At 46.2% G+C, this 53,780-nt stretch carries 48 protein-coding genes; 15 read left to right on the top strand and 33 right to left on the bottom strand.

Annotated elements, in window-relative coordinates:
• Positions 1-422: 422 nt before the first annotated feature.
• Complete coding sequence (gene gmhB, locus BMZ28_RS07630; RefSeq protein ID WP_074822039.1) at positions 423-992, bottom strand: D-glycero-beta-D-manno-heptose 1,7-bisphosphate 7-phosphatase; 570 nt, start codon at positions 990-992, stop codon at positions 423-425.
• Positions 993-1,207: 215 nt separating this feature from the next.
• Between gmhB and metN the strand changes: the two genes are divergently transcribed.
• The 6 genes from metN (at position 1,208) to proS (ending at position 6,891) form a co-directional block, all read left to right on the top strand.
• Positions 1,208-2,239 (top strand): methionine ABC transporter ATP-binding protein MetN, encoded by a 1,032-nt coding sequence (gene metN, locus BMZ28_RS07625; protein WP_047781744.1) that lies wholly within the window; start codon positions 1,208-1,210, stop codon positions 2,237-2,239.
• On the top strand, positions 2,232-2,888 hold the full coding sequence (locus BMZ28_RS07620; RefSeq protein WP_047781745.1) for a methionine ABC transporter permease MetI: 657 nt from the start codon (positions 2,232-2,234) through the stop codon (positions 2,886-2,888). The genes metN and BMZ28_RS07620 overlap by 8 nt, the downstream gene beginning before the upstream one ends.
• Positions 2,889-2,947: 59 nt before the next feature.
• Entirely contained in the window at positions 2,948-3,763 is an 816-nt protein-coding gene (locus BMZ28_RS07615; protein ID WP_047781746.1) for a MetQ/NlpA family lipoprotein, read from the top strand.
• A 176-nt stretch (positions 3,764-3,939) separates the two neighbouring features.
• Positions 3,940-4,281, top strand: a complete 342-nt coding sequence (rcsF, locus tag BMZ28_RS07610) for an Rcs stress response system protein RcsF (protein WP_047781747.1) — start codon at positions 3,940-3,942, stop codon at positions 4,279-4,281.
• Complete coding sequence (gene tsaA / locus BMZ28_RS07605) at positions 4,282-4,989, top strand: tRNA (N6-threonylcarbamoyladenosine(37)-N6)-methyltransferase TrmO (protein ID WP_074822036.1); 708 nt, start codon at positions 4,282-4,284, stop codon at positions 4,987-4,989. It begins immediately after the preceding gene.
• 162 nt (positions 4,990-5,151) lie between these two features.
• On the top strand, positions 5,152-6,891 hold the full coding sequence (gene proS, locus BMZ28_RS07600) for a proline--tRNA ligase (protein ID WP_074822034.1): 1,740 nt from the start codon (positions 5,152-5,154) through the stop codon (positions 6,889-6,891).
• Positions 6,892-7,127: 236 nt separating this feature from the next.
• Here proS and arfB read toward each other — a convergent pair whose 3' ends face one another.
• Both arfB and BMZ28_RS07590 read right to left on the bottom strand, forming a co-directional pair.
• Positions 7,128-7,544: an alternative ribosome rescue aminoacyl-tRNA hydrolase ArfB gene (arfB, locus tag BMZ28_RS07595; RefSeq protein WP_074822032.1), complete on the bottom strand. Its 417-nt coding sequence runs from the start codon at positions 7,542-7,544 to the stop codon at positions 7,128-7,130.
• A gap of 4 nt (positions 7,545-7,548) precedes the next feature.
• Entirely contained in the window at positions 7,549-8,097 is a 549-nt protein-coding gene (locus tag BMZ28_RS07590) for a YaeQ family protein (RefSeq protein ID WP_074822029.1), read from the bottom strand.
• Positions 8,098-8,449: 352 nt separating this feature from the next.
• Between BMZ28_RS07590 and BMZ28_RS07585 the strand changes: the two genes are divergently transcribed.
• Both BMZ28_RS07585 and rof read left to right on the top strand, forming a co-directional pair.
• The gene (locus BMZ28_RS07585; protein ID WP_047781752.1) at positions 8,450-8,650 is read left to right on the top strand and encodes a YaeP family protein; all 201 of its coding nucleotides are present in this window, start codon (positions 8,450-8,452) and stop codon (positions 8,648-8,650) included.
• Positions 8,637-8,903, top strand: a complete 267-nt coding sequence (rof, locus tag BMZ28_RS07580) for a Rho-binding antiterminator (protein ID WP_047781753.1) — start codon at positions 8,637-8,639, stop codon at positions 8,901-8,903. Before BMZ28_RS07585 ends, rof begins: the two co-directional genes overlap by 14 nt.
• A 55-nt stretch (positions 8,904-8,958) precedes the next feature.
• Here the strand turns inward: rof and BMZ28_RS07575 are convergent, their stop codons facing one another.
• The 3 genes from BMZ28_RS07575 to BMZ28_RS07565 all read right to left on the bottom strand — a co-directional run bounded on the left by BMZ28_RS07575 (position 8,959) and on the right by BMZ28_RS07565 (position 11,132).
• Entirely contained in the window at positions 8,959-9,279 is a 321-nt protein-coding gene (locus BMZ28_RS07575; protein ID WP_047781754.1) for a c-type cytochrome, read from the bottom strand.
• A gap of 67 nt (positions 9,280-9,346) precedes the next feature.
• On the bottom strand, positions 9,347-10,672 hold the full coding sequence (gene tilS / locus BMZ28_RS07570; RefSeq protein WP_074822026.1) for a tRNA lysidine(34) synthetase TilS: 1,326 nt from the start codon (positions 10,670-10,672) through the stop codon (positions 9,347-9,349).
• A 64-nt stretch (positions 10,673-10,736) separates the two neighbouring features.
• Positions 10,737-11,132, bottom strand: coding sequence for a VOC family protein (locus BMZ28_RS07565; RefSeq protein ID WP_047781756.1), 396 nt, complete (start codon positions 11,130-11,132; stop codon positions 10,737-10,739).
• A gap of 180 nt (positions 11,133-11,312) precedes the next feature.
• On the opposite strand from BMZ28_RS07565, the gene BMZ28_RS07560 reads away from it, so the two are divergent.
• From BMZ28_RS07560 to BMZ28_RS07545, 4 genes are all read left to right on the top strand, one after another.
• Complete coding sequence (locus BMZ28_RS07560; protein ID WP_047781757.1) at positions 11,313-12,857, top strand: L-lactate permease; 1,545 nt, start codon at positions 11,313-11,315, stop codon at positions 12,855-12,857.
• A gap of 174 nt (positions 12,858-13,031) precedes the next feature.
• Positions 13,032-13,751 carry a (Fe-S)-binding protein gene (locus BMZ28_RS07555; RefSeq protein ID WP_074822023.1) on the top strand — a complete coding sequence of 240 codons (720 nt, stop codon included), beginning with the start codon at positions 13,032-13,034 and terminating at the stop codon, positions 13,749-13,751.
• A 10-nt stretch (positions 13,752-13,761) separates the two neighbouring features.
• Positions 13,762-15,183: a LutB/LldF family L-lactate oxidation iron-sulfur protein gene (locus BMZ28_RS07550; RefSeq protein WP_047781759.1), complete on the top strand. Its 1,422-nt coding sequence runs from the start codon at positions 13,762-13,764 to the stop codon at positions 15,181-15,183.
• A complete protein-coding gene (locus BMZ28_RS07545) occupies positions 15,183-15,890 on the top strand; it encodes a LutC/YkgG family protein (RefSeq protein ID WP_248296098.1) in 708 nt (235 codons plus the stop codon). The genes BMZ28_RS07550 and BMZ28_RS07545 overlap by 1 nt, the downstream gene beginning before the upstream one ends.
• Positions 15,891-15,966: 76 nt before the next feature.
• Here the strand turns inward: BMZ28_RS07545 and BMZ28_RS07540 are convergent, their stop codons facing one another.
• The 26 genes from BMZ28_RS07540 to BMZ28_RS07415 form a co-directional block, all read right to left on the bottom strand.
• Positions 15,967-17,373, bottom strand: coding sequence for an amino acid permease (locus BMZ28_RS07540; RefSeq protein WP_047781760.1), 1,407 nt, complete (start codon positions 17,371-17,373; stop codon positions 15,967-15,969).
• 101 nt (positions 17,374-17,474) lie between these two features.
• Entirely contained in the window at positions 17,475-19,013 is a 1,539-nt protein-coding gene (gene hutH / locus BMZ28_RS07535; RefSeq protein WP_047781761.1) for a histidine ammonia-lyase, read from the bottom strand.
• Between the two features lies 1 nt (position 19,014).
• Positions 19,015-20,700: a urocanate hydratase gene (hutU, locus tag BMZ28_RS07530; RefSeq protein ID WP_074822018.1), complete on the bottom strand. Its 1,686-nt coding sequence runs from the start codon at positions 20,698-20,700 to the stop codon at positions 19,015-19,017.
• Positions 20,701-21,047: 347 nt separating this feature from the next.
• Positions 21,048-21,644: a HutD/Ves family protein gene (locus BMZ28_RS07525; protein ID WP_074822015.1), complete on the bottom strand. Its 597-nt coding sequence runs from the start codon at positions 21,642-21,644 to the stop codon at positions 21,048-21,050.
• On the bottom strand, positions 21,641-22,381 hold the full coding sequence (hutC, locus tag BMZ28_RS07520) for a histidine utilization transcriptional repressor HutC (protein WP_074822013.1): 741 nt from the start codon (positions 22,379-22,381) through the stop codon (positions 21,641-21,643). The genes BMZ28_RS07525 and hutC overlap by 4 nt, the downstream gene beginning before the upstream one ends.
• A 134-nt stretch (positions 22,382-22,515) precedes the next feature.
• Positions 22,516-23,484: a formimidoylglutamase gene (gene hutG, locus BMZ28_RS07515; RefSeq protein ID WP_074822010.1), complete on the bottom strand. Its 969-nt coding sequence runs from the start codon at positions 23,482-23,484 to the stop codon at positions 22,516-22,518.
• Positions 23,485-23,486: 2 nt separating this feature from the next.
• Positions 23,487-24,731 (bottom strand): imidazolonepropionase, encoded by a 1,245-nt coding sequence (gene hutI, locus BMZ28_RS07510; protein ID WP_074822008.1) that lies wholly within the window; start codon positions 24,729-24,731, stop codon positions 23,487-23,489.
• A 404-nt stretch (positions 24,732-25,135) separates the two neighbouring features.
• Positions 25,136-26,095 carry an acetyl-CoA carboxylase carboxyl transferase subunit alpha gene (gene accA, locus BMZ28_RS07505; RefSeq protein ID WP_074822002.1) on the bottom strand — a complete coding sequence of 320 codons (960 nt, stop codon included), beginning with the start codon at positions 26,093-26,095 and terminating at the stop codon, positions 25,136-25,138.
• 12 nt (positions 26,096-26,107) lie between these two features.
• On the bottom strand, positions 26,108-29,590 hold the full coding sequence (gene dnaE / locus BMZ28_RS07500) for a DNA polymerase III subunit alpha (protein ID WP_074821999.1): 3,483 nt from the start codon (positions 29,588-29,590) through the stop codon (positions 26,108-26,110).
• A gap of 56 nt (positions 29,591-29,646) precedes the next feature.
• Entirely contained in the window at positions 29,647-30,243 is a 597-nt protein-coding gene (gene rnhB / locus BMZ28_RS07495; protein ID WP_074822069.1) for a ribonuclease HII, read from the bottom strand.
• A gap of 17 nt (positions 30,244-30,260) precedes the next feature.
• Complete coding sequence (lpxB, locus tag BMZ28_RS07490) at positions 30,261-31,445, bottom strand: lipid-A-disaccharide synthase (protein WP_074821996.1); 1,185 nt, start codon at positions 31,443-31,445, stop codon at positions 30,261-30,263.
• 3 nt (positions 31,446-31,448) lie between these two features.
• Positions 31,449-32,237 (bottom strand): acyl-ACP--UDP-N-acetylglucosamine O-acyltransferase, encoded by a 789-nt coding sequence (gene lpxA / locus BMZ28_RS07485; protein ID WP_047781770.1) that lies wholly within the window; start codon positions 32,235-32,237, stop codon positions 31,449-31,451.
• A gap of 4 nt (positions 32,238-32,241) precedes the next feature.
• Positions 32,242-32,697, bottom strand: a complete 456-nt coding sequence (gene fabZ, locus BMZ28_RS07480) for a 3-hydroxyacyl-ACP dehydratase FabZ (RefSeq protein ID WP_047781771.1) — start codon at positions 32,695-32,697, stop codon at positions 32,242-32,244.
• Between the two features lie 137 nt (positions 32,698-32,834).
• A complete protein-coding gene (lpxD, locus tag BMZ28_RS07475) occupies positions 32,835-33,860 on the bottom strand; it encodes a UDP-3-O-(3-hydroxymyristoyl)glucosamine N-acyltransferase (RefSeq protein WP_047781772.1) in 1,026 nt (341 codons plus the stop codon).
• Between the two features lie 3 nt (positions 33,861-33,863).
• On the bottom strand, positions 33,864-34,349 hold the full coding sequence (locus tag BMZ28_RS07470) for an OmpH family outer membrane protein (protein WP_047781773.1): 486 nt from the start codon (positions 34,347-34,349) through the stop codon (positions 33,864-33,866).
• Positions 34,350-34,419: 70 nt separating this feature from the next.
• Positions 34,420-36,819: an outer membrane protein assembly factor BamA gene (bamA, locus tag BMZ28_RS07465; protein ID WP_074821993.1), complete on the bottom strand. Its 2,400-nt coding sequence runs from the start codon at positions 36,817-36,819 to the stop codon at positions 34,420-34,422.
• 31 nt (positions 36,820-36,850) lie between these two features.
• Positions 36,851-38,206 (bottom strand): sigma E protease regulator RseP, encoded by a 1,356-nt coding sequence (rseP, locus tag BMZ28_RS07460; protein ID WP_047781775.1) that lies wholly within the window; start codon positions 38,204-38,206, stop codon positions 36,851-36,853.
• Positions 38,207-38,231: 25 nt separating this feature from the next.
• Positions 38,232-39,083, bottom strand: a complete 852-nt coding sequence (gene cdsA, locus BMZ28_RS07455) for a phosphatidate cytidylyltransferase (RefSeq protein ID WP_047781776.1) — start codon at positions 39,081-39,083, stop codon at positions 38,232-38,234.
• Positions 39,084-39,092: 9 nt separating this feature from the next.
• Complete coding sequence (gene ispU / locus BMZ28_RS07450; RefSeq protein WP_047781777.1) at positions 39,093-39,851, bottom strand: (2E,6E)-farnesyl-diphosphate-specific ditrans,polycis-undecaprenyl-diphosphate synthase; 759 nt, start codon at positions 39,849-39,851, stop codon at positions 39,093-39,095.
• Between the two features lie 219 nt (positions 39,852-40,070).
• The gene (gene ispC / locus BMZ28_RS07445; protein ID WP_074821991.1) at positions 40,071-41,267 is read right to left on the bottom strand and encodes a 1-deoxy-D-xylulose-5-phosphate reductoisomerase; all 1,197 of its coding nucleotides are present in this window, start codon (positions 41,265-41,267) and stop codon (positions 40,071-40,073) included.
• Between the two features lie 221 nt (positions 41,268-41,488).
• Positions 41,489-42,046 (bottom strand): ribosome recycling factor, encoded by a 558-nt coding sequence (gene frr / locus BMZ28_RS07440; RefSeq protein WP_047781779.1) that lies wholly within the window; start codon positions 42,044-42,046, stop codon positions 41,489-41,491.
• 144 nt (positions 42,047-42,190) lie between these two features.
• Positions 42,191-42,925: a UMP kinase gene (pyrH, locus tag BMZ28_RS07435; protein ID WP_047781780.1), complete on the bottom strand. Its 735-nt coding sequence runs from the start codon at positions 42,923-42,925 to the stop codon at positions 42,191-42,193.
• A gap of 96 nt (positions 42,926-43,021) precedes the next feature.
• Positions 43,022-43,876 (bottom strand): translation elongation factor Ts, encoded by an 855-nt coding sequence (gene tsf, locus BMZ28_RS07430; protein WP_074821988.1) that lies wholly within the window; start codon positions 43,874-43,876, stop codon positions 43,022-43,024.
• Between the two features lie 132 nt (positions 43,877-44,008).
• The gene (rpsB, locus tag BMZ28_RS07425) at positions 44,009-44,734 is read right to left on the bottom strand and encodes a 30S ribosomal protein S2 (RefSeq protein ID WP_047781782.1); all 726 of its coding nucleotides are present in this window, start codon (positions 44,732-44,734) and stop codon (positions 44,009-44,011) included.
• Between the two features lie 313 nt (positions 44,735-45,047).
• A complete protein-coding gene (locus tag BMZ28_RS07420) occupies positions 45,048-46,349 on the bottom strand; it encodes a dihydroorotase (RefSeq protein ID WP_047781783.1) in 1,302 nt (433 codons plus the stop codon).
• On the bottom strand, positions 46,349-47,272 hold the full coding sequence (locus tag BMZ28_RS07415; protein ID WP_047781784.1) for an aspartate carbamoyltransferase catalytic subunit: 924 nt from the start codon (positions 47,270-47,272) through the stop codon (positions 46,349-46,351). The genes BMZ28_RS07420 and BMZ28_RS07415 overlap by 1 nt, the downstream gene beginning before the upstream one ends.
• Positions 47,273-47,706: 434 nt before the next feature.
• On the opposite strand from BMZ28_RS07415, the gene map reads away from it, so the two are divergent.
• The 3 genes from map (at position 47,707) to dapD (ending at position 52,584) form a co-directional block, all read left to right on the top strand.
• Positions 47,707-48,501 carry a type I methionyl aminopeptidase gene (gene map, locus BMZ28_RS07410; protein WP_047781785.1) on the top strand — a complete coding sequence of 265 codons (795 nt, stop codon included), beginning with the start codon at positions 47,707-47,709 and terminating at the stop codon, positions 48,499-48,501.
• Between the two features lie 551 nt (positions 48,502-49,052).
• Positions 49,053-51,728 carry a bifunctional uridylyltransferase/uridylyl-removing protein GlnD gene (gene glnD / locus BMZ28_RS07405; RefSeq protein ID WP_074821986.1) on the top strand — a complete coding sequence of 892 codons (2,676 nt, stop codon included), beginning with the start codon at positions 49,053-49,055 and terminating at the stop codon, positions 51,726-51,728.
• Between the two features lie 31 nt (positions 51,729-51,759).
• Positions 51,760-52,584, top strand: a complete 825-nt coding sequence (dapD, locus tag BMZ28_RS07400) for a 2,3,4,5-tetrahydropyridine-2,6-dicarboxylate N-succinyltransferase (RefSeq protein WP_074822065.1) — start codon at positions 51,760-51,762, stop codon at positions 52,582-52,584.
• A 67-nt stretch (positions 52,585-52,651) separates the two neighbouring features.
• Here dapD and BMZ28_RS07395 read toward each other — a convergent pair whose 3' ends face one another.
• Positions 52,652-53,596 carry an alpha/beta hydrolase gene (locus BMZ28_RS07395; RefSeq protein WP_047781787.1) on the bottom strand — a complete coding sequence of 315 codons (945 nt, stop codon included), beginning with the start codon at positions 53,594-53,596 and terminating at the stop codon, positions 52,652-52,654.
• Between the last annotated feature and the right edge of the window lie 184 nt (positions 53,597-53,780).

The raw sequence follows: 53,780 nt of genomic DNA, 5'->3' as shown, positions 1-53,780 counted from the left end.
CTGCCGCCAGCGTTCAATCTGAGCCATGATCAAACTCTTCAATTAAAAGCTTGATGCTCAAAGATTACTTTCAATAATTCACAAATGAATTACTGTCTGGTCACTCTTTAAGACTTGGTATTTTTTTGTGCTGAACACCGAAGTGTTACAGCGTGAGATACCGTCTTGTGAGTGCCCACACAGATTGTCTGATAAATTGTTAAAGAGCATGGCCAACAGTAAGCTTCGCTTGCTGTGGCACGGGCTGCGTATACTACGCTTTCCCGCTACAGAGTCAAGTGTTAAATCACAGATTTATTCATCTTAAACTCTGTCTTCGCCGGCTGTTGCCGGGTCAGTGGAGGCGCATTATAGGGGTATTATGATGAATAGCAAGCCCTAAATAAATTTTTTTACTGTTTGCGGAAAATTTATGCTGATAATTAGCTAAACTGCCCCGCTTTGATAGCATTTGGTAATGCTGCCAGGCTATCCAACACTACATCCGCGAGGGCTTCGCTTTCTGGGGTAATCGCTTTCCCAGTTCTGACCAAGACCTTATGACCAACCCCGGCATTTATTGCTGCTTGCATATCATCGGCCTTATCACCAACCATATAAGAAGCAGCCATATCGATATTCAGTTCCTTCTGTGCCGATATCAACATACCAGGCTTCGGTTTACGGCAGTCACACGTTTGACGGAATTCACCTTCTTCTCCGTCAGGATGATGAGGACAATAATAGATACCGTCTAAATCAATATCACGATCGGCAAGAGACCAATCCATCCACTCCGTTAACGTGATAAATTGCTCTTCAGTAAACTTGCCCCGAGCAATACCGGATTGATTCGTTACCACAACTAAAGCAAATCCCATCTTTTTGAGTTCAAGGCAGGCTTCAATCACGCCATCAATAAATTGGAATTGATCGATTTCATGTACATAGCCATGATCAACATTTAGTGTGCCGTCACGGTCAAGAAAAATTGCAGGTATAAGATTTGCCACGTATTCATCACTCCTGATGGCGTTAGATATTGTCTAGTATCGCATGATTTTACCCACTGTCGGAACGTTTCGATAGATCCAAAACAGTTTGACTTAGACGTCTAGACGCCTTAGCATCCATCCAATCACTTAGCATTTGCTGAGTTCTATTTTATGATCGGTGGTTATTATTGATAACAACAGCCACCGTAACAGTAGCAACCTTAAAGAAAAATATGATTAAACTTCAGAATATTACCAAAATATTCCAGCAGAAGAACCGGACAATCACCGCTCTTTCAGACGTGAGCCTCCATGTTCCAGCCGGACAAATTTATGGCGTTATCGGTGCATCCGGCGCCGGAAAAAGCACGCTTATTCGCTGCGTGAATCTGCTTGAACGCCCAACTTCCGGCCAAGTTTTGATTGATAATCAGGATCTGACGGCGTTGCCATCTTCAGCCTTGACCAAAACTCGTCGCCAGATTGGCATGATTTTCCAACACTTTAATCTACTGTCTTCCCGTACCGTATTCGGTAACGTCTCGCTGCCATTAGAGCTTGATAGCGTACCGTTTGACGAAAGAAAACGTCGGGTTACCGAATTATTAGAGCTGGTTGGCCTCAGCGATAAGCATGATGCTTATCCGGCTAATCTATCAGGTGGACAAAAACAACGAGTAGCTATCGCCCGTGCGCTGGCCAGCAACCCTAAGGTCTTGTTGTGTGATGAAGCCACCAGTGCGCTGGATCCGGCTACAACCCGCTCTATTCTGGAACTGTTAAAAGACATTAACCGTCGTTTAGGCTTAACCATTCTGTTAATTACTCATGAAATGGACGTCGTAAAGCGCATCTGTGATCAGGTCGCAGTGATTAGCGATGGTAAATTGATTGAGCAAGACAGCGTCAGCGCCATGTTTTCTCATCCTAAAACTCCGCTGGCTCAGCAATTCATTCAGTCGACTCTACATTTAGACATCCCTGATGATTACTCCAGCAGACTGACCGCAGAACAGACAGAGAATACGCATCCATTACTACGACTGGAGTTTACCGGTCAGTCAGTTGATGCTCCTTTACTGTCTGAGGTAGCTCGTCGCTACAACATTAATAACAATATTATCAGTGCCCAAATGGATTATGCCGGTGGTGTGAAGTTTGGCGTTATGTTGACTGAAATTCACGGCACTCACGAAGATACGCTTGCCACTATTAAGTTTTTCCAGGAACACCACGTAAAAGTTGAGGTATTAGGTTATGTCTGAAGCAATGATGTGGTTAATGGCTAAATCCACCTGGGAAACCATTGTCATGGCGTTTGCCTCTGGCTTTTTTGGCTTTCTTATTGGTTTACCTGCTGGCGTACTGCTCTACGTAACCAGACCAGGACAAATACTGGATAATCCGGTGATTTACCGCGCCATGTCGGCGGTGGTGAATATATTCCGGTCGCTACCATTTATTATCTTAATCGTGTGGATGATTCCTTTCACCGATTTGATTATGGGTACTTTTATTGGATTAAAAGCGGCTTTAGTGCCATTAAGTATTGGCGCAGCACCTTTTATTGCCCGTATGGTAGAAAATACGCTGTTGGAAATATCCACCGGTTTAATTGAAGCGGCCCGTGCTATGGGGGCAACACCCCTGCAAATCGTTTATAAAGTGCTCTTGCCTGAATCATTACCGGGTTTAATCAACAGTGCATCAATTACCTTGATTACTCTGGTGGGCTACTCGGCAATTGTTGGGAGTACCGTGAGCGCTGGGGGGTTAGGTCAGTTAGGCTATCAATATGGATATGTCAGATATGATGCCACAGTGATGAATACCGTTCTTGTGCTATTAGTTATATTGGTTTATTTGATCCAGCTCTGTGGTGATTACCTCGTTAAAGCCGTCAGTCATAAATAATGGCTTTGATAAAGATAAATTGTGCTGCTTGCAGCGTACTGTAAATAGAGAGATAAAATATGTTAATTAAGTTTAAAACATTTGCCGCTGTTGGTGCTCTTATTGGATCTCTCGCGTTGGCGGGATGCGGCCAGGAAGAAAAAGATCCTAATCACATTAAAGTTGGTGTGATCGTTGGTGCAGAATTAAAAGTGGCCGAAGTAGCAAAACAGGTTGCTAAAGATAAATATGGCTTAGACGTGGAACTGGTATCATTCAACGACTATGTCCTGCCTAACGAAGCCTTAAACAAAGGCGATATCGACCTGAATGCGTTCCAACATAAACCGTATCTGGATCAGCAAATAAAAGAACGTGGCTACAAGCTATCCCCGGTTGGTAACACTTTTGTATATCCTATCGCTGCTTATTCCAAGAAAATTAAATCTCTTGATGAGTTAAAAGACGGTTCTCAAATTGCGGTACCAAACGATCCAACTAACCTCGGTCGTTCATTGCTGCTACTGCAAAAGCAAGGTCTGATTAAGCTAAAAGATGGTGTTGGTTTAATGCCAACCCCACTGGATATTATTGAAAACCCAAGAAAATTCAAAATTGTTGAATTGGAAGCGCCACAGTTACCGCGTTCTTTAGACGACAACCAAATCACTCTGGCTGTGATTAATACCGCTTATTCAAGCCAAATTGGTTTAACACCAACTAAAGACGGCATCTTCGTAGAAGACAAAGACTCACCTTATGTCAACATCATCGTTGCCCGTGAAGACAACAAAGATGCTGAAAACGTGAAAAAATTCGTTCAGGCATTCCAGTCTGATGAAGTATATAAAGCGGCCGATGAAGAGTTTAAGGGCGGCGCAGTTAAAGGCTGGTAATAATTTATCTGACTGATAAATTCTTCTCAGGTTAATATACTCAGGCAGATAGCAATATCTGCCTTTTTTATTGGTTTTTCATCATCAGGCTGTACACTGTTTTTTTATTGATATTCACTGATATTTCAGTGAAATTACGCGCCCTGTGGGTCAATACGCTTTTTCGAGGAAATAACATGAGAATTCTCACTCTTTGCCTGTTTGCCGTTTTGCTGGGTGGTTGTGCTCAATCAGGGACAACATCCGCAGAGCTAGAGCCGGTAAAACTGTATAAAACCGAAGCTGAACTATCCGGTGCGGCCTTTAAAGAACTGGGTTCAGTCTCCGGTGACTCATGCCAGTTTACCGCTCAGGATTCACCACCAAGCATCACTGCGGCTATGTTAAATATGCAAAAAAGAGCCGCCTATAAAAATGCCAACGCTGTACTATTAACGCGTTGTGAAATGATGGCCTCAGCGCCGGGTTGCTATCAGGTTGCTATCTGTGAAGGCACGGCATTGCACGTCAATTTCTAAATGACAACGCTGAATATTAACCCCATCGGCGTTATCCGCTCGCCCTATAAAGAGAAGTTTGCGGTTCCCCGCCAGCCTGGACTAATTCAGGATGGTGGCGGAGAACTGTTGCTGTTACCACCATACAATCAGGCCGAAGCCGTGCGCGGGCTGGAACAGTTTAGCCACATCTGGATAGTGTTTATCTTTCACCAGACTCAAGCAGGCGGCTGGCGACCAACGGTTCGCCCACCTCGCTTAGGGGGGAATGCCCGGATGGGCGTATTCGCTACCCGTTCCACGTTCCGGCCAAACCCGATTGGTATGTCACTGGTAGAACTAAAAGGTATCCACCAGCAGGGTTCAGAAATTACCCTTAAGCTTGGCAGCCTTGATTTGGTTGATGGCACTCCGGTGGTTGATATCAAGCCTTATTTACCCTTTGCAGAAAGCATCCCTCATGCTCAGGCTGGTTTTGCTCAAGATGCACCAGAAGCCAATATGTCGGTGACATTCTCCCCACAGGCGGAGCAAGTATTACAGCGAGAACAGCGAACTTATCCTCAGCTTGAGCGCTTTATCTCTCAGGTATTGGCGCAGGACCCTCGTCCCGCATACCGAAAAGATGAGCAGCAGGCCAGAGAGTTTGCGGTTCATTTGTTGGAGTTTAACGTGCGTTGGCGGGTAGAAAACGCTCAGGCGCAGGTAATTTCTATCGATAGACGCTAGAAATTCCGCTTCCTCTCTTTTGAGTGAGGAAAGTCACTGATACACTAGACTACTTTTAAAAATCAGGCCAATGCCCTGTTGGTACTATCCGACGTTACGTTTTCCGATAGCCAATAGAGAAAAAAACGCCATTATTTAAAGATTAAATGGAAGCACTACATCATGCGTACTAGTCAATACCTGCTCTCAACCCTGAAAGAGACGCCGGCCGATGCAGAAGTCATTAGCCACCAGCTAATGCTGCGTGCTGGCATGATCCGTAAGCTGGCATCAGGTTTATATACCTGGTTACCAACCGGATTACGCGTCCTTAAAAAGGTCGAAAACATCGTTCGCGAAGAGATGAACAACGCTGGGGCACTCGAAGTTTCTATGCCGGTAGTGCAACCTGCCGATTTATGGCTGGAAAGCGGCCGCTGGGAACAATATGGTCCGGAGCTATTACGCTTTGTCGATCGCGGTGAGCGCCCGTTTGTTTTAGGCCCTACCCATGAAGAAGTTATCACTGACTTAGTGCGTAATGAAATCAGCTCTTATAAGCAGTTACCGCTGAATTTCTTCCAAATTCAAACTAAATTCCGCGATGAAGTACGTCCGCGTTTCGGCGTTATGCGCTCTCGCGAATTTATTATGAAAGATGCTTACTCATTCCATACTACGCCGGAGTCACTGCAAGTGACTTACGACAAAATGTATGATGCCTACAGCAAAATCTTTACCCGCATTGGTTTAGATTTCCGCCCGGTTCTGGCTGATACCGGCTCTATCGGTGGTAGTTCCTCCCATGAATTCCAAGTATTAGCGGATAGCGGTGAAGACGATATCGTGTTTTCAACCGAATCAGGCTATGCCGCCAACATTGAGTTGGCAGAGGCCATTGCGCCTTCCGAATCTCGTCCAGCACCATCGGAAGATATGCGTCTGGTTGATACACCTAATGCAAAAACCATCAATGAGCTGGTTGAACAATTTAATCTACCGGTAGAAAAAACTGTTAAGACGTTACTGGTTCACGCAGCAGAAGAGAGCGGTCATAAACTGATTGCCCTGTTGGTTCGCGGTGACCATGAACTGAACGAAGTCAAAGCTCAAAACTTACCACCGGTTGCCAGCCCGCTGACGTTTGCTTCAGAAGAAGAAATTCGTGCCGCTGTTGGTGCCGGACCGGGTTCTTTAGGGCCGATTAACATGCCAGTTCCGCTCATTATTGACCGCACCGTGGCGGCGATGAGTGATTTTGGTGCTGGCGCCAATATTGATGATAAACACTATTTCGGCATTAACTGGGAACGTGATCTAGCCGTCCCAACGGTTGCTGATATCCGTAATGTCATGGTTGGCGATCCAAGCCCGGACGGTAAAGGTACCCTGCTGATTAAACGCGGTATTGAAGTCGGTCATATCTTCCAACTGGGTACTAAATATTCCGAAGCCATGAAAGCAACAGTTCAGGGTGAAGATGGCCGTAACCTGACCATGACCATGGGCTGCTACGGTATCGGCGTCACTCGCGTGGTTTCAGCTTCTATCGAACAGAACCATGACGAGCGCGGTATCATCTGGCCTGATGCTATTGCCCCGTTTGATGTGGTTATTGTGCCAATGAATATGCATAAATCATTCCGCGTTCAAGAAGTTGCCGAGCAGTTATATGACACTCTGCGTTCAAAAGGCATTGATGTACTACTTGATGACCGTAAAGAGCGTCCAGGCGTGATGTTCGCAGATATGGAGTTGATTGGTGTTCCACATACGGTGGTTATCGGCGATCGCAATCTGGATAACAATGAAATGGAATATAAATATCGCCGTGGTGGTGATAAGCAGATGATTAAAAGCGATGAAATCGTGTCGTTCCTACTATCGCAAATCAAACCTCAGCTATCGTTGGAGAATATATAAACCTGCTTCATTGTCAAACGACAGGAGAGATCTCCGTGGGGGTCGTAGCAGCGAGAGCTGCCGGAGTGCCCGTAGGAGGTGTAGGCCTGTCGCCCCCGTAATCAAATAATAACGGTCTTCCGGCTGAGCACAATAATGATATTTACTCAGTGCTTTTACAGCCGGAACAACCACTGACGCTAATTTAGAAGCGTTTGTCAGCAGTCTCAAATCCCGCTACGGCGGGATTTTTATTATCAAAAATCAACTTTGCCCCGCAGGTTTTTGGTTTCTCCCCGGCGAACTTTACTCTCCAAACGTTTACGCTTGGCGTTTTTGCTTGGCGCCGTCGCTCTTCTCACTTTCTGAAAACGGGTTGCTTCCTGAATTAATGCTACTAATCGAGCCAGTGCCGCTTCGCGGTTCTGCTCTTGGCTGCGATATTCCTGAGCTTTAATCACCACCACACCTTCACTGGTCACTAAATGATGATTAAGTACCAATAAACGCTGTTTATAAAATTCAGGCAGGCTGGATGTTTTGATATCAAATTTAAGATGAATCGCCGTAGACGACTTATTCACATTCTGGCCACCCGCCCCCTGAGCCCGAATAGCGCTCAATATGATTTCATCATCGGGAATGGTGACGCCCGCAGAGATAACTAGCCCCATAACATTATTCGCCGAATATTTTCCAGGTTTCAAACGTCAACTCACAGTTATTCTGACTATCGGATAGCCAGACGGCACTATCCTGAATCGTCGCCTGTAGCTGCATATTTCGCTGACACATTGAAGACAGCTGTTTAAGCTGAACATCATCGATAAAATAGACGGCTAAATTTTTGTGGCCTTCTAACTTACTTTGATTTTGTTGCCACCACACTTTAGCCGCCCTTTCACTATAAGTATATAACACCACCTGCTCTGATTGATGGCAGGCTTTCCTTAATCGTTTCTCATCAGGTAATCCCAGCTCAACCCAAAGGACGATACCGTTATGGTCATTACGCAGCCATAATTCCGGCTCATCGTCCGCACACAGCCCTTTAGTGAAAAATAAGCGTTCATCGGCATGACAAATCCAGGCCAGCAAACGTAGCATCATCCGTTGCTCAGTCTCTGATGGGTGCTGCGCCAGAGTTAATCCTGTATCGGAATAGACCTGTCGATCCATATCCGCAACGTTTACCGTTGCTTTATATATTGTTGCTTTCAACGCCATGAAAGGAGTGCCCGAATGAATAAAAGAGTAAAGTGGTGGCTAGTGTAACCAATTCATCACCGGAACACATCGTTAATCAGGTAGTTAATCGTCTGGCATAAACATAATCCACCGATATCTTAGACATAAAATTTTGGCGAATAACACATTGAAAATGCACTGCTAAGCGGAATAAATTTAGAGTAAATCAATCCGATAAATTTATTATCCAAACCGTCTCCAAGTAGCTGATATAAAGAATAACAACTATGCTATAGTCAGCACGGTGATCGGTGCAGATAACATTCTGACATTGATTTGGTTTTGCCGAGTAACGCGGCATAACATGAGATGAGCTGCCAGGGAGGATGACATGCACAACTACAGCGAACTTGTTCGTCGTAAATATGCTCAAATCGCCAGCGGCGATCTTGGGTATGTGTCAGATGCGTTAGGATGCGTATTAAAAACACTAGACGATATTGCCGCTGATGAAACGCTATCGTCTGCCGTTAGGGAACAAGCGGCTTATGCTGCCGCTAATTTATTGGTGAGTGATTATGGTGATGACTGAAAAAGAGTACCAACCCATAAACTGTGATGACTATGATAATTTAGAGCTCGCCTGTCAGCACCATTTAGTTCTTGAGATAAAACTAAGAGGTGGTGAAAGACTGGAGGCTAAAGCCTGCGATTTACTGTTAAGAAAGCAGGTTGAATATCTGATTGTTGATGTTGCCGGAGAACAAAAAGAGCTGAGACTCGACAACATTGCTTACTTCAGTCATCCAACGATTGGCAAAATTGAGATCAGTCTTGCCGACTGATTTTTCCGAACCCGGGCAGGTAAACTGCCCGTTTTTACCACTCTTGTACCATCCTCTACTCTTTCTCACCCAAACTAGCGTAATACGCAGCTAAATCAGCAATATCCTGATCAGATAAATTGTTCACATAGGCGCTCATTACCGTTGCCAAACCACCGGTACGCTCACCTTTTTTATAGGCATGCATAGATACGTCTAAATAAACTTCATTCTGTCCAGCAAGATTAGGATAGGTAGGAATAGAAACTTTGCCATTAACGCCATGACAACTGACACACTTTGCTGATTTACTCTTTCCTGCTTCAACATCACCCGCAGCATAAACCGAAAAGTTAATCATTAACGCACCACCTAATAAGAGTAATGCTTTTTTCATTATATTCACCTCTGGTAGACCAATCACATTGCTTATGAATAAAACCAATCAATTTATTATCGTGTTATCAAGCTATATTCTTATCATAATGAATACACCAAACCGGTTTATCCGCTACGGACTGCCCCTCCAGCGTAACAAACAAGCCAATTGCTGCGATCAAGATTTCCCCATAAAACAGCAATGGCGTTCTCTGGCGCAGCCAAGGGGGAACACCCAACTCCTGCCATAATTTTTTGAGTTCTCTGGAGTGGCGACGGTCAGTTACGCGTACCGTCAGGCTTCCTGGCGCAGAAAAGCGTACCGTAACCTTTTCCTCTACCGTTGGTGCCCGCACATGAATACCTGACTCAGCCAATGTCAGCTGGCCTAAACAGTCTGGAAGCATCAAAGATGTTTCGCCACGCCACGCCAGCACCACGCTCTCAATCCCTTGAAAAAGTGGCAGCAAATATAAACGCTGACGATAGCGGCGCACTTGATGCATGCCCAATTGCAATACGGGTTCCGCATCAGGTTTACTCAACGCCACTTCATGCCATAGTTTTTCCAGTTGCTCCTGCGAAGGCATCAGCACCTGATGTTGGCTTAGCCAACGGCGCAGTATTGCGCGTCTCTTCATCTCAGAGACGTGCACTAATCCATCAATATCCATTGCACCATCGGCAGACATCAACCTCGACAAATCAGGTGCCAAAAGTTCATCCAGCAAGGATTCCTGTTCAGCACATAAGCCTGCGCTACGGGAAACCATGTTAGAAAAGTGAGGCCAGCGCTGGGCTATCGCCGGTAATATCTGTAAACGCAAAAAATTACGGTCAAAGCGGGCATCCTGATTGCTGTCATCTTCCACCCAACTTAACCCGTTCTTTTTCGCATAATCTTCGATTTGACGTCGGGAAATATCCAACATCGGACGGATTTGTCGATGAACACCAAAAGGCATATTGAATGGCATCGCAGATAACCCCGCCGGCCCACTGCCACGTTTTAAAGCCAACAGAAAGGTTTCGCACTGGTCATCTAAGTGCTGAGCCGTAGCCAACACCTCTCCATCATTCAGTAATGCACTTATCGCCTGATAGCGTGCTTCACGTGCTGCGGCCTCAATGCCCGCTTCTGAAGGGTCAACATCAACGTGAGCGACCTGAAAAGGAACTTGCCACTGAGCGCACTGAGCTCGACAATGTTCAGCCCACGCCTGAGCATAGCGACTGAGCCCATGATGAACATATATGGCTCTAAGTTGCAGGTCGGAATGCTGCTCTGAGCGTAAAGTCACTAGAGCATGTAATAACACGGACGAATCAATACCGCCGCTAAACGCGACTAAAATACGCTTATCACGCCCAAGTCGTTTGGCGATTTGCTGTATCACTTCATGACTGCCCATTGCATTGCTACCCGTAGGGAAAGATACCGTATGTTAGTGAAAAAAAGGGAAGATAACGAGCAACTTACTCACTATCTTCATAAAACTCCAAGGGGAGCCCATCCGGATCGCTAAAAAAAGTAAACCGTTTTCCAGTATAAGGATCGATTCTTACTTCCTCACACTCAACGCCAGAGGCCTTTAATTCAGCGACAGCGACATCCAGATCGCCGACGCTAAAAGCCAAATGCCTCAAACCGCAGGCCTCCGGTTGACTAACTCTGGGTGGTGGTGAAGGAAAAGAGAAGAGTTCAATCATATACTGTCCGTTCATTGATAGATCAGCCTTCCATGACTTTCTCTCTGCCCGATAGTGTTCAGCCATTAGCTTGAAGCCTAATGTATGACAATAAAAACGCTTACTTTGCTCATAGTCAGTACAGATCACTGCTATATGGTGTATTTTCTTAATTCCGACCATCACCCTCACCAACGAAATCAATTTATATTCAATAAAATCAATATATTGAAATTTATCATACAATAATCATTTCTGCGTATTTTTCGAGTTAACTCGTTTCAGCTCACTGAATCGTAAAATGATAACCCCTAGAATTCTCACCTAAAATAGAAATCATATGATAAATACAAAGGTACCTCTATGTCCGAATATCTTTCCTTCTTGTTGGGAATTATTCCATTAATCGCCATGATTGTGATGATTTTAAAGATAAAAACGCCTATACATTATGCGGTTATCATTTCTTTAATGATCACTTTAATCATTGCCGGAATCTTTTGGAAAACACCGTTACAAAACCTTTCTATGTCGACCCTTTATGGTGCTTCTAAAGGTTTATGGCCAATTATTATCGTTATTCTGGGTGCTATTTACAGCTATAACCTGATGCTGAAAACCGGCAGCATGGACGTATTAAAAAACGTTCTGGCCAATATAAGTGATGATAAACGCATTCAGATCCTGCTTATTTCCTGGTGTTTTGGTGGCTTTCTGGAAGCCGCAGCAGGTTATGGAACCGCAGTAGCAATTCCCATTGGTATTCTGATCGCGTTAGGTTTCAATCCGCTTAAAGCGGCTATTGCTTCACTGGTCGCCAACACCGTCCCTACCGCCTTTGGTGCCGTCGGTATCCCGGTGTCTATTTTAGCGGAACAAACCGGATTGCCGGTGCGCGAACTCAGTAGCATGATCATTATTCAGCTATCGCTGTTCAATATCCTGTTACCCTTCGTCATCGTTGCCATTGCCGGCGGCGGGATCAAAGCTATTAAAGGTGTATTCTTTATTACGCTCATGTGCGGTATCAGCACCCTGATTCCTCAATATTTTGTTGCCACCTATTTAGGCGCCGAATTGCCTGCCTTTGCTGGTAGTCTGGTTAGCTTGCTGGTGACCATTTTCCTCGCTAAACGCTATAAAAAACCGGCAGCAGAACAAGGTGAGCCAACAGAAAAAAACCAGCAGCATTATTCAGGCTCAGCCCTAATCCGTGCCAGTGCTATCTATTTACTGACATTCTTATTCATCTTGCTGTGTTCTCCGCTGTTTCCAACCATCAAGAACACGGTGGGACAAGTATCAAGCGTGATTCCTTACGCGCTAAACGATGCACATATTCTGAAATTGAAGATTGAGTGGCTAAGCACGCCTGGAGTCCTGATTATTATCGCCACCTTTATCGGTGGGATTATTCAGGGGGCAAAAATTTCAACGCTGTTCTCGGTTCTTTGGAGCACGGTAGTTCAGTTGAAAAACTCCATTATTGCCATTACCGCCATCGTTGCCATGGCGACCGTCATGGACACCAGCGGTATGATTGGCGATATCGCCAATACCTTAGTCAGCGTTACCGGCACCGGCTATATCTTCATTGCACCAGTCATTGGCGCCTTGGGCACCTTTGTGACCGGCAGTGACACTAACTCCAACGTCCTGTTTGGTAAACTACAGACCAGCGCAGCAACTCAACTAGGCATTGATCCTATATTACTGGCGGCAGCCAATACCGCCGGTGCCACCGGCGGTAAAATGATCTCCCCACAGAGTATTGCCATTGCCGTTTCAGCTACCCGAATGGATGGTCAGGGCAGTGCCATCATGTCTGGCACACTAAAATACTGCGCTATCTACATCGTTATTCTTGGCCTGAAAATTGGCGCTATGTACTATTTATTCCATTTGTAATACAAATCACACAAGATCTCATCAGGTGGTGATAAAATTCGCCATCTGATGATTAAAAAAAGAATAAAGAGCCAGATGCCAGCAATCAACGTTCCTACCAAATCGTTATTCCGATCGCCAATATGAACGTCGTCTCTGGCACCAAGACCTCTATCGTTTCTGGAGTCAAATTTTATGAAAGTCAATTTTTACGTTACCTGCATCGGTGACGCCCTCAAGGCTAATATGGCACGGGACACCGTGCTGCTGCTTGAGCAGTTAGGATGTGAAATCCTGTTTCCTGAACGCCAAGGATGTTGTGGGCAACCGGCGTTAAACAGTGGCTATGTTAACGATGCCAAACCGGCAATGAAGTCTCTGATCGCCACTTTTGAAGATAATGACTATCCGATAGTTTCCCCTGCGGGCTCATGTACCTATGCGATAAAAAGTTACCCAACTTATTTAGCCGATGAACCTGAGTGGGCAGCCAGAGCTCAGGCGGTTGCCGATCGGATGCAGGATTTAACCGGCTTTATCGTACACACCCTTGGAGTGGTCAACGTTGGTGCTCGCCTGCCAGGCAAAGCGGTCTATCACCCTTCCTGTAGCCTGTTTCGTAAACTCGGCATCAAAGATGAGCCGATTACGTTACTGAATAACGTCGAAGGCCTTGAACTACTGCCTATCGTTAATCAGGAAACATGCTGCGGTTTTGGCGGTACGTTCTCGGTCAAAATGTCTGAAATTTCCGGCGAAATGGTGAAAGAAAAAGTGCAGCACATTATGGATGCTGAACCGGATTACCTGATTGGTGCAGACACCAGTTGCCTGATTAATATCAGTGGCCGCCTGACGCGTGAAAAACGTCCGGTAAAAGTGATGCATATCGCTGAAGTGTTAATGAGCCGCTAAGGGGATAGCTATGTCGATGAAAACCAGCAATATCGCGTTTAAACCACGTATCAAAGCAGAGATGGAAGATACCATCATGCGTAAAGCCGTGGCGATGGCTCAGGAACGTATCGGAGCTAACCGCCAGATAATGGTCAATGAACTAGGGCATTGGGAAGACTGGCGCGATCGCGCAGAACAAATTCGTAACCATGTTCTGGAAAACCTTGATGCTTATTTGTATCAATTATCAGAAAAAGTAACCGAAAACGGCGGCCACGTTTATTTTGCCAGTACCAAAGAAGATGCAACCAACTATATTCGTGACGTTGCCAAGCAAAAGCAGGCGAAGAAGGTGGTTAAGTCCAAGTCCATGGTGACGGAAGAGATCGGCCTGAACCACGTACTCCAGAGCGAAGGCATTGAAGTCATTGAAACCGATTTGGGTGAATATATTCTACAGGTTGATAACGATCCCCCATCGCACATCGTGGTACCGGCAATACACAAAGACCGCTACCAGATTCAAAAGGTTTTGCACGAAAAACTGGGTTATGACGGCTCTGAAACCCCTGAGGCCATGACGCTATTTATCCGCGAAAGAATTCGTAAAGATTTTCTTGAAGCAGATATCGGTATCAGCGGCTGTAACTTCGCCGTTGCAGAAACCGGTAGTATTTGTCTGGTGACCAACGAAGGTAACCTCAGAATGGCCACCACACTGCCTAAAACCCATATCGCCGTCATGGGCATGGAACGCATTGCGCCAACCTTTGAAGAAGTCGATGTCTTGATCACTCTGCTGTGCCGCAGCGCCGTTGGCACCCGGTTAACCAGCTATAACACCTGGCTAACGGGTCCTCGGGAAGAAGGTCATGTCGACGGTCCGGAAGAGTTCCATCTGGTGATTGTAGATAATGGTCGCTCTAAAATCCTCGGTTCAGAATTTAAAGATGTACTACGCTGTATTCGCTGCGGTGCCTGCTTAAACACTTGCCCAGCCTACCGCCAAATAGGTGGTCATGGTTATGGTTCTATTTATCCAGGTCCAATTGGCGCAGTGATATCTCCTTTGCTGGGGGGTTATGAAGATTTTCACGATCTGCCTTATGCCTGCTCACTGTGTAACGCTTGTAATCAGGTTTGTCCGGTGAAAATTCCATTAGCCCAATTGATTTTAAAACACCGGCGAGTCATGGCTGAAACCGGCCTAACGCCAAAAGGCGAACGGCGTTTCACCAAAATGTTTAACTATGCCAATGCTCACCCTGCCCTGTGGAAAGTCGGTATGACCATGGGGGCTAAAATGGCCAACTGGATGATCAAAGACGGCAAAGCCCCGCTCAGCATTAGCGTCCTGAACGACTGGACTGAAGCGCGCGACTTACCGGCACCGGACGGTGAAGGTTTCCGTAGTTGGTTTAAACGTCATCAGGCGGAAAGGAATAAATAATGATGTTGATGAATGAACAAAATCGAACCTCGTTTCTCAGCGAAATTGCCCGTCAATTAGGGCGTGAAGTCCGTCATGTCCCTGCCGAGGGCAGCAACCCGGTTAATCAATATCCACAAACTCGTCTGACGGATAAAACTCAGGATCAACTCTGTCAGGAGTTTTTAGAGTTTGCCAGCACCCAAAAGGTTACCTGCGTTCTTAGCCGTCCTGAATCACTTATCGCCGACGTTATCGCCTTGTGTGAGCGCTACGGCAGCTCTCCCGTCGTGGTCAGCGGGGATCAACGCCTGAAAGAATTGGGCATTACCCCGGCATTAAAAGAACAGTTTGATGCCTATGAATGGGATCCGAGCAACGGTGAAGACAACATTCATATGGCGGAAAAAGCCAAGGTGGGTTTGGTGTATGCCGAAGCAGGGCTAACAGAGTCCGGTGGTGTTGTTTTGTTCTCGGCACCGGAACGTGGTCGGTCGGTCAGTCTATTACCGGAAACCTCGGTTTTTGTGCTGCGTAAAAGCACCATTCTTCCCCGCGTGGCTCAAATGGCACAGCGGTTACACCAAATGGCTCAGGCCGGGGAACGTATGCCCTCTTGCATTAATCTGATTGGTGGACCTAGCTCAACCGCCGATATTGAGTTAATCAAAGTATTTGGCGTTCATGGCCCGGTTCATGCCGCTTACGTTGTACTGGAAGACTGCTGAATTTAGTGTCCATAAAAAAGCCCGAGTTCAATAAAGAACTCGGGCCAGTGATTTCAAGCGCCGACGTTAAACGAGATTAATCGGAACTTAAATCTTCCTTATAAAGCAACTCTGGTGTGACAACGTCCACTTTGCCTTTGATTTTCACATAGTAGACAATCGTTAACATAATTATCCACCCCAACCCAACGAACAGTGCTGCGCGTGTATTAGCAAAGTAACCCAACATTGCCAAAACAAATAACATAAACACAATCGTTAGCGCTGGCGCGATTGGCCACCATGGAATCGGGAACTTCAACTGTTTCATCTGTTCTTTCGTCATACCACGACGCATGGAGAACTGAGAAAGTAGGATCATCAGCCATACCCAGATGGTTGCGAAGGCAGCAATTGAAGCAATAACCAGAAATACGCTTTCAGGTATTAAGTAATTTAGCACCACGCCAACCAATAATGTCCCCGCCATCACCACAACCGTCATCCAAGGCACGCCGTTACTGGCAATTCTCAGGAAACTTTTCGGTGCCATTCCCTCTTTTGCCATACCGTACATCATGCGACCGGCACCAAAAATATCACTATTGATGGCCGAAATAGCCGCAGTAATCACGATAAGGTTAAGAATATTAGCGGCTGATGAAATGCCCAGACTGCTAAAAATTTCAACGAATGGACTACCTGCTTGACCAATAGTATTCCAAGGCGATAGCGACATTAAGACCAACAGGGTTAAAACATAAAACAGCAAAATACGCATCGGAATGGTGTTGATCGCCCGAGGAATAACCTTAGTCGGATCTTTAGCTTCACTGGCAGTAATACCGATGATCTCGATACCACCAAAAGCAAACATCACAATGGTTAGAGAGGCGATGACGCCGCTGATGCCATTTGGTGCAAAGCCACCGTGCATCCATAAATTATCGAAGCCTGATGAAACGAAGTGCCCACCGCTACCGAATATCAGGATAGCGCCGCCGGCCACAATCATCGCGATGATGGCGACAACCTTAACCAGCGACAGCCAGAATTCCATTTCACCAAATACACGAACGTGTAAAAGGTTCAAAGCACCAATCAAAAAGATGACGCCGAGTACCCATATCCATTGAGGAACATCGGGAAACCACAGCCCCATATAAATACCAAAGGCGGTGACGTCAGCTAAACAAACGATAATCATCTCAAAGGCATAGGTCCAACCGGTAATAAATCCGGCCAGTGGCCCCAGATACTGTCTGGCATAACTACCAAAAGAACCCACGATGGGAAGATGAACCGCCATTTCACCCAAGGCACGCATTACGATAAAAACCGCAATACCACCGATAAGATAGGCCAGCAGTACGGCGGGACCCGCCATCTGTATGGCCGAGGCCGAACCATAAAATAATCCAGTACCGATTGCAGACCCTAAAGCAATAAAGCGGATATGCCGAGCATTAAGGCCGCGCTGCAGTTGTGGGAGGGCTTTTCGCATATTTTATCCTTAATCTCATCATTTCATGAATATTGACAGGGAATCGGGCAATTTGCCGGAAACATCATTTCCGGCAAACAACATTAAAACGAAAAAACAGTTTATTTTTGCTGGCTAGGCAGCATGGAATGAGGGAATAAAGAAGAAAGATGTCGTTCGGCCAATATTAATGTTGCGGCATCAATGTCTGGCGCAAAAAAGCGATCTTTATCATAGAATGCAACCTGCTTACGCAACAGGCCACGTGCTTTTTCTAAAACCGGGCTGGATTTTAACCCCTGTCTAAAATCAAGTCCCTGACACGCAGCAAGATACTCAATCGCCAGTATCACTCTGACGTTATCCGCCATTTCCCACAGTCGACGTCCGGCCGCAGGTGCCATAGAAACATGGTCCTCCTGATTGGCGGAAGTTGGCAAACTATCAACGCTGGATGGATGAGCGAGGGCTTTATTCTCACTGGCTAAAGCTGCCGCCGTTACCTGAGCAATCATAAATCCGGAGTTGACCCCACCGTTATTCACCAAAAATGGCGGTAACTGTGACATATGCTTATCCATCAACAGGGCAATGCGTCGCTCAGCCAGAGAACCCATCTCGGCGATAGCCAATGCCAGATTATCCGCAACCATCGCTACCGGTTCAGCATGGAAGTTACCGCCAGAAATAACATCCCCTTCTTTAGCAAAGATCAGCGGGTTATCTGAAACGGCATTCGCTTCAACCAATAAGACGCTTGCTGCATGGCGAATTTGGCTCAGGCAGGCCCCCATAACTTGAGGCTGACAGCGTAATGAATAAGGATCCTGTACTTTTTCACAGTTCTTATGAGAGAGGGAAACATCACTCTGCTCACCAAGAACCTGACGATAAAGTGCGGCACTATCAATTTGCCCCAACTGTCCACGCACCTCGTGTACGCGCGCATCAAAAGGACTTCTTGAACCCAACGCTGCTTCGGTGGTCAGAGAACCGCAAACAACGGCAGCGTTAAACAGGTCTTCACTATCAAATAAGCCTCGCAAAGCAAAAGCCGTTGATACTTGAGTACCATTCAGCAGGGCCAAGCCTTCTTTCGCTGCCAGCGTCACCGGTTGCAAGCCGGCTTTGGCTAATGCTTCTTTAGCCGGTAACCACCGCCCCTGATAACGCGCTTGCCCTTCGCCGAGCAGTACCAAACTCATATGAGCCAATGGTGCCAAATCGCCAGAAGCACCTACTGACCCTTTAGCGGGAATATAAGGATAAACTTCCGCATTAATTAATGCTTGTAGCGCCTGAATAACCTGTAAACGAATACCAGAGAATCCACGAGCCAGACTATTGACCTTCAGTACCATAATCAATCTGACAAGGGCATCATCCAACGGTTGGCCTACCCCCGCAGAGTGGGAAAGCACAATAGAACGCTGCAAGTTTTCCAGATCTTCGCTGGCAATACGCGTTTGTGCCAGTAAGCCAAATCCGGTATTAATCCCATAAGCGGTACGCCCTTCAGAAATAATGGCATTCACACAGTCCACGCTCTGCTGGATCGCAGGAAAATAGCTTTCATCCAGCGTAATGCGTACAGGATGTAAATAAACCTGACGCAGGTCGGAAAGGGTTAAATGTCCCGGACGTATAACTAATGATTTCATCTTATTTCACTCCTTGTGCAGCAGTAATCATCGGCAGGTTAAGGCCCTGCTCTTTTGCACAATCAATCGCAATTTCGTAACCAGCATCTGCATGGCGCATGACGCCAGTTGCCGGGTCGTTATGTAGAACGCGAGCAATACGTTTAGCCGCTTCATCGGTGCCATCACAAACAATCACCATACCAGAGTGTTGTGAAAAGCCCATACCTACGCCACCACCGTGATGTAGCGAAACCCAAGTAGCTCCACTGGCGGTATTCAATAAAGCGTTCAGCAATGGCCAATCGGAAACCGCATCCGAACCATCTTTCATCGCTTCCGTTTCCCGGTTTGGACTGGAAACTGATCCAGAATCCAAATGGTCACGACCAATCACGATAGGGGCAGAAAGTTCGCCGCTGCGCACCATCTCATTAAAGGCTAAACCTAATTTTTCCCGAAGGCCTAAACCTACCCAACAAATACGGGCTGGTAGTCCCTGGAAGCTGATGCGCTCACGAGCCATATCCAACCAACGATGCAAATGCTCGTCGTCAGGAATCAACTCTTTCACCTTAGCGTCGGTTTTATAAATATCCTCAGGATCCCCAGACAGGGCTGCCCAGCGGAAAGGTCCGATGCCGCGACAGAAAAGAGGGCGAATATAGGCGGGCACAAAGCCTGGGAAATCAAAGGCATTTTTTACACCCATGTCTTTTGCCATCTGACGAATGTTATTACCATAGTCAAAAGTTGGAACGCCCATCTTTTGGAAGGCTAACATTGCAGTAACGTGCTCGGCCATAGACTGTTTAGCTGCCTGAGTGACCACCGCCGGTTCGGTAATTGCGCGCTTCTGGTACTCTTCCCAGGTCCAACCCTTCGGTAAATAGCCATGCAATGGATCGTGGGCGCTGGTTTGGTCAGTCACCATATCAGGGCGAATACCACGCTTAACTAACTCAGGCAGAACCTCTGCGGCATTAGCACACAGGGCAATAGAAATGGCTTTTCCTTCAGCGGTATATTTTTTAATCCGCGCTAATGCATCTTCCAAATCGGTTGCTTGCTCATCCACATAACGTGTTTTTAAGCGAAAATCGATACGGCTTTGTTGGCATTCAATATTCAGTGAACAAGCACCGGCTAAAGTAGCGGCAAGAGGTTGAGCACCGCCCATACCACCCAGACCCGCAGTCAGTACCCAACGACCGGTTAAGCTACCGTTATAGTGTTGGCGGCCAGCTTCAACAAAGGTTTCATAAGTTCCCTGAACAATCCCCTGACTGCCGATATAAATCCAACTGCCTGCGGTCATTTGACCATACATGGCGAGCCCTTTGGCATCCAGTTCGTTAAAGTGTTCCCAAGTGGCCCAATGTGGAACCAAATTTGAGTTAGCAATTAAAACGCGAGGGGCGTTACTGTGGGTTTTAAATACCCCTACCGGTTTACCTGACTGTACCAGCAGCGTTTCATCATCTTCCAGATTGGTCAGCGTATCGACAATTTTATCGTAGCATTCCCAGTTACGGGCAGCGCGGCCGATCCCACCATAAACCACCAGTTCATGAGGGTTCTCGGCCACCTCAGGATCCAGATTATTCATCAACATACGCAGAGGTGCTTCAGTTAACCAACTTTTTGCATTGAGCTGATTGCCGCGGTAAGCACGAGTTTCGACATTACGAAATTTATTTTGAGACATAATGATCATTCCTTTCTTATAAGAGGCCTGTAGATAGCTAGCAGACAAAACTCTCAATGGTGAATATTATGCAGCTGATGGATAGCTCATTGGTTTACAACATATAGATGTATATACAAGTACATTCAAGTATTAATTATTTACCAGAGAATCGCAGAATAATATTTCATGAATATAAAAATAATCATATTTATCAAAATATTAATTATTTTTATTTACTAAGAAATGACTTTTAAAGTCACAAGAAAGGCTAAGAATGGAGAATATTGATGTCTGATTTTGTGTTTTGAATCACACTTAATTTACAATTATGCAACATTAAATCATTGAATTTTACTTAGCTATTATCATGGATTCTTCGGCCAGAGGGCGACTACAGCGCAACATGCCAAATGTGGTAAGGTTAGCTCAACCAATTCCTGCTGCGGATTTTTCAACCATAAAGTATCAAAATAACCTAGTTTTTCAATCAGTTGACCATCCATTTCAATTTGAATTTCATTCCCTGCATTAAACAATAAGAGGATGGGTGCTGAATGAAAAATGGATTGCTTATGTGCTTGTTCCGTTATCCACTGGAAATGAGCGGAATAGCGATCGGGCCGATAGATAAGATTCAGATCGATAACTGGGCCATCAAGTAACGCACAATCAACTGCCAGATCGCCAGAAAATGCAAAGGTTTCCAATGGTCTGAGAGATACCGATGGCTGGTCAGGAATATGGAGCTGAATGCCCTTCCCCTTCAGAACACTAATAATGCGTTGATAACCGGTAAAGGAAGAGAACGGCCCCGCTTTTCCAACCTCTGCACTTGAAAAGCGCCAGGTAAAGTCGCTACCCGTTGGATCAATCGAACGACAAATCTCTTTGGTCACACCATCCCCGTTTCTCCAGGGCATACTCAAATAATCTGTGGCGCGCAGGAATGATAACTGTTTCATGATTTAAACCGCCCTGTTAAACGGTGACGACAACCGGGAGAAAGTAGCTTGGCACTGGAAACGATGTCTTGGGTTGACCAAGTTCGACGATGAATAAACAAGCAAGGTTCATTCTTATCAATGTTTAATAGCTGGCATTGCTGGCTGGTACCGACCACCGCTTCAACGATATGTTCCCCCTCAGTTAATGGCGCGACAAGCGACAAATAATCATGGGGCGTCATTTGAGTAAAATCCTGTTTTAGATAATCAGGAACCACCGTCGCATTCACTAGACGATCTTCAATTTGAAGCGGAATATCATTCTCATAGTGAACGATTAACGAGTGAAAAATGGCGTCACCTGGCTGAACCCCCAATGAACTAGCCTGCTGAAGATCCGCTTTTCGTTCAGACAGCTCAATAACCTTGCTGCAATGCTGATGCTGTCGCTGGCGAATTTCTTCAGCGATACTGACAATTTTGAATAGGGCTGATTGACCTTTAGATTCTGCAACAAAGGTTCCAACGCCCTGGAGACGTACTAATAACCCTTCGCTTGTTAGCTCTCTTAGTGCCCGATTAACCGTCATCCGGCTAAAACCAAACTGCTGTACCAGCTCTGCTTCTGAAGGTATGCGGTCATTGGGACGCCAACAGCCAGTATAAATCTTTTCACTAATGGTTTGCTTTACTTGGGCGTATAGCGGCGCAGGCACAACAGCAGCAGCACGCGATGGGAATCGGGAGGTGGGCACTGGCACTTCCTTATCAAAAAAGCATAGGGTGAGAATAATAGCTTAACATAGCACTAATATAATGTATCAATATGTTAATTAGTTAGCCCTATCCCCCCTTTGAATAGGGCTATCTATCTCAATCAGCCACAATTCTATTCACCAGACAGACGCCACCAGTGCGCGATTTGCCAGGCTAACCGAGCGGCAACTTTAGCCCCCTGACCATTAATATCAAAAGGTGGGCTAAACTCAACCAAATCTGCTGCCTGCAATTTACCACTCTCGCAAATCGGTTTAATCAGCTGTAACAGCAGATTTATTGGCATACCCAGTGGCGCAGGGGCAGAAACCGCCGGCATTTGCCATGCGGGTAACACATCAAGATCGATAGTCAGGTAAATTTTATCCACCCAATCGAGTGATTGCTGTATTTGAGCATGAAGAGCCTCTATCCGAGCTTCTTCACATTCAGTATCCCAAATGACCGTGGCTTGTAGACGCTCAGCCTCATCCACTAATGCCTGAGTATTAGCAGCCAGACTCGCTCCAACACAGGTATAGTTAAATGGACGCTGATTGTCCTGACAATATTGGGCTAACTGCCTAAATGGCGTTCCTGATGTTGCACGAGGTGAACTTCTTAAGTCGAGGTGAGCATCAAAATTAATAATACCAATATTGTGTTCAGGAAAAGCGTGATAAAGCCCATGCCCATGGGCGAATGCCGTTTCATGCCCACCACCAAACACCAGCGTTCTCATTCGCTTAACCTGACAGGCTTTAACCGCCGAACTTAATGCCAGTTGAGCTTCATCCAGCGAAATATTTTGCGCACTAATATTGCCAAGATCGACCAGCCTATCATGACCTGCATGACTGGCAAGATTAGCCAGCGCCCGCCGTATGTGATCCGGGCCCTGCTCCGCACCGGCACGCCCTTGATTCAGCTTAACCCCTTCATCACACTGAAAGCCAAGCAAGGCAATCGCATCCGGAAAGGCTTCCGGGGTAAAGTGCTGGCTTTGGGTTAACGTTTGGAAAATACGCAGTGCGTTACTTGCTTCAGCTAAATCATTGCGTCCTTGCCAGATAGATTGGTCAGTTGCGTGCCAGTTTAACATTTTTATCCTCTTGTATTTGAAGACGAATCAGTGATTTTTCCGTTAAATACCCGATGAACTAATGGGTTATGCCCTAATTCATAAAACACATCGACCGGATGTACCGCATCCCACACAATAAAATTAGCCTTGAAACCGGCAGACAGCTGCCCGTGGCTCTGTTGACGTCCCAACGCCTGAGCAGCATGTCGAGTAACCCCAAGCCAAGCTTCTTCCGGCGTCAAACCAAATTGTACACAGGCCATATTCATCGCCATTCTTAACGAGGCAAAAGGACTGGTACCCGGGTTAAAATCGGTGGATACCGCCATTGGCACATTAAACTGGCGTAATAAATCCACAGGAGGGCGCTGGGTTTCCCGTAAAAAATAGAATGCTCCCGGCAGCAAAACCGCTACCGTATCCTGTTTACTCAGGGCTTCAATTCCCGGTTGATCAAGAAATTCAATATGATCGGCAGATAAGCCATGATAGCGAGCAATTAATGCACTGCCTCCCATGTTAGAAAGCTGTTCTACATGACCTTTAATCGGAATACCTAATGATTGAGCTGCCTGAAAAACGCGCTCGGTTTGAGCTAAAGTAAACCCTACGTTTTCACAAAACACGTCTACCGCTTCAAATAACCCTTTCTGCCACAGAATCGGCATAATCTCTCGACAAATCAGATCAATATAACCATCAGGGTTTTCTTTATATTCTTTAGGTGTGGTATGAGCGGCAAGTAAAGTCGCGCTAACGTCTATCAGGTTGTCAGTGCTTAATTGTTTAATGACCTGTAGGATTTTTTCTTCACTCTCCAGATCTAAACCATAACCTGACTTCATTTCTATGGTGGTTACACCCTCGGCCATCAGGGCATTTAAGCGTTGTTGAGCATGATGTAACAACGAGTCAATACTGCTCGCTCGGGTAGCGGCAACCGTAGAGTTAATTCCGCCACCTTGGGCGCTGATCTGAGCATAAGAAACACCGTTAAGGCGCTGCTCCCATTCGTAAGCCCGATTACCACCAAAAACCAAGTGTGTATGGCAATCAATTAAGCCAGGCGTTATCAGCCTATTCTCGGCATCAATGACTCTGCATTGATGGTTAGGCAAAGTGCCTTCAGGCACTACCACTAAAATCTTATCGCCGCGGATGACTAAATCATGCCGCTCCAGTAGTCCATATGCATGCATATGGGCAGGATCCATCGTGGCTAAACGGGCATTGCGCCAAATAACGTCACTACTTTCAATCTGCATGGCCTAGTCCTTTCCAAGATTAAAAAGTACCCTCATCTTTGCTTAAGGATATTGATTGTCAACTTTTTTGTTAAAAGTATTGTAGATGAGTTAACAAATAATGTGACGAAAAGACAAAAAAGAGATGTTTAAAGCTCGGCGGTAAAAAATAAAAAAACCGACATCTATCAGTTAAGTAAAGGTGATGAGTGGGTTTTAGCTTTTACCCTTTTATTGAGCGCTGGAACTCAGCCGACAACAGAGAGAAGGAGCACGCCCATCAAGGATGATGGGCGAGGCGTGGAAGTGCACCGACGTTAATTCACTCTCTGTAGTAATAGTGGACGAAGCTTTCGTTGTCATTAAACTTAACTGACAAAAAACCCGCCAATAACGGCGGGTTTTTCATGTAACTCAATCAACAATCAGCAGTAGCCATAATTCATCAGGCGCTGATAACGGCGATCTTGCAACGCGGTCACATCCAACTTATCCAACTCAGATAAATCAGAAACCAGCTTCGCTTTCAATGACGCTGCCATTTCTTGAGGATTACGGTGAGCGCCGCCTAAAGGTTCAGGAATCACCGAGTCAATCAACTTAAGTTCTTTCAAGCGAGGAGCCGTGATTCCCATAGCTTCTGCAGCTAAAGGCGCTTTATCAGCACTTTTCCATAGGATAGATGCGCATCCCTCAGGAGAAATAACGGAATAGGTGCTGTATTGCAGCATATTCACTTTATCACCAACACCGATCGCTAAAGCGCCACCGGAGCCACCTTCACCAATCACGGTACAAATGACCGGAACCTTAAGACGAGACATTTCTCGCAGGTTACGGGCGATCGCTTCAGACTGACCGCGCTCTTCCGCACCAACACCAGGGTAAGCACCCGGGGTATCAATAAAGGTGATAATTGGCAGGTTAAAACGCTCAGCCATTTCCATCAAACGCAATGCCTTACGATAGCCTTCCGGTGCCGGCATACCAAAGTTACGACGAATCTTCTCTTTGGTTTCACGGCCTTTCTGATGACCAATAATCATCACCGGACGCCCGTCTAAACGAGCCATACCGCCAACAATAGCTTTATCATCGGCATAGGCACGATCTCCAGCTAACTCATTAAAGTCAGTAAAGATATGCTCAATATAGTCAAGAGTGTAAGGCCTGCGCGGGTGGCGGGCCAACTGAGCAATTTGCCATGAACCCAGTTCAGAGAAAATTTTATTCGTTAGCTCAAGGCTCTTCTCATGCAGACGCTTAACCTCTTCATCAAGGTTAATATCCAATTTTTCGTCTTGAAGACTGATTGCCTTCAGCGAATCTATTTTCGCTTCCAGTTCAGCAATCGGTTGTTCAAAATCCAGAAAATTCAGACTCATAACATTCCTATTTTAGTCAAATTCCAATTCTACCTGCGAGTTACCAACAAGGGTTCTCAGGTCTATCAGCAAACGTTCGGTTGGCGTTACTCGCCATGCTGCACCAAACCTCAGCCGCGCCCGGGCATCTTCCCGTTGGTAATACAGATGCACTGGAATCGTCCCCGATCGATGGGGTTCCAACGATTCACGAAGACGGTTTAAAAGCTGGTCATCAATTTGCCTGTCCGTTAACGAGATGGCAAGGCCGCGAGCATATTTTTCCCGCGCTTCACTGATGTCCATTAATTCGCGGACCATCATTTTAAGTCCACCGCTAAAATCATCAAAGCTGACCTGTCCAGTAGCAATTAAGACGCGATCTTTTTCTAACAGGTGCTGATATTTCTCAAGTGCCTCAGAGAATAGCATGACTTCAAGGCGACCGGAACGATCATCTAGCGTACAAATACCAATTCTGTTGCCACGTTTTGTGGTCATCACTCTGGCAGCAACCACTAAACCTACCGCGACAATGGTTTTACCCCGCTCGGTAGGATGCATATCTTTCAGGCGAATTCCACCGGTGTAGCGTTCCAGCTCTTTCAAATATTGTGTAATCGGGTGCCCGGTAAGATAAAGGCCCAGCGTTTCACGCTCGCCTTCCAGAATCACCTGCTCCGGCCACGGCGTTACATTAGCATAAGCTTTCTCTACATGCTCTGGTTCTTCAGCCAGAACACCAAACATATCTGCCTGACCTAAGGCTTCCGCTTTCGCATGCTGATCCGCCGCTTTCAGGGCTTCCGTCAGTGAATGCATTAATGCAGCACGGTGCGGCCCCAGCCGATCAAAAGCGCCGGCCATAATCAGTTTTTCTAATACCCGCTTATTGAGTCGCTTGATATCAGAACGCGCGCACAGGTCAAACAACTCTTTAAAATAACCACCCTGATTACGTGCTTCAATTATAGCTTCTATTGGACCTTCGCCAACGCCTTTAATTGCACCAATGCCATAAACAATTTCACCCTCATCATTGACGTGGAAATGATATAGGCCGCTGTTGATATCCGGTGGTAAAACTTTCAGCCCCATACGCAGGCATTCATCCACCAGACCAACTACTTTTTCAGTGTTGTCCATATCGGCGGTCATCACGGCCGCCATAAATTCAGCCGGATAGTGCGCTTTAAGCCAAAGCGTTTGGTAAGACACCAACGCATAAGCCGCAGAGTGAGATTTGTTAAAACCATAACCGGCAAATTTTTCTACCAGGTCAAAGATTTTCATCGACAGCTCGCCGTCGACCTTCATTCGTTCTGCGCCCTCTTTAAACACCGAGCGCTGCTTAGCCATCTCTTCTGGCTTTTTCTTACCCATGGCACGACGCAGCATATCCGCACCGCCCAAGGTATAGCCAGCCAGAACCTGGGCTATTTGCATTACCTGTTCCTGATACAGGATGATGCCATAGGTCGGTTCAAGCACTGGCTTTAACGTTTCATGCTGCCACTGAATATCTGGATAAGAAATGGCTTCACGACCATGTTTACGGTCAATAAAGTTATCTACCATGCCTGATTGCAACGGCCCCGGGCGGAATAGTGCCACCAGAGCGATCATATCTTCAAAGCAGTCCGGCTTCAGGCGCTTGATCAAATCTTTCATGCCGCGGGATTCAAGCTGGAATACCGCCGTCGTTTCTGAACGCTGTAGCATGTCGAAACTTTTCTGATCTTGCAGAGGAATGGCTGCAATATCTATCGGTTCCTGACCTGATTTAGCTCGCCGGGCATTAATCATTGCCAATGCCCAGTCGATGATAGTCAGCGTACGCAAGCCGAGGAAGTCGAACTTCACCAGTCCGGCATATTCCACGTCATTCTTGTCAAACTGGGTAACCGGAAACTGTCCTTCTGGGTCACAGTACAACGGAGCAAAATCAGTTATTTTGGTTGGCGAGATAACCACACCACCGGCGTGTTTACCGGCGTTACGAGTCACGCCTTCAAGCTGGCGCGCCATATCAATCAGCGCCTTAACCTCTTCATCCGCATCATACAGTTCAGGAAGCTGTGGTTCAGCCGCAAACGCTTTCTCCAGCGTCATTCCCGGATCCATAGGGATCAGTTTAGAAATACGATCGACGAAACCGTAGGGGTGACCCAGTACCCGACCCACATCGCGAATAACCGCTTTCGCCGCCATGGTACCAAAGGTGATAATTTGCGATACCGCATCCCGACCATACATTTCAGAAACGTGATCAATTACCCGGTCGCGTTTCTCCATACAGAAGTCAACGTCGAAGTCGGGCATCGAGACACGTTCAGGGTTGAGGAAACGTTCAAACAGCAGGTCAAATTCCAACGGATCAAGATCGGTAATGCCTAACGCATAGGCCACGAGTGAACCCGCACCTGAACCACGCCCCGGACCAACCGGTACATCGTTATCTTTCGACCATTGGATAAATTCCATAACGATCAGGAAGTAGCCAGGAAATCCCATCTGGTTAATTACCTGAAGCTCAACATCCAAGCGTTCGTCATACTCAGGACGCTTTTGCACTCGAACTTCCGGATCCGGATACAAGAAAGCCAGACGTTTCTCTAGCCCCTCTTTAGATCGGGCAACCAAAAAGTCCTCGGTGGACATTTCACCCGTCGGGAACTGCGGCAGGAAATATTCACCCAGACGAATCGTCACGTTACAACGTTTAGCAATTTCTACGCTATTAATTAACGCTTCTGGAATATCGGAGAAGAGCTCGCACATCTCCTCTTCACTGCGTAGATATTGCTGAGCGCTATATTTTTTCGGTCGCTTAGGATCGTCCAGCGTAAAGCCGTCATGAATCGCTACCCGAATTTCATGGGCGTCAAAATCAGTCGCATTAATAAATTTAACATCGTTGGATGCGACAACCGGTAGGCCGGCACGCGTTGCCAGTTCAATAGCAGCATGAAGATAAATTTCTTCTTCATCACGCCCGGTTCTGACCAGTTCCAGATAGTAACTATCGGGAAAATGCTCACGATAAAACTTAACGCACTCATCAACCAACTGTTGATTGCCACGCAATAATGACTGACCCACGTCACCGAAACGAGCACCAGAAAGCAAAATAAGCCCATTTTTATGCTCAACCAACCAGTCTTTATCAATAACTGGTCCGCCCTGCACATAACCACGCTGATAGGCGCGAGAAATCAACAGGGTCAAATTCTGATAACCTTCATTATTGGCGGCTAATACCGTCAATTCGGAAAGTTCATCGGCGAACAGTTCGCTCTGTACGCGGAAATCAGCGCCGATAATCGGCTTAATGCCAGCTCCATGTGCTGAACCATAGAACTTCACCAGCCCACAAAGGTTGGTAAAGTCCGTAATTGCCATCGCCGGCATTCCCAGCTCGGCAACCTTTTTAACCAACGGCCCCACCTTGGCTAATCCATCAATCATGGAGTAGTCACTATGGATACGCAGGTGAATAAAACGAGGTTCAGCCATATAAAATACCAGCTATCAGATTACAAATATTGTCAGAGCTATAATATACGCGGAAACTACGCTATTCCCAAAGCTCGCCTTACTGGGGCAAAACTCCGGCGATAGTGCTCCGTCGCACCATGCTCTGATAACTTCTCCAGATGGAGAGCCGTAGGATACCCTTTATGCTGGGCAAATCCATATTGCGGGAAGAGCAAATCCAGTTCTTCCATTTCTCGATCGCGAGTCACCTTCGCCAATATAGATGCCGCACTAATCTCGGCCACTCGGCTATCGCCTTTTACTACCGCCAACGATTTCATCGGCAGCTTGGGACAACGGTTACCATCAATCAATACCATATCCGGCTGAATACTTAACCCGGCTACCGCCCTTTGCATGGCCAACATAGTGGCATGCAAAATATTTAGCCGGTCGATCTCTTCCGGTTCTGCCCGGCCTAAACTCCAGCTTAGCGCTTTTTCTTTAATTTCGTCATACAGCGCGAGACGCTTTTTTTCACTGAGCTTTTTAGAATCAGCCAAACCAACAATAGGATTGCTGGGATCCAGAATAACGGCGGCGGTAACAACCGCGCCGACTAACGGCCCCCGACCAACCTCATCAACGCCAGCAATACAGCTGGCGACAGGATAGACAAACGGTTCCACTATCAGAGTTTTTACCACAGTTAACCGTCCTTATTCAGCGTATCTACAGGCTGGTAATAACCAGCTAACTCAAGCACTGCCTGCGCCGCCTGACGATCGGCATCACAGCGAATACTCTGGTGCAGTTCGCTAAATGTTTGCTTCAAAACCCGGGTATGATTATTTTCATTATTTAATAAAGGCTTTAATGCAGTCGCAAGTTTGTCCGGCGTACAGTCATCCTGAAGTAATTCAGGCACTAACTCACGACCAGCCAATAAGTTCGGTAACGATACATAAGGTGTTTTGATTAAACGCTTAGCCAGCCAGAAAGTAAAAGGCTTCATCCGATAACCGACAACCATCGGACATTTAGCTAACATACATTCCAGTGCAGCGGTGCCTGAAGCTAATAATGCAGCATCGCTGGCAATCATGGCCTCTCTGCCCTGACCATCCAATAGATGAACCGGCAGATCCGGGGCCACTTCCGCTTTAATACGTTCAAACTGTTCGCGCCTTTTAGCATTAACCAACGGCACTAAAACTTCTAACTCGGGGTAAGTTTCCCGCAGTTTTATTGCTGTTTTCAGAAAGTCAGCGCTGAGCATTTCAACTTCCGCATTACGGCTGCCGGGTAACATCGCCAGACAATGAACATTCTCAGCGATACCTAACCGATTTCTGGCCGCCTGACGATCGGGCACCAGCGGTATAGCATCTGCCATAGTATGGCCGACAAAGCGGCAGGGAACCTGAAAACGATCGTAAAATGCTTTTTCAAACGGCAGGAAAGCCAAAACAAGATTGGTTGAACGGCCAATCTTAAATATTCGATTTTGACGCCACGCCCAAACTGAGGGGCTAACGTAATGAATGGTTTTAATACCGCGCTGCTTTAAACGCCCTTCAAGGGTGATATTAAAATCAGGCGCATCAATGCCAACAAACACATCCGGTTTAAGTTCGCTAAAGCGTTGGGTCAGCTGTTTACGAATTTTTAGCAGGCGAGGTAAGCGCTCAAGCACTTCCACCACCCCCATCACCGCCAGCTCTTCCATTTCAAACCAGGCTTCACAGCCTTCGGCCTGCATTAATGGACCAGCAACACCAACAAAGCGGGCATTAGGAACAATGGCTTTTAATGAGCGGATCAGGCCAGCACCTAAAATATCGCCGGAGGTTTCTCCGGCGACTAATCCTATCGTGAGCTCGCGCGCCTGCATAACTTAACGAATAAGGCCGCGTGTTGAGCGACTAAAGAAATCAACAAATGCCTGAACGGCCGGTTGTTCTTTTGCCAACGCTTCAATTTCCGGCTTCACTTCATCCAGCGTCTTACCGCTGCGATAGAGTAGCTTATAGGCATTGCGAATAGCGTGCAGGGCATCTTTCTCAAAACCACGACGTTTCAAACCTTCAATATTAACGCCAAATGGTGTCGCATGGTTACCTTGAGCAATCACATAAGGAGGCACATCTTGGGCGACGCCAGAACAACCGCCGACCATAACATGAGCTCCAATAACGCAGAACTGATGCACCGCCGTCATACCACCAATAATCGCAAAGTCGTCTACTTCAACGTGACCGCCCAAGGTGGCATTATTGGCTAAAATACAGCGATTACCAATTATACAATCATGCGCAATATGGGCATTAATCATTAACAGGTTGTCATTGCCGATCTTAGTCAGGTTACCGCCTTGTACGGTTCCACGATGGATAGTTACGCTTTCGCGAATACGGTTGCGATCGCCAATCTCTACTCGGGTAGGCTCACCGGCATATTTCAAGTCCTGATTGGCTTCACCAATAGAGGAAAACTGATAAATTTCATTATCAGCACCAATTTTGGTAACGCCATTAATCACAACATGAGACTTGATCGAAGTTCCTGGGCCAATTTCAACCTGAGCTCCAATCCAGCAGAACGGGCCAATATGAACATTGGCACCGATAACCGCACCCTCTTCTACAATAGAAGTCGGGTGAATAAAGGCGGTGTTATCAATCACAGTATTAGGACTCCCGGCGACGAGCACACATCATATCGGCTTCACATGCAATCTCACCGTCCACTTTAGCAACGCCACGGAAGCGAGCAACGCCACGGCGCTCTTTAATAAATTCAACCTCAAGAATCAATTGATCCCCAGGTAAAACAGGACGCTTAAAGCGAGCATTATCAACAGCAGCAAAGTAATACAGTTCACCCGGCTCTAAACGACCCAAGCTTTTAAATGCCAAAATGCCGGTGGCCTGCGCCATTGCTTCCAAAATCAACACACCAGGGAAAATAGGTTTACCCGGGAAGTGCCCCTGAAAGAAAGGCTCATTGAATGAAACATTCTTAACCGCTTTTAAGAATTTTCCTTTGTCGAAATCTAACACCCGATCCACGAGCAAAAATGGATAGCGATGAGGTAGTAAACTCAGAATCTCTTCGATATCCAGAGTACGATTGTCAGTAGTCAAAATACTCTTCCTGTCTTTTAAACCAAACTGATGGTATCAACAACACGGCCTGTTTTGGTCATAACATGACAAAGACAGGCCGTGCATAAAATAATAAAATTAATGGGTTAACGACTGTTGGTTTTAACTTATATCAGCTATTTTCCATCAACTTTTCGTTCTACGGCTTTTAGACGCTTACTCATTTGGTCAATATTTAACACCAGAGCAGCGGTTTTACGCCATTCTTTATTGCTTTGAAGTGGAATACCTGAAGAATAAATTCCTGGTTCAGTGATAGGACGCATCACCATTCCCATTCCAGTTACCACAGCCTGATCGCAAATTTCCATATGACCATTAATAACGCTGGCACCACCAATCTGGCAATATTTACCGATTTTCAGACTGCCCGCCATAATAACACCGCCGGCGACGGCTGTATTGTCGCCAATTATGACGTTATGCGCAATCTGGCATTGGTTATCAATGATCACACCATTGCCGATAACAGTATCATCCAGCGCACCACGGTCAATAGTGGTACAGGCACCGATTTCAACATTATCGCCAATTCTGACGGTCCCTAACTGAGGGATCTTGATCCAGTTTCCACGTTCGTTGGCATAGCCAAAACCATCGGCACCAATGACCGTTCCGGACTGAACAAGACACTGAGAACCGATCATCACTTCATGATACACAGTGACATTGGCCCACAGGCGAGTACCAGCACCAATACGGGTATTTTTACCGATAAAACATCCGGCACCAATAACCACATTGTCACCTAATTCGACACCAGTCTCAATCACTGCGTTAGCACCAATGGAAACATTCTGTCCTAACCGGGCATTTTCAGCGATAACCGCTGATGGTGCAATATCCTGCGCCGGAGACGGCGTAGTATCAAGCAACTGAGCCATACGAGCATAACTCAGGTAAGGATTCTTTACGACTAATGCAGCTAAATGCGAACAGAAAGGAAGGTTTTCCTCAGTCAATACGACGGCGCTAGCCTCACAGGTTAAAAGCTGTTCCTGATAGCGGCTATTGGACAAGAAAGTAATTTGTCCTTTACCAGCAGACGTCATTGACGCAACACCGGTGATGACGATATCGCCATCACCGTGCACTTCTGCCCCCAAATGTTCTGCTAAATCAGCTAAACGCATGGAGTGCATCACTTATTTTACCTGCGTCAGAACTTTCTCGGTGATGTCATTTTCAGCATTTGCATAGAAAGCAGCATCTGCTTTAACAACGACCGCATAGCCTTCTTTTTCCGCTACAGTTTTCACTGCGCTTTGAACTTTAGCGACTAACTTATTCATTTCTTCAGCTTCACGACGACGGCTATCCTGCGTAAAGGCAGCAGCCTTTTGCTGGAATGCTTTGATATCGTTCTCAATCTTAGTACGATCGGCAGCTTTCATTGAAGCACCGCTGGTTTGCAGTTTTTTCACTTTATCCTGAGCCGCTTTTTCTTCTTTCTGTAAAGCTGTCGCGCGAGATTTAAACTCGGTTTCTAATTGCTTAGCAATCGTTTCACGCTCTGGCATTTTTTGCAAAATGCTCATCACATCAACAACAGCAATTTTATCGGCCGCTTGAACTCCCGCAGCAGCAACCATAGCTAAACCTAGACCTGCAGCACATAACCACTTTTTCAATTTGAACCCCTTACTATAATTGCTATTGAGTTAAACTCATTGTTTGTTACTACCTACTAATTCAAAACCGTTACCAGGTGGTACCAATGTTAAACTGGAACTGTTCTGACTTATCGCCTTCATACTTCTCTAATGGGTTAGCATAGGAGAAGACCAGCGGCCCCAGTGGAGACATCCACTGTAACGCCACACCCGCAGAAGTACGGATATTACCCGGATCGCTATAGTCTGGAACACCTGCTGCTCTTGTTGCAGCAGTATTAGACCAGTTAGTGTCCCAAACGGTACCGGCGTCAAAGAATACGGAAGTACGTATCGAGTTGGCATATTTATCATCCACAAACGGCGTTGGGAAAATAAATTCCGCACTGGCTACACCCATTGCGTTACCACCCACAGCATCACTATCGCGTTCTAAATAACAACCATTTGATGTACCACAACCTTTAATATACACCGCTTTAGGGCCGATATTGTTGGAACGGAAACCACGAACGGTACCGGAACCACCTGCATAGAAGTTATCGTAGAACGGCATCTCTTTGCCGCCCAGACCATCACCATAACCTGCACGTAAACGACCCAACAGAACCCACTTATCATCACGGTCAATTGGATAATATGAAGCACTGTCAAACGTCAGTTTATAGTATTCATTGTCGGAACCTGGAATGGTGACTTTACCATTCAGACCTGCACGGCTACCGGAAGTCGGGAAGTAACCACGGTTCAGACTGTTATAGTTCCAGCCAGCAGTAAAGAAGAAGTCATTAGCTTTATAATCTGCTTTCTCTTTAAGGCTTGGGTTTTCACCGACCGAATTCAGATAACGCCACATACCGATCTGAGGTTGCATCTCAGTCAGGTCGTTATTAACGTAATCCAGACCAAAGCGTAATGCATTATTCTCATTAATTGGGAACCCTAAGGTCGTACCAACACCATAGCTACTCTTACTATAGTCTGATAAATCGGCATCGTCTGCGTTAAATTTATCAAAGAAAACGCGGCCGCCTAGGCTAACACCGTCTACGGTAAAGTAAGGTTCAGTCACCGACAATTCAACATAGGTACGGTAATCATTTTTAGTACCGCTGATACCAACGCTCTTACCGGTTCCCATCCAGTTGTCCTGTTGCAGACCAACCTGGAAACTCACGCCACTTTCCGTACCGTAACCAACACCGAAGTTAAAGGTCCCGGTATTTCGCTCTTTCACTTTATAAACGATATCAACCTGATCGGGCATACCTGGTACGCGTTCGGTTTCAACGTCAACGGTTTCAAAGTAACCCAGACGGTTCAAACGCTCTTTACCTTTCTCTACCAGATCGTTACCTAACCATGCCCCTTCCATTTGGCGCATTTCACGGCGCAGAACGGAATCTTTACTGACATCGTTACCTTCGAAGCGAATTCGACGAACGTAGAAACGGTTACCGGCATCAACACTAATATGTAGTTTAACGGTTTGATCGCGATCGTTAATTTCAGGCTGTGTCGCTACGCGCGGGTAAGCATAGCCATAGTTACCCAACAGCTTCTTGATGTTATCTTCAATCTGAGTCACCTTGCTGCCGTTATACAGCTCGCCCGGGGTGATTTTAGCCAGATCTTCAATCTCTGCGGCACGACCAGCCAGATTACCTTTCACCTCTACGCCAGACAGCTTATATTGCTTGCCTTCGGTAAGGTTAATGGTGATATAAATACTTTTCTTATCCGGCGTCAGACTGACGTTGGTCGAATCAAGGCTGAAACGGGCATAACCGCGATCCAAATAGAAACTGCGCAGCGCCTCAAGGTCACCAGATAATTTTTGTTTCTGATAGTTACGATCGCCGATGAAGTTCCACCACGGTACTTGATCCCGTAGTTGGAAGCGACTAACCAGCTCTTCTGTGGTGAAAGCGTTATTACCAACAATGTTAATTTGTTGAATAGTCGCTGACTGACCTTCAGAGAAAACCAATTTTAAATCGACACGGTTACGTGGAAGTGGCGTCACCACAGCTTTTACTGAAGCGTTATATTTACCTACGCTGTAGTAAAAGTCTTCCAGACCCTTTTCCATCGAACTAATGGTGGTTCTATCCAGGGCTTCGCCCACACGAACACCAGAAGACTCAAGATTCTGCTTAAGCATGTCATCTTTCACCGATTTATTACCGGAGAAAGTGACACTGGCTATCGTCGGCCGTTCTTTGACTTGAACGATCAGAGTATTGTTATCACGCAATACTCTTACATCCTCAAAGTTTCCGGAGGCGAATAAGGCTCGGATAGTATTCCCGATGTCATTCTCGTTGATTGTATCGCCAACACGGACAGGCATATTCAACAATGCGGCCCCTGTAGCAACGCGCTGTAATCCTTCGAAGCGAATGTCTTTAACAACAAACCCATCGGCACCGTATGCGGTGGCGCTGCCAAACAGCAGCGACGCTAGAAGCAACTTTTTTATCGCCATCGTTTTAATCTGTTCATCCTAACCAAATTCTCTAGCCGTAAAAGCGCGAGAAATCATTGAAAAGTGCAAGTCCCATCAACAGTACCAATAAGATTGCCCCAACACGATAACTGTAGTCCTGAACTCTCTCAGATACCGGTTTACCTGTTATCTTTTCTATTGCTAAAAACACAAGATGCCCTCCGTCCAATACCGGAAGAGGAAACAGATTGATTATGCCTAAGTTCACGCTAATAAGCGCTAAAAACATGAGGTAATAAACCAAGCCGTATCCTGCTGAAACACCTGCACCTTGAGCTATCGATATCGGACCGCTAAGATTCTTTAACTGAACCTCGCCCGTTACCAGTTTGCCTAGCATTTTGACCGTTAATACGGTTAATTGCCACGTTTTATCGCCCGCCTGATAGATTGCCGTAAATACATTGTATTGACGGGTTATTTTATACTCATCAGGCAGCGGTATCACTCTTGGAGATATCCCTGCGAAACCTTTTTGTTCACCGCCGGAGGACTTCACCTCAGGCGTCAGAACTAAAGAGTGGTTTACACCACCTCTTTCAATCACTAATTCTATCGGAATATTCGGGCTATTAGTGACTAACTTTACAAAGTCAATCCATTGCCCGAACGGCTTACCACTTACGGTTAACAGCCGATCGCCTGCTTGTAACCCAGCCTTCTCCGCTGCTGAATTCGGCTGGACAACGTCCAGCACTGGCTCTATCTGAGGCAGCTTCGGAATAAAACCTAATGTTCTAATAGGATCCTGTTTTTCCGGATCAAATTTCCAATCCGTTGTATTCAGCGTCTTAGTCTGAATTAAAGAAGTCCCAAAAGGCGCAACGGTGACTTCCATCTGTTTCTCACCAATTTGGCCAATTAGCGCCAAACGAACTGAATCCCAATCAGGCGTTTCGATACCGGCAACAGATTTTAGTTCCATTCCCGGAGAAATATTCGCTTGTGCAGCAATAGATTGTGGTTCGATATCACCAATCACCGGACGCACACTCGGCACGCCCATAATAAACACTAACCAATAAGCAAAAACAGCAAAAATAAAGTTAGCTAACGGTCCGGCGGCAATAATGGCGGCCCTTTGGCACACAGTTTTGTTATTAAAAGCCTGATTACGGTGCTGAGGCTCTACCTCTTCGACCCGTTCATCAAGCATTTTTACATAGCCGCCAAGGGGAATCATCGCGATAACGTATTCTGTCCCTTTTTTATCCGTACGTCGCCAAATCGCTTTACCAAAGCCGATAGAGAAACGGATAACCTTTACCCCACAACGACGCGCAACCCAGAAATGACCGAACTCATGAACGGTAACTAAAATTCCCAGTGCGACAATAAATGCGGCTACAGTTCCAACAATATTCATAGGCGATAGATATTCCGTCTAACCCTTAAAAAACCAGAAAAACCAAACATGCAAAAACCGGCACGGCGGCAGTCAAACTATCAATTCGGTCAAGTACACCACCATGCCCCGGAATCAGATGACCGCTATCTTTAATGCCCGCTTCACGCTTAAACATACTTTCGGTCAAATCGCCCAGTACCGATGCCAGCACAGCCAATCCTGAACAAATCAGTAAGGTATTCAAAGAAATATGTAACGGTACATATAAACTGAAAAGCCATGCAATCAAAGCTGAAGTGGCTAAGCCGCCCACTAATCCTTCCAACGTTTTCCCCGGCGAAACTTTTGGCGCTAATTTATGCTTACCCAATAGTCGGCCAAAGGCGTAAGCGCCGGAGTCAGCTCCCCACACCAAGAACATCACGTATAATAACCACCAGGCACCAGTATAGTTATTTTCCTGAAAACCATATTGACGCAGTGCTAACATTCCCCAAAAAAATGGAATTATGGTTAATACGCCAAACATTAAACGTAAAAGATAAGAGTGCTTCCAGAGTCGAGCAGATGTCGGATAGAACAGAACCAGCAGCAATGCCAAACACCACCACCCTAAAGCCGCCAACAAAAAGCCGGTCACAACAGGATGGGCCAAGAGTGGTAATGAAGAGGTATAGATTGGCCAGTAAAGCGCCGCAAGCGCCGCGCCACAAACGATAGCTAACGTAATTCGTTGAGAAGCTGAATTCAAGCCAGCTAACTGACCCCACTCCCATGCTGCCAGCATACACACGGCAACAATCATGATAGCGAAAGGCAATGGCGGCAGCATAAACAACGCTGCAATCACCAAAGGAATAAGAATTAAAGCAGTGATGACGCGTGACTTTAACACGAGAGGCTCCTAAAGTTCATTAATACTCGCGGGTTCAGTCCCACCAAAACGGCGTTCGCGTTGTGCAAATACATTAAGCGCACCTTCAAAAACAAGTTCATCAAAATCAGGCCATAGTACTTCGGTAAAATACAGTTCAGCATAAGCAATTTGCCACAGTAGGAAATTGCTTATGCGATGCTCTCCCCCGGTCCTGATCACTAAATCTACTGGAGAAAGATCGCATAAATTAATGCGCTGACTCACCATCTGTTCATCAATTTCATCGGGTTCTACCAGACCATTTTTAACCTGCAAAGCAATCTGTTGGAAGGCCTGGGTTATATCCCAACGCCCGCCATAGTTAGCCGCAATATTTAATGTTAGCCCGGTATTGGCCTCTGTTAACGATTCTGCCCGCTGGATTCTGGCCTGCAAACGCTCACTGAAGCGTTGAGTATCGCCAATAATTCTTAAGCGAACATTATTTTTATGCAGGCTCCCTGCCTCTTTATCCAACGCCCTGACAAAAAGCTCCATCAGTGCAGTCACTTCCTGAGCGGGACGATTCCAGTTTTCACTGCTGAATGCATATAGCGTCAGCGCTTCAATATTATGATTAACGGCAAAACGTACAGCCCGACGCACAGCTTTTGCACCTTCCTGGTGACCAAAGATTCTCAATTTACCTAGTTGTTTTGCCCAACGCCCATTGCCATCCATAATAATAGCGACATGACGAGGGACAGATGTTTTAGGGTTATTCACTTGCTGTTTAGCGGGCGACATAACTTATTAGAATTCCTCAGCTAAAAATAGAACAACCGTAAGAGTCTGATGTTTTTCTCACGTAAAAAAGCCGTGAACTCGGCACGGCCTGAAAACCAGCTCGTTAACGCGCTTTTCTATCTCTAAAATCCATATCCAAAATCCATCGTTCAGATAGTTTAAACCGTATAACTAGGCAGACTATATCATTTTGCAATTAACGGAACAAATCAACCATTGTTAATCATTCCATGAGGTAATGATTTTTTCAGCACAGCCTCTGGCCCAAGAATCTATATACAAGACCTCATCAATGCTTTTAGGTTCCGCAAAATTCAGCTGTTCCATCACTTGATTATTGATAGCAGCAATATCGGTAAAAGTAATTTGATGCTGTAAAAAAGCACCGACAACGCATTCATTCGCCGCATTAAGCGTGGTTGTTGCTGCCTGCCCGGCTTTACTGGCCTCAATCGCCAGCTTTAGACAAGGATAGCGGTCAAAATCAGGATGTTCAAAGGTCAAGCCGCTAATACGTGTAAAATCAAGGTGGCTAACGCCAGATGGAACGCGTTTTGGATAAGCCATGGCATGCGATATCGGCGTTCGCATATCAGGCGTCCCTAACTGAGCGATCACGCTACCATCATGATAACGCACCATCGAATGAATCACCGATTGTGGATGAATCAGCACTTCTATCTGTTCTGCTGCGGCATTAAATAGCCATCGGGCTTCAATATATTCCAGCCCCTTGTTCATCATGGTGGCTGAATCCACCGAGATTTTGCGCCCCATCGACCAGTTCGGATGAGCACAGGCCTGATCCGGCGTCATATCTTTTAATAGCCCAACATCAGTGGTACGGAAAGGACCGCCAGACCCGGTTAATATGATGCTGGTAATACCGTTTTCTTTCAGCGACGCGGATCCCAACTCTCGTTGAACCGCTTCAGGCATACTCTGAAAAATCGCATTATGTTCACTGTCGATAGGTAACAGCTGAGCACCATATTGCGTAACAGCATCCATAAACAACTGGCCACAGGTTACCAAAGACTCTTTATTGGCTAATAATACCTGTTTACCCGCCTTGATGGCTGCCAGTGTAGACGACAGGCCAGCAGCGCCAACAATCGCCGCCATAACCTGATCAACCTCATCAGCCGAAGCTAAATCCGCCGCGGCATCAGGACCGCTAATCACTTCGGTCGCCAATCCTTCGGACGTTAAAATCTCGCGCAATGCCTGTGCCGAAGCTTCATTCGCCATCGCAACGTATTTCGGCTTAAACTCACGACACTGCTGCGCCATAACCTCAACATTACAGCCCGCAACTAAAGCAAATACCGTAAACAACTCGGGATTTTCCCGTACCACGGCTAACGTGCTATGCCCAATCGAACCAGTAGAGCCAAGAATTGTTATTTTTTTCATTAGATTAACTTCTTATCACCGACAAGATAAATGCGCGCTTTCTGTAACAGATAGACTACAGAAATGAATGCCGCCCATATTACTCTTTTCATGGTAGGGAAATCACTATTTAACTGTTCAAGCGATGATTAAGCTATCGATTACCTGAAAGAATTCAAACGATAAAAAAGCAAAAAGCCCGGTACTGATAGCAGTTACCGGGCTTTTTAATGAAACATAAATTAGAAAGCCATTAGCTCGGCTTCTTTCTCAGTTAATGCTTCATCCACTTTTTTGATATAGATATCAGTCAGCTTCTGGATATCATCCTGAGATTTACGTTCATCATCTTCGCCAATTTCTTTATCTTTCAGCAGTGCCTTCACTTTATCGTTAGCATCACGACGCACGTTGCGGATAGAAACCCGACCCTGCTCAGCTTCGTTGCGCACTACTTTAGTCAAATCTTTACGACGCTCTTCCGTCAACGCAGGAAGTGGAACGCGGATCACGCTACCAGCAGAGGATGGGTTTAAGCCCAAGTCTGCGGACATAATCGCTTTTTCAACTGCCGGGCCCAAACTGCGGTCAAATACCGAAATAGCTAAAGTACGAGAATCTTCAACTACGACGTTGGCCAACTGGCGTAAAGGGGTTGCTGAACCATAATATTCAACCTGAACACCATCAAGTATGCTTGGATGAGCGCGGCCAGTACGAATTTTGCTGATGTGTGTTTTAAAAATTTCAACGCACTTTTCCATGCGTGACTGAGCATCTTGTCTGATTTCGTTGATCACGTTGCTAACCTTTCAATACAAGTAATATGGTGGGTCACGCAAAGTGCATAACCCGTTAATCGGGATATTTCCGTTTCGCTTCAGTGTCACTCTTCAGTCTGAAGAATGACATACTATAAGCCTTTATCAGGCTAATGCGCTGATTTATTCAGCCGGCTTAGAGATTAAAGTCCCTTCCGCTTCACCCATCACCACACGGCGCAAGGCTCCAGGCTTATTCATATTAAATACGCGAATCGGTAAATTATGGTCGCGGGCCAAAGTAAATGCCGCCAGATCCATCACTTTCAGTTCACGCTCTAATACGTCCTGATAGCTCAATGTATCATAAAGCACTGCATCAGGATTTTTTACTGGATCATCAGAGAATACGCCATCCACTTTAGTGGCTTTTAAAACAACGTCGGCCTCAATTTCAATACCGCGCAGACAGGCTGCAGAATCGGTAGTAAAAAATGGATTACCGGTACCGGCAGAGAAGATAACCACTCGGCCATGGCGTAATAAACTAATAGCTTCAGCCCAACTGTAGTCGTCACATACGCCATTCAACGGAATAGCTGACATCAGACGAGCGTTCACATAGGCACGATGTAGCGCATCACGCATTGCCAGACCGTTCATTACGGTAGCCAACATCCCCATGTGGTCGCCCACTACGCGGTTCATACCGGCTTTAGCCAGACCGGCTCCACGGAATAAATTGCCACCGCCAATAACTACACCGACCTGAATGCCCAGCTCAACCAACTCTTTAATTTCCTGAGCCATACGATCCAGTACGCTGGCATCGATGCCGAAACCTTCGGAGCCTTGCAAGGCTTCACCACTTAATTTAAGCAGGATTTTCTGATATACGGGTTTTGCATTGGTCGCCATCGTCTTGTTTCCTAGTCGGCTATTTATCATATTCGATTTATTCTAAAAAAACGGACCGATATTCAGATCGATCCGTCTTTATTTATCAAGCTAAGCTTACTTAGTCATCGCAGCAACTTCAGCCGCAAAGTCTACTTCTACTTTCTCGATGCCTTCACCCACTTCGAAACGGATGAACTGTGCAACGCCAGCTTTCTTCTCTTTCAGCAGATCGCCAACGGTTTTGCTTGGATCCATAACGAAAGCCTGACCAGTCAGAGAGATCTCACCGGTGAACTTACGCATACGACCTTCAACCATTTTCTCAGCGATTTCACGTGGCTTACCAGATTGCATTGCAATGTCGATCTGGATTTCATGCTCACGAGTTACCACTTCAGCAGGAACGTCGTCTGGAGAAACAAACTCAGGCTTGCTTGCGGCAATGTGCATAGCAACATGCTTAACCAGCTCATCATCAGTTGTACCGGTTGCAGAAACCAGAACACCAATACGAGCACCGTGCATGTAAGCGCCCAGTCTGTCACCTTCAACGATAACAACGCGGCGAAGGTTGATGTTTTCACCAATTTTCGCTACCAGCGTAGTACGCTGTTCTTCAAATTTAGCTTTTAATACTTCGATATCGCTGATGTTTTCAGCCAGTGCAGCATCGATAGCGGCATTAGCGAAATCCAGGAAACCAGCATCTTTAGCAACGAAGTCAGTTTCGCAGTTAGCTTCCAGAATAACGCCACGTTTGCCGTCAGCAGCAATTTTAGTCAGGATAACGCCTTCAGCAGCAACACGACCTGCTTTCTTCGCTGCTTTCGCCTGACCAGATTTACGCATGTTATCGATAGCCAGCTCGATATCGCCATTCGCTTCAACCAGCGCTTTTTTACATTCCATCATACCAGCAGCGGTACGATCGCGAAGTTCTTTTACTAGAGCTGCGGTAATTTCAGCCATTATCTTTATCCTCGGTTATTCCTGTCGGATGTTCTTTGTTGTATAAACAAGCAAAAAGGGAGCCTGTAAAGGCCCCCTAACCAACATATCTAATACCTGGTTAATAAGGGCTCTCTAATGGAGCACGCCTTATTACTCTGCTTCGATGAAGCTTTCTTCTACAGCCTGAACGCCTTGATCTGAACGACCTTCACGTACGGTTGCAGCAACAGCGCCAAGGTACAGTTGTACTGCACGGATAGCATCGTCGTTACCAGGGATAACGAAATCAACACCGTCCGGATCAGAGTTAGTATCAACAACAGCAAATACAGGGATACCCAGGTTGTTTGCTTCTTTGATAGCAATGTGTTCGTGATCGGCATCGATAACGAAGATTGCATCAGGCAGGCCGCCCATGTCTTTGATACCACCCAGGCTATTCTCCAGCTTATCCATTTCACGAGAACGCATCAGCGCTTCTTTCTTGGTCAGCTTTTCGAAAGTACCATCTTGTGCCTGGACTTCTAATTCTTTCAAACGTTTGATTGACTGACGAACGGTTTTCCAGTTAGTCAGCATACCACCTAACCAGCGATGGTTAACGTAGAATTGGTTGCAGCTCTTTGCAGCTTCTTTTACTGGCTCGGATGCAGCGCGTTTAGTACCCACAAACAAGATTTTGCCTTTGTGAGACGCGATCTTGCCTAACTCAGCCAGAGCTTCGTTAAACATAGGTACAGTTTTTTCAAGGTTGATGATATGAACTTTGTTACGAGCACCAAAGATGAAAGGTTTCATTTTTGGGTTCCAGTAACGAGTCTGGTGACCAAAGTGTACGCCAGCCTTGAGCATATCGCGCATTGATACAGTTGCCATTATTACCTCTATGAGTAAAGTTTGGGGTTATGCCTCCACGTATCCCATAACGCCGACCCCAAAGCAATAAAGCTCCAGAGCACCCCGCCGTATGTGTCGATACGTGTGTGTTATAACGTTGATTAATGTTTAAGTGAAAATCTCGTCATCTGGTTTGCAATATTGCTACTGAAAATAGAGCGGATTTCCGGCGCGCTTTATACCATAAAAGTCGTAGGCAATGCCACTAATTACTATGGATAAGCGTAAAATAGTACACCATCCCGCTGCAAACCCGCGAGATGGTGTCTGATTATTGTCCCTTAATTCTGGCTTAATGACGAATGATTTTCCCGTCCTGATACACCCATTTGCCGTCAACCATCGTGCGTACCACCTGACCGACCATTTCCATGCCGGTAAACGGACAGGATTTTCCGCGAGTTAGCATATTTTGCGGGTCAACAATCCACTCTCTTGTCGGGTCAATCAATACTAAGTCAGCCAAGCCACCAACGCTAAGATGGCCGCGATCTTTCCAGTCAAAGGCCGCAGCCGGCCCTGCCGTCATTTTCTGAATCAGTTCCTGCACCGTCCATTCGCCATTTTTTACTAACTGGCTATGTAACACGCTGAATGCCGTCTCGAAGCCGGCAAAACCACAGGGTGCTTCATTAAACTCACAGTCTTTTTCTTCATAAGCATGTGGGGCGTGGTCGGTAGCAATAGCGTCCAGCGTTCCATCTTTCAAGCCTTCCAGTAGCGCAACGATATGCTCATTGGTTCGCAACGGAGGGTTAACTTTGAATGCCGAATCAAAAGATTCAATGGTTTTATCCACCAGACACAGATGGTGAGGGGTCACTTCGGCGGTCACTTTAATGCCTTTCGCTTTGGCTTCACGAATCAGCTTTACCGCACCTTTGCTGCTCACGTGCGCAATATGCACGTGACCACCGGTCATTTCAGCCAGCATCAACTCGCGAGAAACCGCAATGTTTTCTGCTTCTGCCGGGCGACCTTTTAAGCCTAGCTTGGCTGAGACACATCCTTCATGCATCACACCATCGGCCACCAAACAGCAATCTTCCGAGTGAGAAATCACCGGTAGATTAAACATACTGGCGTATTCCAGCGCCGTACGCATCAAGCGCCCATCACTGACATAATAACCGTCGTCGGAGAAAGCTTTAGCACCGGCCTCAGCCATATCGCCGATTTCCGCGAGTTCTTTACCTTCCAGACCTTTAGTCACCGCGCCGGTAATTTCAACCCGTACCACTGAATCAGTCTGAATTTTATGTTTCATACCGGCAACGATAATCGCTTGATCGATAACCGGACGAGTATTAGCCATGGTTAAAATGGTGGTGAAGCCACCGGCTGCGGCAGAGGCGGTACCGGTCAATAGGTCTTCTTTCGCTTCTTGTCCGGGTTCACGCAGGTGACAGTGGATATCAATAAACCCGGGGCTAACAATCAACCCGCTGGCATCAACAATTTCATCGCTGGCTTCAGCGGTCAAGGACTTGCCAACGTTCGCCACTTTGCCATCAACGATACGAATATCAAGAATGTCATCTAAACCATTAGCCGGATCGATCAAGTGCCCATTTTTAATTAACCACTGTGCCATTATGCTTGTACCCCATCAGCTAAAGTTAAAGATAAAATCGCCATTCTTACTGCTACACCGTTATTCACCTGCTCTTCAATGGCTGAGAAGCGTCCGTATGCCACATCCGGTGAAATTTCCAGACCGCGGTTCATAGGGCCAGGATGCATCACCAGCACATTGTCTTTAGCCAGCTTCAAGCGTTCATCATTGATACCAAAAATGCGGGCATATTCGCGCGCGGTAGGAAACAAACCTTTTTTCTGACGTTCAAGCTGAATACGCAGCACGTTCACTACATCCGCGTCGGCAATGGCATCCTCAACCCGATTATGGATAGTCACGCCCATATCAATCATCTCTTTCGGAATCAGGGTTTTTGGTCCGCCCAGATGAACTTCAGCGCCCATTTTTAACAATCCCCAGATATTTGAGCGCGCGACCCGGCTATGCAAAATGTCCCCAATAATCGCCACTTTCTTACCGGCAATGGCACCACAACGCTGGCGAATTGTGAGCAGGTCCAACAACCCTTGAGTCGGGTGTTCATGCGCCCCATCACCTGCGTTAATCACCGTTGCCTTAACGTAGCGAGTCGCATACTGAGCGGCGCCTTCTGCACTATGACGCATCACAATGGCATCCACGCCCATCGCTTGCACGGTTAGCAGGGTATCCCTAAGACTCTCCCCCTTAGCAACACTGGAAGTAGAAGCGGCGATATTAATCACATCGGCGCCCAGATATTTTCCGGCCAATTCGAAAGAAGAACGGGTTCTGGTGCTATTTTCAAAGAAGACGTTAACGATTGCTTTTCCACGTAAAGTTGACAATTTTTTTATATCTTGTTTAGTCACTTTTTTCATTTCATCCGCAGTATTCAACACACATTCGATATTCGCTACCGACATGTGCTCCAACCCTAAAATGTGTTGGCCTCGCATTATATTTTTCGCTCCTCTGTTGATGAAATTTAGACAAAAAAAACCCCTAATTAAATACCCGAAGGTGTTATAATTAGGGGTTGATATCAACCTTATAGACTATGTGAACTCTCATCCTGCTTAACCTGTTTATGTTAAGTGGTTGTGGATAACGTCTTCATTTAACACTCGACAACAAAGACGACGCGCAAACCTTCTTAATTTACAAGAAAAACAGAAAAAGTCAATTTATTTTTTTGACTGCTGATTTTTTATTTTTCAATCCCGCAAACACCTTTTAATCTCATCCCGTCTGGCAGATGATAAATTTGGCTCTCTTCGTGTAGGACTGATACCATATCCCGATATTGAATTGATTATCGTTGTCAGTTGTGGCACCACCTTTGGCGTGTCGCTGTCCCATACTGACACCTATCATTAACGGACACTTTTATATGGCTATATCAATCAAAACCCCTGAAGACATTGCGAAAATGCGCGTTGCTGGCCGTCTGGCCGCTGAAGTGCTGGAAATGATCGAACCTTACGTCAAACCAGGTGTAACAACTGGTGAACTCGATCGTATCTGCCATGAATACATTACCAATACTCAACAAGCAATTTCCGCTTGCTTGGGCTATCACGGTTTTCCAAAATCCGTTTGCATCTCCGTGAATGAAGTGGTGTGTCACGGTATTCCCAGCGAAGATAAAAAGCTGAAGGACGGTGATATTGTTAATATCGACGTGACCGTTATCAAAGATGGCTTTCACGGCGATACCTCCAAAATGTTTTTTGTCGGCCAAGCAACAATTTTAGGCGAACGTCTGTGTCGCGTAACTCAAGAAAGCCTCTATTTAGCTTTACGGATGATTAAGCCGGGCATCCGCCTGCGTACCTTGGGTAAAGCCATCCAGCAATATGTTGAAGCTCAGGGCTTCTCAGTAGTCAGAGAGTACTGCGGTCATGGCATTGGCGAAGGATTCCACGAAGAACCACAGGTTCTTCACTATGATGCGGATGATGGCGGCGTTGTGCTACAAACAGGTATGACCTTTACCGTAGAACCAATGGTTAACGCTGGCGATTATCGTATTCGTACCATGAAAGATGGCTGGACGGTAAAAACTAAAGACCGCAGCCTGTCAGCTCAGTATGAGCATATGATTGCCGTCACCGATACCGGTTGTGAGATTCTTACGCTGCGTAAAGATGACACTATCGAAGCGATTCTGACGCCGGAAAGTTAATTGATTACAGTCTCCCCGTAATAATTACGCCGTCATCAATTGCGCGATTCCCCATGATGTCGTCATCCATCATATCGTCACCTATTATGTTGTTATCCCCGCAAAAGCGGGGATCTCGTCCTTAAGCCAAACGTTACCATTGAGCTAAACCCCAAATTATTCACTATGCGAATGTTTGCTACGCCTGCAGCTACGCGTTCTGGTTTTCACCAGAATGACGATAATATTTTCAACCAACTTATACCGTCATCCCCGCAAAAGCGGGGATCTCGTCCTTAAGCCAAGCGTTACCATTAAGCTAAACCCCAAATTATTCACTATGCGAATGTTTGCTACGCCTGCGGCTGCGCGCTCTGGTTTTCAGCGGAATGACGAGATAATTAGCCATTTTGTATCCCTTTCCCTCATTACCAACTCCCCAACAATCGCTTTACTCTGGCGAATTGATTCATTTACAGGTAGCTTAAGTACAGTTCCACTGGAAAAATCCGTTGGTGTCTAAAATCGAACATTTTTATTGAGCAGTCTGAAACCAGAAGGCACGAGCCACTATGTCACAACCCACTTTGCTGAAGAAACCCTGCGACCCTTCCTGTTTTAGTCACAGTGAGCTTACTCTGCCCTTTTTACGGCAGGCTCTGGAAGATTTTCAGACTTGGTTACGACAATCATTCGAGTCCGGCGTGGCGGTTGAAGAACTCATCAAAGCCCGCTCTGACTATACTGATCACCTGCTACAGCGGCTTTGGTTACATTATGGCTTTATCAAACCAACCGCCAAAGGGCTGGCCAACCGTAGTGGTTTAGCGCTGATTGCCGTTGGTGGTTACGGACGAAGTGAACTTCATCCCCTGTCTGATATTGATATTCTTATTCTGAGTAGCCAGCCATTAAGCGAAAGTCAGTCTCAGAGCATTGGTGAAATCATCACGCTGTTGTGGGATTTAAAACTAGAAGTCGGACACAGCGTCAGAACGCTGGAGCAATGTCTGGAAGAAAGCATTGCCGATCTAACGGTAGCCACCAACCTGATTGAGTCTCGACTAATTTGTGGCGATGTTGCGCTATTTCTCTCACTACAAAAGCACATCTTCAGTCAAGACATCTGGCCTTCAGACCGTTTTTTCCACGCCAAATGTCAGGAGCAGGACGAACGTCATAAGCGCTATCACGGTACCAGCTATAACCTTGAGCCGGATATAAAAGCCAGTCCCGGTGGACTACGGGACATTCACACTCTGCTGTGGGTAGCGCGCCGTCACTTTGGCGCTACATCGCTGGATGAAATGGTCAGTTTCGGTTTTCTAACGCCAGCAGAATGTGCCGAACTGGATGAGTGCCAGCAGTTTCTCTGGCGTATCCGCTTCGCTCTACACCTGATTCTGCCTCGCTACGACAACCGCCTGCTATTCGACCGTCAGTTAAACGTTGCGACCCTCTTGGGCTATCAGGGCGAAGGTAACCAGCCAATAGAACGTATGATGAAAGACTACTACCGGGTCACTCGCCGCGTAGCAGAGCTCAACCAGATGCTGCTACAACTATTTGATGAAGCGATTCTGGCCGTCGATGAATCTGACAAACCTCAAATCATCAATGAGCGCTTTCAACTGCGCGGACAGTTGATTGATCTGCGTGAACCTAATCTGTTTATTGAGCAACCGGAAACCATTCTTAGCCTGTTCTATCAGTTGGCGATCAATCCCGAAATCAAAGGCATTTATTCCACTACCTTGCGTCATTTACGTTATGCCCGTCGTCACTTAACTCAACCGTTATGTGACCTACCTGAAGCTCGCCAGCTATTTATGGCGATTTTACGCCATCCTGGCGCGGTAAGACGGGCCATTATTCCTATGCATCGCCATAGCGTCTTGGCCGCCTACATGCCCCAATGGGGAAACATTGTCGGTCAAATGCAGTTCGATTTATTCCACGTTTATACGGTGGATGAACATACCATTCGGGTATTACTGAAACTGGAAAGCTTTGCCGATGAACAGACCCGGCAGGCACATCCCTTATGCGTAGAGCTCTATCCTCGACTGCCTAAACAGTCTCTGCTACTGATGGCCGCCCTATTCCACGATATCGCTAAAGGCCGCGGCGGAGACCACTCTATTCTCGGCGCAGAAGATGCAAAAGCCTTCGCCGAACTTCATGACTTTAATTCCAATGAGGCTGAGTTGGTCAGTTGGTTAGTCCGACAACACCTGCTGATGTCCGTCACCGCCCAACGCCGTGATATCCAAGACCCGGAAGTGATTCAGCAGTTCGCCGCTGAAGTCCAAAGCGAAACCAGACTACATTACCTGATCTGCCTGACGGTAGCGGATATCTGCGCCACCAATGAACCTCTGTGGAATAGCTGGAAACAGAGCCTGCTGCGTGAACTCTATTTTGCGACTGAAAAACAGCTACGCCGCGGTATGCAATATCGACCAGATCTTAGGGAGCGCGTTCGCCATCATCGCGCACAAGCATTGGCGCTATTACGCAGAGAAAATATCGACGAAGCCGCCCTTCACGCTATCTGGAGCCGCTGTCGGGCCGATTACTTTCTGCGTAACTCCCCCAATCAACTGGCTTGGCATGCCCGTTCTCTGGTGAATCATAAATCGGATAAGCCATTGGTGCTGATCAGCCCATTACCAAACAGAGGCGGAACGGAAATCTTCATCTATAGTCACGATCGCCCTTATCTGTTTGCCGCCGCCGTTGGCGAACTGGATCGCCGCAACCTCAGCGTTCACGACGCTCAAATTTTTACCAATCGCGATGATATGGCAATGGACAGCTTTATTGTGTTGGAGCCCAACGGTAAACCGCTAACGCCAGATCGCCATCAGGATATCCGCACGGGCCTGGAACATGCACTGACTCAGCCAGTTTATCAACGTCCACAACCACGCATGCTATCCTCCAAGCTACGCCATTTTAACGTGCCAACCCACGTTAACTTTTTACTCGGCCATAGTGATAGACGCACTTATATGGAACTCACTGCCCTTGACCGCCCCGGCCTGCTGGCCAGAGTCGGTGAAGTCTTCGCTGATTTAGGCCTGTCGTTGCACAGTGCGCGCATCTCGACCATTGGAGAACGAGTTGAAGACTTATTCATTCTCACAAACGGTGAACGTACGGCACTATCTTCTGAGATTTGCGAAATTTTGAAACAAAGGTTGACAGAAACCCTGAATCCAACGGATAAATATGGGCCCAATTAAAATATCATTCAATACATCAGGACATAACATGATGCAGCAGTTACAAGCCGTTATAGAAACCGCTTTCGAGCGCCGCGCCGAGATTACTCCGGCCAATGCAGATACCGTACTTCGTGAAGCCGTTCAGCAAACTATTGCTAAATTGGACAGCGGAGCATTACGGGTAGCCGAAAAAATTAACGGTGAGTGGGTTACGCATCAGTGGCTGAAAAAAGCCGTTCTGCTCTCTTTCCGTATTAATGACAATGTCGTTATGGACGGTGCGGAAGCCCGCTATTTTGATAAAGTCCCAATGAAATTTGCCGACTACGATGAAGCGCGCTTCCAGCGTGAAGGCTTTCGCGTAGTGCCTCCGGCTAGTGTTCGTCAAGGGGCTTTTATTGCCCGTAATACCGTATTGATGCCTTCTTATGTCAACATCGGTGCCTATGTTGATGAAGGCTCTATGGTCGATACTTGGGCCACCGTTGGTTCCTGTGCCCAAATTGGTAAAAACGTTCACCTGTCCGGGGGCGTTGGTATCGGTGGCGTATTAGAGCCGCTTCAGGCTAACCCAACCATCATTGAAGATAACTGCTTTATCGGTGCTCGTTCAGAAGTAGTTGAAGGGGTTATTGTTGAGGAAGGTTCGGTTATTTCGATGGGCGTTTATCTTGGTCAAAGTACTCGGATTTACGATCGCGAAACTGGTGAAATCCACTATGGTCGCGTACCTGCTGGCTCGGTTGTAGTGTCAGGTAACTTACCGTCCAAAGATGGTAAATACAGCCTGTACTGCGCGGTTATTGTGAAAAAAGTTGATGCAAAAACTCGCGGTAAAGTGGGTATCAATGAATTACTGCGGACTATCGACTAACCCCATCTCTTAGCCCCATAAAAAAGCCTAACGCTAGTTAGGCTTACATCAATATCATCCAGCAATATTATAAATTACAGCATTTATTAATAAAATCTCTGGTTGCATCACGTAACTGAGTTAATCCCGGTTGTTCAAGTGGATAGTGACCCGCATTTTTTAACATCACTTTATTCACTGGCACTTTCCTGATTCGCTTTAAGAAAATTTCACTGAGATGAATCGGGGTCCAGCGGTCTTCCGCAGGTTGTGTTAATAAAATGGGACAAACGGTAAACTGTTCTGGTTCTACAACTGGCTTATAATACATATATGAACTGAGGAATTTTACCGTTACCCATTTTCCCGCCGACGTTTTATCCGCAAGGCAGGTGGTTAACGCCTTAGTATTATTCACTAAAGCATACATTTTACTCGCCAGACTCATTGGAAAACGAATCCGTCCAAAGATGGTATTGCCAAAGATACCGGTAATCGGAATACCAAGACGACTTTTTAGCCGATTAAATGATGTCTCATCCCTCACCTGCTGCACGTTCTGATCCAAGAATGTCATGCCGACAATACCCTTCACTTTTTTACTTTTGGCAGCAACATGATAAGCAAGCATTCCACCTGCACTTAAACCATACAATACGATTGGGCGATTATCCTTGGCTAATTCAGCATTGATCAGATCACACCCAGCCTGTACCCAATCGTCATAAGTAACTAACGCCCCAGGAGCCACTTTAGTCACACCATACTCCGGCATATCAATCGCGATAGTTTCATATCCTAGCTTAGCTAATGGCGCACCTAAAATTGTGGTCATTTGTCGACCATTCGTCCCAACACCGTGGAATAGAATCACTTTAGCTGGGGCCGATGGATTACGATAACAATCTAAATGGATACTATGTTTGCGCCATTCCCACCATTCTTCCTGAGGTAAATCACCTTCCCCAAGCTGTAGCTCTTTTGGTAAAAATTGTTGAATCTGTTTCCATGCTGCCTGAAATTTATAACTCATATAATCCCCTGATATTATTATTAAATAACCAAACACCTGTTTGGATATACAGTATATTAATGGGGCAAAATATCGTCTAATTTTCAGGCCATTTATTTTTAAACCCAAGCAAATAAATGATTTAATATTGAATAATCGCGCATGTAAAACAAGTGTCGATATGAAAATTAAATAAATCAGATTT

It is taken from the genome of Pragia fontium DSM 5563 = ATCC 49100, assembly GCF_900112475.1.
Lineage (GTDB): Bacteria > Pseudomonadota > Gammaproteobacteria > Enterobacterales > Enterobacteriaceae > Pragia > Pragia fontium.
The sequence above is the reverse complement of the archived record's forward strand: the minus strand, read 5'-3'. Positions and strand labels throughout refer to the sequence as shown.

What these genes read in the sequence shown, in the direction of transcription:
- BMZ28_RS07585 (WP_047781752.1), top strand. Translation starts at nt 8,450, where the DNA reads ATGCACAACTACAGCGAACTTGTTCGTCGTAAATATGCTCAAATCGCC.
- rseP (WP_047781775.1), bottom strand. Translation starts at nt 38,206, where the DNA reads ATGAATATTGTTGGAACTGTAGCCGCATTTATTGTCGCACTGGGAATT.
- rcsF (WP_047781747.1), top strand. Translation starts at nt 3,940, where the DNA reads ATGAGAATTCTCACTCTTTGCCTGTTTGCCGTTTTGCTGGGTGGTTGT.
- BMZ28_RS07560 (WP_047781757.1), top strand. Translation starts at nt 11,313, where the DNA reads ATGTCCGAATATCTTTCCTTCTTGTTGGGAATTATTCCATTAATCGCC.
- BMZ28_RS07590 (WP_074822029.1), bottom strand. Translation starts at nt 8,097, where the DNA reads ATGGCGTTGAAAGCAACAATATATAAAGCAACGGTAAACGTTGCGGAT.
- tsf (WP_074821988.1), bottom strand. Translation starts at nt 43,876, where the DNA reads ATGGCTGAAATTACCGCAGCTCTAGTAAAAGAACTTCGCGATCGTACC.
- rpsB (WP_047781782.1), bottom strand. Translation starts at nt 44,734, where the DNA reads ATGGCAACTGTATCAATGCGCGATATGCTCAAGGCTGGCGTACACTTT.
- ispC (WP_074821991.1), bottom strand. Translation starts at nt 41,267, where the DNA reads ATGAAAAAAATAACAATTCTTGGCTCTACTGGTTCGATTGGGCATAGC.
- accA (WP_074822002.1), bottom strand. Translation starts at nt 26,095, where the DNA reads ATGAGTCTGAATTTTCTGGATTTTGAACAACCGATTGCTGAACTGGAA.
- bamA (WP_074821993.1), bottom strand. Translation starts at nt 36,819, where the DNA reads ATGGCGATAAAAAAGTTGCTTCTAGCGTCGCTGCTGTTTGGCAGCGCC.
- BMZ28_RS07420 (WP_047781783.1), bottom strand. Translation starts at nt 46,349, where the DNA reads ATGGCACAGTGGTTAATTAAAAATGGGCACTTGATCGATCCGGCTAAT.
- metN (WP_047781744.1), top strand. Translation starts at nt 1,208, where the DNA reads ATGATTAAACTTCAGAATATTACCAAAATATTCCAGCAGAAGAACCGG.
- lpxD (WP_047781772.1), bottom strand. Translation starts at nt 33,860, where the DNA reads ATGCACTCCATGCGTTTAGCTGATTTAGCAGAACATTTGGGGGCAGAA.
- dnaE (WP_074821999.1), bottom strand. Translation starts at nt 29,590, where the DNA reads ATGGCTGAACCTCGTTTTATTCACCTGCGTATCCATAGTGACTACTCC.
- BMZ28_RS07620 (WP_047781745.1), top strand. Translation starts at nt 2,232, where the DNA reads ATGTCTGAAGCAATGATGTGGTTAATGGCTAAATCCACCTGGGAAACC.
- hutG (WP_074822010.1), bottom strand. Translation starts at nt 23,484, where the DNA reads ATGTTAAACTGGCACGCAACTGACCAATCTATCTGGCAAGGACGCAAT.
- glnD (WP_074821986.1), top strand. Translation starts at nt 49,053, where the DNA reads ATGTCACAACCCACTTTGCTGAAGAAACCCTGCGACCCTTCCTGTTTT.
- BMZ28_RS07415 (WP_047781784.1), bottom strand. Translation starts at nt 47,272, where the DNA reads ATGCGAGGCCAACACATTTTAGGGTTGGAGCACATGTCGGTAGCGAAT.
- BMZ28_RS07550 (WP_047781759.1), top strand. Translation starts at nt 13,762, where the DNA reads ATGTCGATGAAAACCAGCAATATCGCGTTTAAACCACGTATCAAAGCA.
- hutI (WP_074822008.1), bottom strand. Translation starts at nt 24,731, where the DNA reads ATGCAGATTGAAAGTAGTGACGTTATTTGGCGCAATGCCCGTTTAGCC.
- BMZ28_RS07565 (WP_047781756.1), bottom strand. Translation starts at nt 11,132, where the DNA reads ATGGTCGGAATTAAGAAAATACACCATATAGCAGTGATCTGTACTGAC.
- BMZ28_RS07545 (WP_248296098.1), top strand. Translation starts at nt 15,183, where the DNA reads ATGATGTTGATGAATGAACAAAATCGAACCTCGTTTCTCAGCGAAATT.
- lpxB (WP_074821996.1), bottom strand. Translation starts at nt 31,445, where the DNA reads ATGCAGGCGCGCGAGCTCACGATAGGATTAGTCGCCGGAGAAACCTCC.
- BMZ28_RS07575 (WP_047781754.1), bottom strand. Translation starts at nt 9,279, where the DNA reads ATGAAAAAAGCATTACTCTTATTAGGTGGTGCGTTAATGATTAACTTT.
- pyrH (WP_047781780.1), bottom strand. Translation starts at nt 42,925, where the DNA reads ATGGCGACCAATGCAAAACCCGTATATCAGAAAATCCTGCTTAAATTA.
- tilS (WP_074822026.1), bottom strand. Translation starts at nt 10,672, where the DNA reads ATGGGCAGTCATGAAGTGATACAGCAAATCGCCAAACGACTTGGGCGT.
- ispU (WP_047781777.1), bottom strand. Translation starts at nt 39,851, where the DNA reads ATGTCGCCCGCTAAACAGCAAGTGAATAACCCTAAAACATCTGTCCCT.
- hutU (WP_074822018.1), bottom strand. Translation starts at nt 20,700, where the DNA reads ATGTCTCAAAATAAATTTCGTAATGTCGAAACTCGTGCTTACCGCGGC.
- hutH (WP_047781761.1), bottom strand. Translation starts at nt 19,013, where the DNA reads ATGAAATCATTAGTTATACGTCCGGGACATTTAACCCTTTCCGACCTG.
- BMZ28_RS07395 (WP_047781787.1), bottom strand. Translation starts at nt 53,596, where the DNA reads ATGAGTTATAAATTTCAGGCAGCATGGAAACAGATTCAACAATTTTTA.
- tsaA (WP_074822036.1), top strand. Translation starts at nt 4,282, where the DNA reads ATGACAACGCTGAATATTAACCCCATCGGCGTTATCCGCTCGCCCTAT.
- proS (WP_074822034.1), top strand. Translation starts at nt 5,152, where the DNA reads ATGCGTACTAGTCAATACCTGCTCTCAACCCTGAAAGAGACGCCGGCC.
- dapD (WP_074822065.1), top strand. Translation starts at nt 51,760, where the DNA reads ATGCAGCAGTTACAAGCCGTTATAGAAACCGCTTTCGAGCGCCGCGCC.
- BMZ28_RS07540 (WP_047781760.1), bottom strand. Translation starts at nt 17,373, where the DNA reads ATGCGAAAAGCCCTCCCACAACTGCAGCGCGGCCTTAATGCTCGGCAT.
- map (WP_047781785.1), top strand. Translation starts at nt 47,707, where the DNA reads ATGGCTATATCAATCAAAACCCCTGAAGACATTGCGAAAATGCGCGTT.
- BMZ28_RS07615 (WP_047781746.1), top strand. Translation starts at nt 2,948, where the DNA reads ATGTTAATTAAGTTTAAAACATTTGCCGCTGTTGGTGCTCTTATTGGA.
- BMZ28_RS07525 (WP_074822015.1), bottom strand. Translation starts at nt 21,644, where the DNA reads ATGAAACAGTTATCATTCCTGCGCGCCACAGATTATTTGAGTATGCCC.
- rof (WP_047781753.1), top strand. Translation starts at nt 8,637, where the DNA reads ATGGTGATGACTGAAAAAGAGTACCAACCCATAAACTGTGATGACTAT.
- arfB (WP_074822032.1), bottom strand. Translation starts at nt 7,544, where the DNA reads ATGGGGCTAGTTATCTCTGCGGGCGTCACCATTCCCGATGATGAAATC.
- BMZ28_RS07555 (WP_074822023.1), top strand. Translation starts at nt 13,032, where the DNA reads ATGAAAGTCAATTTTTACGTTACCTGCATCGGTGACGCCCTCAAGGCT.